57 protein-coding genes and 1 pseudogene (2 of these 58 cut by a window edge) are annotated in these 55653 nt (G+C 64.8%); 36 read left to right on the forward strand and 22 right to left on the reverse strand.

The window, feature by feature from the left end:
* Positions 1-426, forward strand: partial view of a trehalose-phosphatase gene (gene otsB / locus FJ957_RS03770; RefSeq protein ID WP_140828676.1) — the 3' portion only. Its footprint begins 354 nt before the window's first position; the window shows 426 of its 780 coding nt (coding positions 355-780); its start codon lies off the left edge, out of view; its stop codon occupies positions 424-426.
* A 19-nt stretch (positions 427-445) separates the two neighbouring features.
* Here the strand turns inward: otsB and FJ957_RS03775 are convergent, their stop codons facing one another.
* The 7 genes from FJ957_RS03775 to FJ957_RS03805 all read right to left on the reverse strand — a co-directional run bounded on the left by FJ957_RS03775 (position 446) and on the right by FJ957_RS03805 (position 8106).
* On the reverse strand, positions 446-1183 hold the full coding sequence (locus tag FJ957_RS03775) for an ATP-binding cassette domain-containing protein (protein WP_181170190.1): 738 nt from the start codon (positions 1181-1183) through the stop codon (positions 446-448).
* A 9-nt stretch (positions 1184-1192) separates the two neighbouring features.
* Positions 1193-2392, reverse strand: a complete 1200-nt coding sequence (locus tag FJ957_RS03780) for an alanine racemase (protein WP_140828678.1) — start codon at positions 2390-2392, stop codon at positions 1193-1195.
* A gap of 12 nt (positions 2393-2404) precedes the next feature.
* Complete coding sequence (locus FJ957_RS03785) at positions 2405-3376, reverse strand: ABC transporter permease (RefSeq protein WP_140828680.1); 972 nt, start codon at positions 3374-3376, stop codon at positions 2405-2407.
* Between the two features lie 43 nt (positions 3377-3419).
* On the reverse strand, positions 3420-4481 hold the full coding sequence (locus FJ957_RS03790; RefSeq protein ID WP_140828682.1) for a substrate-binding domain-containing protein: 1062 nt from the start codon (positions 4479-4481) through the stop codon (positions 3420-3422).
* A gap of 64 nt (positions 4482-4545) precedes the next feature.
* Positions 4546-5607, reverse strand: a complete 1062-nt coding sequence (locus FJ957_RS03795) for a substrate-binding domain-containing protein (RefSeq protein WP_140828684.1) — start codon at positions 5605-5607, stop codon at positions 4546-4548.
* Between the two features lie 34 nt (positions 5608-5641).
* Positions 5642-6895 carry a M20/M25/M40 family metallo-hydrolase gene (locus tag FJ957_RS03800; RefSeq protein WP_140828686.1) on the reverse strand — a complete coding sequence of 418 codons (1254 nt, stop codon included), beginning with the start codon at positions 6893-6895 and terminating at the stop codon, positions 5642-5644.
* Complete coding sequence (locus tag FJ957_RS03805; protein ID WP_140828688.1) at positions 6892-8106, reverse strand: ROK family transcriptional regulator; 1215 nt, start codon at positions 8104-8106, stop codon at positions 6892-6894. The genes FJ957_RS03800 and FJ957_RS03805 overlap by 4 nt, the downstream gene beginning before the upstream one ends.
* Positions 8107-8182: 76 nt before the next feature.
* Between FJ957_RS03805 and FJ957_RS03810 the strand changes: the two are divergent.
* Positions 8183-8425 (forward strand): annotated as a pseudogene (locus FJ957_RS03810) (FCD domain-containing protein); the annotation flags it as partial.
* Between the two features lie 29 nt (positions 8426-8454).
* Here the strand turns inward: FJ957_RS03810 and FJ957_RS03815 are convergent.
* Positions 8455-9486: a hydroxyacid dehydrogenase gene (locus FJ957_RS03815; protein WP_140828690.1), complete on the reverse strand. Its 1032-nt coding sequence runs from the start codon at positions 9484-9486 to the stop codon at positions 8455-8457.
* A 145-nt stretch (positions 9487-9631) separates the two neighbouring features.
* Here FJ957_RS03815 and FJ957_RS03820 point away from each other — a divergent pair, with 145 nt between their 5' ends.
* The 5 genes from FJ957_RS03820 (at position 9632) to FJ957_RS03840 (ending at position 14506) form a co-directional block, all read left to right on the forward strand.
* Positions 9632-10708 carry a LacI family DNA-binding transcriptional regulator gene (locus FJ957_RS03820; RefSeq protein WP_140828692.1) on the forward strand — a complete coding sequence of 359 codons (1077 nt, stop codon included), beginning with the start codon at positions 9632-9634 and terminating at the stop codon, positions 10706-10708.
* 60 nt (positions 10709-10768) lie between these two features.
* Positions 10769-11758, forward strand: a complete 990-nt coding sequence (locus FJ957_RS03825) for a substrate-binding domain-containing protein (protein ID WP_140828693.1) — start codon at positions 10769-10771, stop codon at positions 11756-11758.
* A gap of 132 nt (positions 11759-11890) precedes the next feature.
* On the forward strand, positions 11891-12877 hold the full coding sequence (locus FJ957_RS03830) for an ABC transporter permease (RefSeq protein WP_140828695.1): 987 nt from the start codon (positions 11891-11893) through the stop codon (positions 12875-12877).
* Positions 12874-13650, forward strand: a complete 777-nt coding sequence (locus FJ957_RS03835) for an ATP-binding cassette domain-containing protein (protein WP_140828697.1) — start codon at positions 12874-12876, stop codon at positions 13648-13650. The genes FJ957_RS03830 and FJ957_RS03835 overlap by 4 nt, the downstream gene beginning before the upstream one ends.
* Positions 13634-14506 carry a sugar phosphate isomerase/epimerase family protein gene (locus FJ957_RS03840; protein WP_246685763.1) on the forward strand — a complete coding sequence of 291 codons (873 nt, stop codon included), beginning with the start codon at positions 13634-13636 and terminating at the stop codon, positions 14504-14506. Before FJ957_RS03835 ends, FJ957_RS03840 begins: the two co-directional genes overlap by 17 nt.
* A 53-nt stretch (positions 14507-14559) precedes the next feature.
* Here FJ957_RS03840 and FJ957_RS03845 read toward each other — a convergent pair whose 3' ends face one another.
* The 8 genes from FJ957_RS03845 to pcaQ form a co-directional block, all read right to left on the reverse strand.
* Positions 14560-16005, reverse strand: a complete 1446-nt coding sequence (locus FJ957_RS03845) for an aldehyde dehydrogenase (protein ID WP_140828699.1) — start codon at positions 16003-16005, stop codon at positions 14560-14562.
* 39 nt (positions 16006-16044) lie between these two features.
* Positions 16045-16830: a coniferyl-alcohol dehydrogenase gene (locus FJ957_RS03850; protein ID WP_140829538.1), complete on the reverse strand. Its 786-nt coding sequence runs from the start codon at positions 16828-16830 to the stop codon at positions 16045-16047.
* 2 nt (positions 16831-16832) lie between these two features.
* Entirely contained in the window at positions 16833-17894 is a 1062-nt protein-coding gene (locus tag FJ957_RS03855) for a branched-chain amino acid ABC transporter permease (RefSeq protein WP_140828701.1), read from the reverse strand.
* Positions 17891-18787 (reverse strand): branched-chain amino acid ABC transporter permease, encoded by an 897-nt coding sequence (locus FJ957_RS03860; RefSeq protein ID WP_140828704.1) that lies wholly within the window; start codon positions 18785-18787, stop codon positions 17891-17893. The genes FJ957_RS03855 and FJ957_RS03860 overlap by 4 nt, the downstream gene beginning before the upstream one ends.
* Positions 18784-19512 (reverse strand): ABC transporter ATP-binding protein, encoded by a 729-nt coding sequence (locus FJ957_RS03865; protein ID WP_140828706.1) that lies wholly within the window; start codon positions 19510-19512, stop codon positions 18784-18786. The genes FJ957_RS03860 and FJ957_RS03865 overlap by 4 nt, the downstream gene beginning before the upstream one ends.
* Entirely contained in the window at positions 19509-20240 is a 732-nt protein-coding gene (locus FJ957_RS03870) for an ABC transporter ATP-binding protein (protein WP_140829542.1), read from the reverse strand. Before FJ957_RS03870 ends, FJ957_RS03865 begins: the two co-directional genes overlap by 4 nt.
* Positions 20241-20268: 28 nt before the next feature.
* Positions 20269-21585, reverse strand: a complete 1317-nt coding sequence (locus FJ957_RS03875; RefSeq protein ID WP_140828708.1) for an ABC transporter substrate-binding protein — start codon at positions 21583-21585, stop codon at positions 20269-20271.
* Positions 21586-21766: 181 nt separating this feature from the next.
* A complete protein-coding gene (gene pcaQ / locus FJ957_RS03880) occupies positions 21767-22684 on the reverse strand; it encodes a pca operon transcription factor PcaQ (RefSeq protein WP_140828710.1) in 918 nt (305 codons plus the stop codon).
* Between the two features lie 92 nt (positions 22685-22776).
* On the opposite strand from pcaQ, the gene pcaD reads away from it, so the two are divergent.
* The 6 genes from pcaD to pobA are packed head-to-tail and all read left to right on the forward strand — an operon-like array spanning position 22777 to position 27575.
* Positions 22777-23589, forward strand: coding sequence for a 3-oxoadipate enol-lactonase (pcaD, locus tag FJ957_RS03885; RefSeq protein WP_140828712.1), 813 nt, complete (start codon positions 22777-22779; stop codon positions 23587-23589).
* Positions 23582-23980 carry a 4-carboxymuconolactone decarboxylase gene (pcaC, locus tag FJ957_RS03890; RefSeq protein ID WP_140828714.1) on the forward strand — a complete coding sequence of 133 codons (399 nt, stop codon included), beginning with the start codon at positions 23582-23584 and terminating at the stop codon, positions 23978-23980. Before pcaD ends, pcaC begins: the two co-directional genes overlap by 8 nt.
* Positions 23973-24725: a protocatechuate 3,4-dioxygenase subunit beta gene (pcaH, locus tag FJ957_RS03895; RefSeq protein ID WP_181180489.1), complete on the forward strand. Its 753-nt coding sequence runs from the start codon at positions 23973-23975 to the stop codon at positions 24723-24725. The genes pcaC and pcaH overlap by 8 nt, the downstream gene beginning before the upstream one ends.
* Entirely contained in the window at positions 24725-25339 is a 615-nt protein-coding gene (pcaG, locus tag FJ957_RS03900) for a protocatechuate 3,4-dioxygenase subunit alpha (RefSeq protein WP_140828719.1), read from the forward strand. Before pcaH ends, pcaG begins: the two co-directional genes overlap by 1 nt.
* Positions 25340-25350: 11 nt before the next feature.
* Positions 25351-26403 carry a 3-carboxy-cis,cis-muconate cycloisomerase gene (locus FJ957_RS03905; RefSeq protein ID WP_140828721.1) on the forward strand — a complete coding sequence of 351 codons (1053 nt, stop codon included), beginning with the start codon at positions 25351-25353 and terminating at the stop codon, positions 26401-26403.
* Positions 26403-27575, forward strand: coding sequence for a 4-hydroxybenzoate 3-monooxygenase (gene pobA / locus FJ957_RS03910; RefSeq protein WP_140828724.1), 1173 nt, complete (start codon positions 26403-26405; stop codon positions 27573-27575). The genes FJ957_RS03905 and pobA overlap by 1 nt, the downstream gene beginning before the upstream one ends.
* Positions 27576-27588: 13 nt before the next feature.
* On the opposite strand, the gene pcaF is transcribed toward pobA, so the two are convergent.
* The 3 genes from pcaF to FJ957_RS03925 are packed head-to-tail and all read right to left on the reverse strand — an operon-like array spanning position 27589 to position 30452.
* Complete coding sequence (gene pcaF, locus FJ957_RS03915) at positions 27589-28794, reverse strand: 3-oxoadipyl-CoA thiolase (protein WP_140828726.1); 1206 nt, start codon at positions 28792-28794, stop codon at positions 27589-27591.
* Positions 28795-29598 (reverse strand): CoA-transferase subunit beta, encoded by an 804-nt coding sequence (locus FJ957_RS03920; RefSeq protein ID WP_140828728.1) that lies wholly within the window; start codon positions 29596-29598, stop codon positions 28795-28797. It abuts the gene before it with no gap.
* Positions 29595-30452 carry a CoA transferase subunit A gene (locus FJ957_RS03925; protein WP_140828730.1) on the reverse strand — a complete coding sequence of 286 codons (858 nt, stop codon included), beginning with the start codon at positions 30450-30452 and terminating at the stop codon, positions 29595-29597. Before FJ957_RS03925 ends, FJ957_RS03920 begins: the two co-directional genes overlap by 4 nt.
* Positions 30453-30558: 106 nt before the next feature.
* Between FJ957_RS03925 and FJ957_RS03930 the strand changes: the two genes are divergently transcribed.
* From FJ957_RS03930 to FJ957_RS03965, 8 genes are all read left to right on the forward strand, one after another.
* Positions 30559-31329: an IclR family transcriptional regulator C-terminal domain-containing protein gene (locus tag FJ957_RS03930; protein ID WP_140828732.1), complete on the forward strand. Its 771-nt coding sequence runs from the start codon at positions 30559-30561 to the stop codon at positions 31327-31329.
* Positions 31330-31422: 93 nt separating this feature from the next.
* A complete protein-coding gene (locus FJ957_RS03935) occupies positions 31423-32148 on the forward strand; it encodes a GntR family transcriptional regulator (RefSeq protein ID WP_140828735.1) in 726 nt (241 codons plus the stop codon).
* A 2-nt stretch (positions 32149-32150) separates the two neighbouring features.
* Positions 32151-33185, forward strand: a complete 1035-nt coding sequence (locus FJ957_RS03940; protein WP_181180490.1) for an ADP-ribosylglycohydrolase family protein — start codon at positions 32151-32153, stop codon at positions 33183-33185.
* A complete protein-coding gene (locus tag FJ957_RS03945; protein WP_140828737.1) occupies positions 33182-34150 on the forward strand; it encodes a PfkB family carbohydrate kinase in 969 nt (322 codons plus the stop codon). The genes FJ957_RS03940 and FJ957_RS03945 overlap by 4 nt, the downstream gene beginning before the upstream one ends.
* Positions 34151-34189: 39 nt before the next feature.
* Positions 34190-35269: an ABC transporter substrate-binding protein gene (locus tag FJ957_RS03950; RefSeq protein WP_140828739.1), complete on the forward strand. Its 1080-nt coding sequence runs from the start codon at positions 34190-34192 to the stop codon at positions 35267-35269.
* 27 nt (positions 35270-35296) lie between these two features.
* Positions 35297-36166 carry an ABC transporter permease gene (locus tag FJ957_RS03955; RefSeq protein ID WP_140828741.1) on the forward strand — a complete coding sequence of 290 codons (870 nt, stop codon included), beginning with the start codon at positions 35297-35299 and terminating at the stop codon, positions 36164-36166.
* Positions 36166-36954 (forward strand): ABC transporter permease, encoded by a 789-nt coding sequence (locus tag FJ957_RS03960; RefSeq protein WP_140828743.1) that lies wholly within the window; start codon positions 36166-36168, stop codon positions 36952-36954. Before FJ957_RS03955 ends, FJ957_RS03960 begins: the two co-directional genes overlap by 1 nt.
* Complete coding sequence (locus tag FJ957_RS03965; protein ID WP_140828745.1) at positions 36954-38021, forward strand: ABC transporter ATP-binding protein; 1068 nt, start codon at positions 36954-36956, stop codon at positions 38019-38021. The genes FJ957_RS03960 and FJ957_RS03965 overlap by 1 nt, the downstream gene beginning before the upstream one ends.
* A 2-nt stretch (positions 38022-38023) precedes the next feature.
* Here FJ957_RS03965 and FJ957_RS03970 read toward each other — a convergent pair whose 3' ends face one another.
* Positions 38024-38980, reverse strand: coding sequence for a DMT family transporter (locus tag FJ957_RS03970; protein WP_140828747.1), 957 nt, complete (start codon positions 38978-38980; stop codon positions 38024-38026).
* Positions 38981-39074: 94 nt separating this feature from the next.
* Here FJ957_RS03970 and FJ957_RS03975 point away from each other — a divergent pair, with 94 nt between their 5' ends.
* Positions 39075-39968: a LysR family transcriptional regulator gene (locus FJ957_RS03975; protein ID WP_140828749.1), complete on the forward strand. Its 894-nt coding sequence runs from the start codon at positions 39075-39077 to the stop codon at positions 39966-39968.
* A gap of 29 nt (positions 39969-39997) precedes the next feature.
* Here the strand turns inward: FJ957_RS03975 and FJ957_RS03980 are convergent, their stop codons facing one another.
* Entirely contained in the window at positions 39998-41026 is a 1029-nt protein-coding gene (locus FJ957_RS03980; RefSeq protein ID WP_140828751.1) for a LacI family DNA-binding transcriptional regulator, read from the reverse strand.
* A gap of 352 nt (positions 41027-41378) precedes the next feature.
* Here FJ957_RS03980 and FJ957_RS03985 point away from each other — a divergent pair, with 352 nt between their 5' ends.
* From FJ957_RS03985 to FJ957_RS04050, 14 genes are all read left to right on the forward strand, one after another.
* The gene (locus tag FJ957_RS03985; RefSeq protein ID WP_140828753.1) at positions 41379-42992 is read left to right on the forward strand and encodes an extracellular solute-binding protein; all 1614 of its coding nucleotides are present in this window, start codon (positions 41379-41381) and stop codon (positions 42990-42992) included.
* A gap of 81 nt (positions 42993-43073) precedes the next feature.
* Entirely contained in the window at positions 43074-43934 is an 861-nt protein-coding gene (locus tag FJ957_RS03990; RefSeq protein WP_140828755.1) for a carbohydrate ABC transporter permease, read from the forward strand.
* Entirely contained in the window at positions 43931-44887 is a 957-nt protein-coding gene (locus FJ957_RS03995) for a sugar ABC transporter permease (protein ID WP_140828757.1), read from the forward strand. The genes FJ957_RS03990 and FJ957_RS03995 overlap by 4 nt, the downstream gene beginning before the upstream one ends.
* Positions 44884-45969 (forward strand): ABC transporter ATP-binding protein, encoded by a 1086-nt coding sequence (locus FJ957_RS04000; RefSeq protein WP_140828760.1) that lies wholly within the window; start codon positions 44884-44886, stop codon positions 45967-45969. The genes FJ957_RS03995 and FJ957_RS04000 overlap by 4 nt, the downstream gene beginning before the upstream one ends.
* Before the next feature lie 3 nt (positions 45970-45972).
* Positions 45973-47034: an ABC transporter ATP-binding protein gene (locus tag FJ957_RS04005; RefSeq protein ID WP_140828764.1), complete on the forward strand. Its 1062-nt coding sequence runs from the start codon at positions 45973-45975 to the stop codon at positions 47032-47034.
* 35 nt (positions 47035-47069) lie between these two features.
* The gene (locus FJ957_RS04010) at positions 47070-48158 is read left to right on the forward strand and encodes a Gfo/Idh/MocA family oxidoreductase (protein ID WP_140828767.1); all 1089 of its coding nucleotides are present in this window, start codon (positions 47070-47072) and stop codon (positions 48156-48158) included.
* A 61-nt stretch (positions 48159-48219) separates the two neighbouring features.
* Positions 48220-49134, forward strand: coding sequence for a sugar phosphate isomerase/epimerase (locus FJ957_RS04015; RefSeq protein WP_140828770.1), 915 nt, complete (start codon positions 48220-48222; stop codon positions 49132-49134).
* Positions 49135-49195: 61 nt separating this feature from the next.
* Positions 49196-50140 carry a substrate-binding domain-containing protein gene (locus FJ957_RS04020; protein ID WP_140828772.1) on the forward strand — a complete coding sequence of 315 codons (945 nt, stop codon included), beginning with the start codon at positions 49196-49198 and terminating at the stop codon, positions 50138-50140.
* Between the two features lie 60 nt (positions 50141-50200).
* Entirely contained in the window at positions 50201-51205 is a 1005-nt protein-coding gene (locus FJ957_RS04025) for an ABC transporter permease (RefSeq protein WP_140828775.1), read from the forward strand.
* Entirely contained in the window at positions 51205-51984 is a 780-nt protein-coding gene (locus FJ957_RS04030; RefSeq protein ID WP_181180492.1) for an ATP-binding cassette domain-containing protein, read from the forward strand. Before FJ957_RS04025 ends, FJ957_RS04030 begins: the two co-directional genes overlap by 1 nt.
* Before the next feature lie 4 nt (positions 51985-51988).
* On the forward strand, positions 51989-53170 hold the full coding sequence (locus tag FJ957_RS04035; protein ID WP_140828779.1) for an aldose 1-epimerase family protein: 1182 nt from the start codon (positions 51989-51991) through the stop codon (positions 53168-53170).
* Between the two features lie 67 nt (positions 53171-53237).
* Positions 53238-54323 (forward strand): fatty acid desaturase family protein, encoded by a 1086-nt coding sequence (locus tag FJ957_RS04040; RefSeq protein WP_140829547.1) that lies wholly within the window; start codon positions 53238-53240, stop codon positions 54321-54323.
* A 43-nt stretch (positions 54324-54366) separates the two neighbouring features.
* Positions 54367-54681 carry a MocE family 2Fe-2S type ferredoxin gene (locus FJ957_RS04045; protein WP_140828781.1) on the forward strand — a complete coding sequence of 105 codons (315 nt, stop codon included), beginning with the start codon at positions 54367-54369 and terminating at the stop codon, positions 54679-54681.
* Positions 54682-54710: 29 nt separating this feature from the next.
* A complete protein-coding gene (locus tag FJ957_RS04050; protein ID WP_140828783.1) occupies positions 54711-55514 on the forward strand; it encodes a 3-methyl-2-oxobutanoate hydroxymethyltransferase in 804 nt (267 codons plus the stop codon).
* 13 nt (positions 55515-55527) lie between these two features.
* On the opposite strand, the gene hutH is transcribed toward FJ957_RS04050, so the two are convergent.
* Positions 55528-55653 carry the 3' end of a histidine ammonia-lyase gene (gene hutH, locus FJ957_RS04055; protein ID WP_140828785.1) on the reverse strand. It continues 1371 nt past the right edge of the window, so 126 of the gene's 1497 nt are visible here — the last part of the coding sequence; the start codon falls outside the window, past its right edge; it ends in the stop codon at positions 55528-55530.

A 55653-nucleotide genomic window follows, 5' to 3' on the forward strand; every position in this document is an offset into this window, starting at 1 on the left:
GCCGTCTATGTCGAGCGCAAGGGGCCGGTGCTCGCCATCCACACGAGAGCCGCCCCTCAGCTTCTGGCTCGGGCGACGGAATTGGTCGAGGCGGCACTCGCGCGCTTGCCGCAAGGCTACCGCGTGATCGCCGGCAACGCGGGCGTCGAGCTGATGCCGCTCGAAGCGGCCAAGGGCGCCGCGATCCGGCGCTTCATGCAGCTCGATCCATTCACCGGCAGGCGTCCGGTGTTTCTTGGCGACGATACGTCCGACGAGAACGGCTTCGACACGGTCAACGCCGCGGGTGGGATCTCGATCCGCGTCAAGCCGCAAGGCGAGACCGCGGCGCGCTTCGCCATCGAAGATGTCGCGAGCGCCATTGCCTGGCTGGAGGCCAATTTCGTCCCTGCCACACAAATACCCAGCAGCGACCTCGTCGCCTAGGCCGGCAAGGGCCAGGCCACTATTGCTGCTGCAAGCCCGTGATCATGGCGATGATCTCGTTCTTGTCGGTCTTCTTCGTCTCGCGCACGCCGATCTGCTTGCCGCGCCTCAAGACGCAGATGCGGTCCGACAGCTTGAACACCTGGTCGAGGCTGTGGCTGATGATCAGGATGCCGACATTGCGCTGCTTTAGCGACAGAACGATTTCTTCCACCTTGGCGGTCTCGGCGACGCCAAGGGCGGCAGTCGGCTCGTCGAGCAGGATCAGCTTGCTTGCCCAGTGCGTCGCCCTGGCGATCGCGACGCCTTGTCGCTGGCCGCCGGAGAGGTCGCGGATGGTGGCATGAGCGGAAGGGATGCGTACGTCGAGCTCCTTCACCAGCTTTTCCGTCTCGGCGATCATGCGGCGGCGGTCGAGCAGGCCGAAGCGGTTCAGCGGCTCGCGGCCGAGGAACATGTTCATGTAGACGGTCTGCTGGTCGGCTAAGGCGAGATCCTGATAGACCACCTCGATGCCGTGCGCGCGCCCCATGGTGGCGTTCGACATCGTCACCGGCTTGCCCTCGATGGCTATCGTGCCGGAGGAAGGCGGATGCACGCCTGAGACGATCTTGACCAGCGTCGACTTGCCGGCTCCGTTGTCGCCGACAAGCGCCACGATCTCGCCCGGAAAGACTTCGAGCGAGAAGTTCTCGATCGCGGTGATGCCGCCGAAATTCTTGCGGATATCCTGAAGCTGCAGGATGGGCGCGTTCATGGTCATCTCCTAGACAGGCCAGGCATAGGGTTCGCCAAAGCCGTTCTCGATGGTTTCGACCTTCGGATTGCCCTTCGAGACACCCGAGACGCCGACGACATAGGCGCGGGTGACGAAGGCCTGGCCGCGGAAGCCGAAGATGGCGCTGTCGCCCGGCCTCGGAGCTCGCGCGCCGGAAGCGTCGATCATGGCGTAGTAGTCGATCGCCGAAGGCGGCGGCACCTCGACGCTTTTGAGCGCTGTGGCGGCCGCTGTCGGCTCGGCCGAGACGATCGCCTTGACGTCATAGTTCGGGAAAATCGGGTCGATATAGAAGCCGCCGCCGAAGCAGTAGGCCTTGCCGCCCGACAGATGCGAGACTTCGGTGAGATAGAGCACCGCAGGTAATTCCGGCAGGTCTTCCATGACATGCAGCGCCGTGGTGCCATGCAGGCCGTTGCCAGGTTCGCACTGCGTGGCGCCGGCTTCCGCCAGCGCTGCCAGCATCACACTGGATGTGGTGCCGGGCGCATTGATCTCGATTTCCTTGCGGCCAGATTTTGCCAGCGCCTCGGCGGCCTTGCTCAGCGTTGCAAGATTGGGCGTCGGCAACACTTTTCGCGCGGCATGGTCGAAGAGCAGGGCAGGGAAGGTGGTGATACCGGCAAAGCGGCCGCCCGGAACGGCATCGAGCCGGTCGGCGACGCCGACAACCTCGCCGGCGTCGAAGCCGCCTTCATGGCCGCGGTAGAAAATGTCTCCTTCGGCCGCGATGCGGGCGAGCAGGTCCTGAACATAGCCGGCGGCCTTGGCGCCCTTGCCTGCTTCCTCGGCCTTGGTGTCGTTGAAGACGGTCCAGTAATGCGGCTGGAAGGCGGTCGCCGCCGCCTCCGCTTCGAATTTCGCTATCTGCTGCAAATGGCCGAGATGGCCGAGCTTCATCCCGGCCTTGTGTGTGGCGCGCGCGCAGGCCATGTCGACCGCCACGGCGCGCTCGATGCCGCCGCGCATCACCGCCTTGCAGAATGAGCTCGAGCGCCCGACCTGCTTGGTCATGGCGAATATCTTCAGGCCGAGCCGGTCGGCTTCCTGCTTGAGGACCGCCGCATTATGCTCAACCGTGTCGAGATCGAGCACATAGGCGTTGGCCGGCAGCTTGCCCTGCTGATGAAGGCCGATCGCCGCCTCGATGAAGGCGGGGTTGCGGCGGCGCAGAACGTCGAGAAACATGGAAAGGTTCCTTCAGCGGGATTTGTCGCGCAGCGACACGGCGACGGCGGTGAGGATGATCAGGCCGCGCACGATCATCTGGTCGGAGACCGAAAGGCCCATCAGGATCAGGCCGTTGTTCAGCATGCCCATCATCAGCGAGCCGACGAGCGCGCCGACGATCGAGCCCTTGCCGCCGTTGAGCAGCGTGCCGCCGACGATGACGGCAGCGATCACCGTCATCAGATCGGTCTCGCCGAGCGTGTATTTCGCCGCTTGCAGGCGCCCGGCGTAGAGCAGTCCGGCAAGCCCCGCGAGCCCCCCGCTGATGGTGAGCACGGCGAGCCTGATCTTGGGCACGCTGATGCCCGAGACGCTCGCCGCGCGGGCGTTGTCGCCGGTCGCCAGCACATGCGCGCCGAAACGCGTCTCACGGTAGACGAGATGGCCGATGGCGATGGCGATGACCGTCCACCAGATCAGCGACGGCACGCCGAGCAGCGACCCCGAGCCGAAGAAACCGGTGAAGATCTCGTCGGTGACTGAGATCGAACGCAGATCGGTCATCGAGCGCGAGACACCGGCGAACAGGCCCATCGTCGCCAGCGTCACCAGGAAGGAAGGCAGCCTTACATAGGCGACCAGCGCGCCGTTGATGAGGCCGATCAGAATTCCCGCACCCAGGCCGGCGACGATGCCCGCCGCCATCCCATAGGAGGCGATGGTGACGGCGGCGGCGAGCGCCGCCACCGCGACGATCGAGCCGATCGAAAGATCGATCTCGCCGGCCGACATGACGAAGACGAGGCCTATCGCCATGATCGTCACCGGCGCCGTCTGCAGCACGATGTTGGAGAGGTTGCGGACGGTGAGGAAGCCGCTGTCCCGCAGCATGATAGCGAAGAACAGGAAGATCGCCAGGAAGCCGAGATAGACGACATATTGCTGCAGATTGAAGCGGCTAGCGAGGCTGCCGACCTCGGTACTGGTGTTGGCACTGGACATGTTCGATCTCCGATGATGCGTGCTTCGCAGCCTGCCACGGCGTTTACTTCATGGCGTCCGCGATGGTCGCGGGCACATCCCTGTTGAGCGACTTCTTCCAGCCTTCCTTCACCGTCTCCTTGGTGACGGCAATGGAATCGACGGCATAGAAAGGCTCGGCCTTCAGGCCGACCAGGGAACCTGCCGAGGCACGCGCCAGCGTCACGCCGATCGAGTAGGCCTCGTCGGCGACAAGGGCCGCGATGTTGCCGCCCTTGACCATATCGAGCGCGGCCGGTTCGTTGAGGTCGAGCGTGACGATCTTGGTGTGCTTGTTGCCGGCGGCGCGCAATGCGGAGAGCACGCTGAGAGCCGGCTCGGCCCAGGTGACATAGATGCCGTCGAGGTCCGGATGCTGGGTGATCATCGCCTGCGCGATGTCCTCGCTGCGCGCCGGGTCGGCCATGCCAGCCTCGGCAGCGATCTTCATGTCGGGATAATCCTGTTCGATCGTCTTCTTGAAGGCGCCGTCGCGCTGGTTGGTGACGTAGAAGTCGGCGTCATGGAAGATGTAGCCAACCTTGCCCTTCTTGCCGAGCGCCTCGGCCATGGCGATGCCGGCCTTGTTGCCCATCTGGAAGAGGTCGTCCGAAACGATGGCGACATAATCCGTGCCCTGCTTGTAGCCGGCCGGGCAATTGTCGACGAAGCCGAGCTTGACGCCGGCCTGTCGGGCCGGGTCGTAGACCGAGGCGGCGGTCGCCGGATCGACCGGCAGCGACAGTATGATAGACGGTTTCTTGGCCATCACCGTCTCGACATCGGCTTTCTGGCGCGCGGCGTCGAAGCCGGCGTCGGTCTGCGCCACCACTTCGACGCCGAGACGCTTGAACTCGTCGCGCGCGCCGGCGTTGACGGCGTTGGTGTACTCGCTCATCTCGTGCCAGACGAGAGCCGCGGTGAACTTGCCGTCCTTGATCTGCTGCTCCTGCGTCTCTGTCAGCGTCAGCGAGGCCGCCGGAACCGGCTTCTCGCCGTTCGGGCCGGTGGTGACGCCTTCGGCGGCGAAGGCGTGAGCGGCGAACAGGCTCGCCAATACGGTCATGATGCTCAATGCTTTGCGCATGTCGGTTCCCTTTTTTGTTTAGGAAAAGAGCTCCGGCGCGGTAGGCCGAACCGGAGCGTCGGCTTCACTTCGCCGCGTCGAGCACCGACTGCGGTGCATCGCGGTTCAGCGAGTCCTTCCAGCCCTGGGAGACATTTTCCTTGGTTACGGTCAGCGCCGGCGCCACGACGAAGGCGGGCGTCTGCTGGCCGAGCAGGGACTTCATGCCGGAGGCGGCCATGGCGCGGCCAAGTTCATAGGCCTTATCGGCGACGAGTGCCGCGACATTGCCGCCCTTGACCATGTCGAGGGCGACCGGCTCGGCAAGATCGAGCGTGACGATCTTGGTGTGCGTGTTGCCGGCGCCGCGCAGCGCCGAAAGCACGCCGTCGGCGGGCTCGGCCCAGGTTACATAGATGCCGTCGAGATCGGGATGCTGCAGCAGCATTGCATTGGCCAGTTCCTCGGCACGGGCCGGGTCGGAAATGCCCTGTTCGGCGACGATCTTGATGTCTGGATAATCCTTCTCGATGGTCTTCTTGAAGGACTGGTCGCGCTGGTTGGTGACATAATAATTGGCGTCGTGGAAAATATAGCCGACCTTGCCCTTGCCGCCGATGGCCTTGGCCATGGCATCGGCCGCCTGCTTGCCCATCTGGTAGAGATCGTCGGTGACGATCGAGGCGTAGTCGGTGCCTTGCTTGTAATCCTTGGGCAGGTTGGACAGGAACACCAGCTTGACGCCATCCTTGACCGCTTGGCGGAAGGCTTCGGCGGAAGTGACAGGGTCTAGCGGCAACGCCAGGATGACGTTCGGCTTGGCGGCGAGCGCGGTCTCGATGTCGCTGCGCTGGCGGGCGGCGTCGAACTGCGCGTCGGTCTTGACCGCGATCGAGATGCCGGCGCGGGCGAACTCGTCGGTGGCGCCCGCCGTCACCGCGTTGGTGAAATCGGAAGAGGTGTGCCACAGAAGGGCTGCCTTGTAGCCCTTGTCCTTCAGCGCCGCGATGTCGGCATCGCTCAGTGTCAGGCTGGAACTCGGGGTGGCGGTCTCACCCTGCGGTCCGACCGTCTGCGCGTGAGCCGCGCCGGCGGCGAGCATCAATCCGCTGGCCAGGGCGGCTGCAATCCATTTCTTCATCGGCATGTTTCAGTCTCCCATTTTCTGCTTGGTTGGTCGTTCAGTCGGCCACGCCGCAATAGCGGGCCATGAAGGCTGCGAAGCCGACGATGCCGGCGAGGTATTCCTCGACATCGACGTGCTCCTCGAAAGTGTGGCAGTTGCGGATGTCGCCCGGCGCGCAATAGACCGCGGGAATGCCCAACCGATTGACGAAGAACGAGGATTCCGACCAGAAGGGCGCGCCCTCGATCACGCCGCGTCCGCCCATGGCACCTGCCATTGATTGCGAAAGCAGGGCGACTTCGGCGCGCGTCTCGTCAATCTCGGCGGCGGTGCCACCCAGCCTGTGGTCGCGACCGGCCGGATAGGCGAACTCGACGGTGATCTCCGGGTCGGTGATCGCGCCGCGCACCGCGGCCTCGATCTCGGCGGCGGCCGTGTCGAGGTTCTCGCCCGGCAGGAGCTTGCGGATCAGCGACAGCGTGCATCGCTCGGGCACGGCGATATAGCCGCCGCCGGTGAGGCCGGTGATCAGCAGGAAACCGCGCCCGGCGAGCTTGTGCTCGGCGCGGGCAGCCACCGCGTCCGAATGCTTCCAGAGCGCCGTCATTGCGGCATGCGCGGCGCGCAGCGCATCCTTGCCGAGCTCCGGCACGCCAAAATAGGCCGACTTGCCGGTGATCGTGATGTCGGTGATGAAGAAGCCGATCTGCGCGGCGTAGACGGCAAGCCGCGTCGGCTCGACATAGACGGTGAAGTCGGGCGCCGCGACCTCGCCGGCCTCGATGCGGCCGACGAAATGCTTGATGCCGGCGGAGACGCCGGTGCCGGGCTGGCCGCTTTCCTCATCGCCGACGAAGGCGAAGGCGACATCGCCCTTGAGGCGGATGCCGGCCTTGTCGAGCAGCGAGAGCGCCGCCAGCGAGGCGCTGATGCCGGCCTTGAGATCGCCCGAGCCGCGGCCCCAGACCGCGTTGTCGACGATGGGCGCGCCGAACGGGTCCTCGCGCTCGGTGCCGGCCCAATGCTCGCGCCAGCCGTCGACATGGACGGTGTCCGTATGACCGATGAACAACAGGCGCTTGCCCTGGCCAGTTCCCTTGCGCTCGCCCCAGATGTTCGGCCTGCCGGGCAGGAAATCCGCGCGGCTCAAGCCGCTCAGTCCCAACTCGCGCATTTTCGCTTCGAGGAAGTCGACGAAATTCGCTTCATTGCCGGTGATGCTGTCGCGGCCGATCGCGCCCCTGAACAGCGCCAGCGCCTGGTCGGAATCGAGAGCGGCGCGCAGCCGGGTTGTGATGTCGCTGGTCACAGCACGACCTCCTTCAGGGCAGCCGCCTGGGCGGTGGGAAGTGAAATCCGGCCGTCCGGCGCGTCGACGCCGAAGAGCGTGTTGTGCAACTGGCCAAGGCCGATCGCGGCGGCGCCGATCAGCGCCGCCCGCGCGCCCAGCTCGCCCGCCTCGACGGTGACAGGGTAGGGGAAGCAGAGCGGTATCAAGGCTTTGACGCGTGAGAGGATTTCCGGCCTGAGGCCGATCGAGCCGCCCAGTATTACCTTTTCCGGATTGGCGACGGCGGCGATCGCGGCGATGCCTTGCGCCAGATAGCGCGCCGTCTCGTCGAGCACTGTGAGCGCTGCCTTGTCGCCTGTTGCGGCGTTCTCGAAGATCGCGGGGACCGCGACCTGGGTGCCGGTCAGGGATCTGTAGCGCTCGGTCATCGCGTGTGTCGCCACCGCCCGCTCGAAAGCGCCGGTGCGCAGCGATTCCGCGGCGAACGGATCGGCGCCGATCGGCATGAAACCGATTTCGCCGGCCGCATGGGTGGCGCCGCGCACCAGATGGCCGCCCAGCATCAGGCCGCTGCCGACGCCGGTGCCAAGCGCGATATAGACAAGATTGTCGATACCCTGGCCTTGGCCCAGCCAATTCTCGCCAAGCACGGCGAGATTGACGTCGTTCTCGATCATCACCGCGACGCCGAGCGCCTTCTCAAAGGCGTCAAGCACATTCATGGCGTCGAAGCCGGCGATGTTCGGCGCGAGCAGGATGCGGCCGGTCGCGGGGTCCGGCGCGCCCGGCGCGCCGATGACGGCAAGGCGGATTTTCTTGCGGGGAATGCGCTCCCTGGCCGCGGCCTGGAAGGCGAGCGCCGCGATCTGGTCGATGATGAACTGGCCGCCGCGCGGATCGGTCGGCGTCGCCGCTTCGGCGAAGATCTGGCAGGCGAGGTCGGTCAGCGCCACGCGCACCTTGGTGCCGCCCAGGTCGACAGCGATAATGTAGGCGGCGTCGTGAACGAGCTCATAGGTGACGGCGGAGCGCCCGACATGGCCGCTGGTGCGTCCGGTCTCCTGTACCCAGCCTTCCTGCTCGAGGCCACGTACGATTTCTGAGATCGTCTGCTTCGAAAGGCCGGTGAGCTTGGAAATCGAGGCCCGCGATATCGGCCCGCCTTGGACGATCGCCTCCATGACAGAGCGTTGCGAGAACTGGCGGGAAATACGCGGCAGATCGCTCACGGCGGGCCTCGGATTAATTCGTTCTGTAACCGAACTTATTATTCAAGCATTTGCTTGTCAACGACCTTTGTTGAGCTTTTACGAGATGCTGTTCGAAACAGCCGACAAGCGCATCGCCTGGGGGATCGTCACTGATCTCAATGTCCGCATCAACCAGCTGCGCTCGATGACGATCCTGTCGCAGAACCGCCGCGAGCCGGCGATCGCCTAAATGCACGCGATCATGGATGCTATCCGCTTACGCAAGCCGGAAGCGGCGGAGGCCGCGGCCCGGCGGTATGTGGAGACGGCTTGGCAAATCGCCCGCGACGCGCTTCGTTGGGCGCGCTTTAGACAGGTTGTTCGATCTCAGTTCCTGTCGACCGGCTTGGAACGCATCCTCGACACCGTCTCGCGCTCGGCGCGCTTGGAGCGCAGTGGCGGCAAGCCGCGATCGATGAGATCCATGTCCTCGAGCACCATGTCGCCCATCCGCTTGAAGGCGATGTCGAGCGCGCCCGCGCGATGCGCCGAGCGCAGGAAGCCGGGGAGCGCGCGGACAGGATGGTCCTGCGCCAGCGGCTCCTCCGGGAAGACGTCGCTTGCGGCAACGATATGGCTGCTCTTCACCGCCGCCATGAGTGCCGCGAAATCGACGACGCCGGCGCGGCTGAGCAGGATGAAGGCCGCGCCCTTGCGCATTTTGGCAAAAGCGTCCGCGCCGAGGAACCCCTGGTTCTCGCTGGTGACCGAAGCGACGACGAAGACGAAATCGCTTTGCGACAGCACCGCATCCAGCGAGGCCGGCTCGACGCCATTGTCGATCAGGATCGACGGCGGCAGCCACGGATCGTAGACCTTGGTGCGGGTGCGGAAGCCGGTCAGCAACCGGTTGAGCGCGCGGCCGAGATCGCCGAAGCCGATGATGCCGACATCGGCGCCGGAGAGAAGCCGCGCGGTCTGGTTGCCGTCGCCGCCCCAGAGCTCCTTGCCTTGCCGGAAGGCGAGATCGGCGTCGACGATGTTTCTGGCGAGATTCAGCGCCATGGCAAGGCCGAGCTCCGCGACCGGCTCGGCAAAGACGAGGCCGGTGGTGACGACATGGATGCCGCGGGCGAACAGCGTTTCATAGGGCATGTTGTTGAGGAGGTTGGTCTCGACGTTGAAGACGCAGCGCAGCGCCTTCAGCTTATCCAGCGTTTCGGCTGAAATCGGCGGCTGGCCGACGATATAGCGCGCCTCGGCCAGTGTTTCGGCGGGCAGTGCCGCGACGCCTTCCGGCGTCGTCTCGACGATGCGATAGTTCTTGCGCAGGCGCGCCAGCTGTGGCGGCGTGAAGATCAGCTCGAGCGTGCGCGGCTCGGGCGCGCTGATGACCAGCGGCAAGGCTTTGTCGGACATGTCTTTCCTCCCGGGCGCGATTGGATCGCGTCAATCACGCATTCAAGTCTTACTCCCGATGAAACGATTTACAAGAACGAAAAATCGATTTATCGATTACAGTAGCGAGGCAGAAAATCGGCTGCCTGTCCTCGGGAGGAGGTCAATGGCACAACACCAAATCCGGCAGCGACGTCCGTCGATCCACGACGTGGCAAGTCATGCCGGCGTGTCCGCGGCCACTGTCTCCAAGGTGCTGGCCGGCGTCACCACGGTCAAGCCGGAAAACGCGCAGCGTGTGTTCGACGCCGTCGAGCGTCTGGGCTATCGCGTCGATCCACTAGCCTCCGACATGCGTCGCGCCAAGCGCCGCATCATCGGCGCCATAATGCCCGAGTTCGAGAGCGAGTTCTTCGGCCAGATGGTCACCGAGCTCGAAGGCCTTGCCGAACAGCGCGGCTACACGTTGGTCGCCGCATCGAGCCGTGAATCGGAGGCGCGCGAGAAGGAAATCCTTGCCCGCATGCATGACTGGCGTGTTGCCGGCGTCGTGCTGGCGCCGGTGCGCAACGAGCATGGGCCGGCGGCTGCCTTCATGAAAGCCAACGGCATGACCGGCGTGCTGATCGACCGCGTCTTATCCGACGACGCCTTCGATACGGTATCGGCCGACAGCGCGGCCGCCAGCGCCGAGGTGGCGCGGACGCTGGTCGGCAAGGGCCACAGCCATATCCTGGTCATCGGCCTTGCCGAGCAGGCGGCGACCGTGCGCGCCCGCCTCGATGGTTTTCGTACCCAGGCGCTGGCGCTCAACCCGTCGGTGCGCATCGACGTCATCACCTCGGAAGTCAGCGTCGAGCCGTTGAGGGCTTCGCTGCGAGATTACTTTGCCAGGGGAGAGCGGCCGACCGCCGTTTATTCGCTGCTTTTGAAAGGCACGCTCGTCGCGCTGTCGGAGTTTCGCCGGCGTGGCTGGCATTGCCCGAACGACATCTCGCTGGTCGGCTTCGACGATGCGGAATGGATGCAAGTGACATGGCCGGCGATCGGCGCAGTGGTGCAACCGGTGCGCCGGATCGCCAGCGAGGCGATGAACCTTTTGTTTCGCAGGATCGAGGGCGCCGTGGGACCACCCACGGCGCGGCTCGAGCCCTGCCAGGTGTTGATGCGGGAATCCGTTGGCTCGCCAGGCAGCGGTCCGCATTCGGGGGGAGGAGACCGACAACAGCCCCCATTGTCGTGAACGGAAGTTAGCGCCGGCCCTGGCCGAGGCATCCGGCGCCAAGGATCAACGGAGGATCGAATGACATCGCATTTCTTGAAGATAAATCGATTTACCCTTGCCATGGGTGTCGCGCTTGCGTTTTGCGCCGTCGGTACCGCCAAGGCCGAGGACGGCGAATATGGGGTGCTGATGAAGACGCTGGCCAACCCGTTCTGGGGCGCGATGGCGCAGGGCGTCGCGGACGGCGCCAAGGAAGCCGGCGTGAAATACTTCCAGCAGGCGGCCGAGAGCGACCAGGCGGCCGAGCCGCAGCTCAACCTTTGCAACACGATGCTCGAGCGCAAGCCGGTGGCGATGATCACCGCCGCGATCAACTCGACCAACCTTCTGCCTTGCCTGAAGTCGGCGCAGGACGCCGGCATCAAGATCGTCGACCTCGACAACAATCTCGACCAGGCGGTGCTGGACAAGGAAGGCGTCAAGGTGACCTTCCATATCGGCTCCGACAACATCGCCGCCGGCGCGCAGGGCGCCGAATACCTCGCCAACAAGCTCGGCAAGGATGCCAAAGGTCCGGTGCTGGTGATCGAAGGCCTTTCCGGCAACATCACCGGCGAGAAGCGCGCCAAGGGCTTTGCCGACAAGCTGAAGGAACTGGCGCCAGGGCTCGAAATCGTCGCCTCGCTGCCGGGCGACTGGGATCGCGGCAAGGCCGCCTCGATCGCCACCGACACGCTGACCGCGCATCCCGACCTCGTCGCCATCTTCTGCGCCAATGACGGCATGGCGCTGGGCGCGGTCGAGTCGGTCTACGCCGCCGGCAAGGGTCCGCAGGTGACGATCATCGGCGTCGACGGCAATTCGGACGCGGTGAAGTCGATCAAGGAAGGCCGCCTCAACGCCTCGGTGGCGCAGCTTCCCTATCTGGTCGGCAAGCAGGCGGTCGAGAACGTCAAGAAAGTTCTGGCCGGCGAGAAGGTCGAGGACAGCATCGCTGTGCCGACGCTGGTGCTGACCAAGGACGTGATCGACGCCGGCAAGGAGCCGATGCTGCAATATGTGAAGTGAGTAGGAATAGGCAGTAGGCAGTAGGCAGTAGGCAAGTAAGCGGTCCGTGCCGCTCGGATCGCTCTCATATTTTCCCTACTGCCTAAGCCCTACTGCCTACTGCCTTACTGCCCTCTCTCAAGGTGCAAAGACATGGCTTCTGAACAGCCCGGCTTCTGGGCTCGGGTGCAGCGCGCATCCGTCGAAAGGCTCCACATCAGACTTGAGTCTCTGGTGGTGCTTCTGGCGCTGAGCACGGCGATGGCGCTGCTGTCGCCCTATTTCCTGTCGCTCAGCAACTTCCTCAACATCCTTCTCGCAACCTCGACGATCGGCGTGCTGGCGATCGCCGCCACTTTCGTCATCGGCTCGGGCGGGCTCGATCTGTCGCTTGGCTCGGTGATGGGTCTGGCCGGTGTCGCGGGGGCCTTTGTCGCCGTCAATCTCGGCTGGCCGTCGGTGCTGGCGGTGATCGCCTGTATTCTTGCCGGCGCGATCGCCGGTTACATCAACGGGCAACTGGTCACCCGTGCCTTCGTGCCGGCCTTCATCGTCACGCTCGGCATGCTGGGCCTAGCGCGCGGCCTGGCGCTGGTGATCTCTCAGGGCAGGGCAATCTACGGCTTGCCGCCGGAGATCGTCTATATCGGGCAGGGCAGGCCGTTCGGCATTCCCATGCCGGTGATCATCCTGGTGGTGACGGCGATCGTCGCGCATGCGGTGCTTGCCTATACGCGCTTCGGCCGCCACACGCTGGCGCTGGGCGACAGCGAGGGCGCGGCGCGCGCGGCCGGCATCCGCGTCGAGCACCACCGCCGCATCATCTATACGCTCTCCGGCGCGCTGGCCGGCCTCGCGGGCCTGCTCTTCACCGCCCGCGTCAATGCCGGCGACCCGACAGCCGGCATCAATTACGAGCTCACCGCGATCACGGCGGCGATCATCGGCGGCACCAATCTGTTCGGCGGCCGCGCCTCGATCCTCGGCACGATGATCGGCGCGCTGATCATGGGCGTGCTGCAGAACGGGCTGACGCTGCTTGCGGTGCAATCCTACTACCAGCAAATGGCGATCGGCGCGGTGCTGATCCTCGCCGTCTTCATCGACCAGTACCAGGTGCGGAAGGAGTCGCGCGTATGACCCTGCTTTCGCTGCGTGGCATTCGCAAGAGTTTCGGTGCGGTCGATGTGCTGCACGGCGTCGACCTTTCGGTCGCGGCCGGAGAGGTGGTCGGGCTGGTCGGCGACAACGGCGCCGGCAAGTCGACGCTGATGAAGACCATCACCGGCATCTACCGCGCCGACAGCGGCTCGATCGAATTCGACGGCAAGGACATCCTCGCGCTGGACCCGGGCCAGCGCCGCCAACTCGGCATCGAAATGATCTACCAGGATCTTTCGCTGGCCAAGCAACAGGACGTGGCCTCCAACATATTCCTCGGACGCGAGCCGACGAAGCGCCTGTTCGGTCTGCTTCCTGGCTTCGTCAACAAAGGCGAGATGGATCGCCAGGCGTCGAAGATGATCGAGCGGCTGGGCGCGCACCTGCCGTCGATAAACCGGTCGGTCGGTTCGTTCTCCGGCGGTCAGCAGCAGACGGTCGCGATCGCGCGTGCGCTCACCTTCAACCCGAAGCTCGTCATCATGGACGAGCCGACGGCGGCTCTCGCGGTGCGCGAGGTGCAGAGCGTGCTCGACCTCATCCGCCGGCTGAAGTCGGAAGGCATCGCCGTCATCCTGATCTCACACCGGCTGAACGACGTGCTGTCGGTCACCGATCGCATCGTCGTGCTGCGCCACGGCAGGGCGGATGCCGATCTCGTCACCGCCAACACCAACATGAACGAAGTCGTTAGCCGCATCGTCGGCGGCGGCGATACGGCCGCAGCAGCGGCGCATGAGCAACGAGGCTGACATGAACACCTTCGGACTGCACACTTTCGCCATCGCGCCGGTCTGGGACCTCGCCCGCATCGAGCCGCAGATGGACCGGCTCAAGGAATACGGCATCGGCCTGATGGAGATCCCTTTGCTTCGGCCTGAGGAGATCGACACCAAGCGGACGCGTAGCTTTGCCAATCGCTACGGTGTTGAACTGGTCCCCTCGCTCGGCCTGCCACGCGCTCTCGATGTGGTCGAACGGCCGGACGAGGCGCTGGATTTCCTCGAGCCGGCTTTCCGGGTCTGCAACGAGGTCGGCGCCGAGGCGCTCGGCGGCGTCACCTACGGCACAATCGGCAAGACCACCGGCCGCGCGCCGACGCAGCGCGAGATCGACGGCATGTGCCGTTTCCTCGAACGCGCGGCGAAATCGGCGAAGTCGCGCGGCCTCAAGCTCGGCATCGAGCCCTGCAACCGCTACGAGACGCATCTGATCAACCGCGGCGTCGACGCGGCGCGGATCATCGAGCGCGTCGGCGCCGACAACATCTTCATCCATCTCGACACCTACCACATGCATATCGAGGAGCAGAGCTTCGCTTCCGGTTTCGAGGCGGCGGCGCCTTATCTCGGCTATGTGCATGTGTCGGAGGCAAATCGCGGCGTGCCGGGTCGCGGCATGCTCAACTGGGCGGCCTGCATGAAGGCAATCGCCGACATCGGCTATCAGGGCGCGATAACACTCGAAAGCATGAACCATGTCGATGTCGACATCGCCGGCGGGCTCGCGGTGTGGCGGCCGGTGGCGGAAGATCCGCGCGACGTCATCGAGGTCGGCCTGCCGTTCCTGCGCGAGGAGGCGAAGAAGGCGGGGCTGACGCTGGGGTGAGCTCATTTCTTCCTCCTCCCACACAAGGGGAGAAGGGAAAAAGCAGGCGCCTCTCAGAACGGATAGTGCTGTCCGGGATCCTCGATCGTCACCCAGCGCAGGTCGGTGAATTCGGCGATCGAGGCCTTGCCGCCGAAGCGGCCGTAACCCGAGCCCTTGACGCCGCCGAACGGCATCTGCGCCTCGTCGCCGACGGTCGGGCCGTTGATGTGGCAGATGCCGGCCTGGATGCGCGCCGCGACGGCGAGCGCGCGGCGGATGTCGCGGCTGAAGACGGCCGACGACAGGCCGTATTCGGTGTCGTTGGCGACGCGTACCGCCTCGTCCTCGCCTTTCACGCGAATGACCGGCTTCACCGGACCGAAGGACTCTTCCGAATAGACGCGCATCGCGGGCGTCACGTGATCGAGAAGTGTGGCTTCCACGACCGTGCCGGTGCGCTTGCCGCCAGCCGCCAATTTCGCGCCCTTCGCGGTCGCGTCGGCGATCAGTTCTTCCATCTTGTCAGCGGCCTGGCTGCTGATCAGCGAGCCGAGCACGACATGGCCGCGCGGGTCGCCGGCCGGCAGTTGCGAAGCGCGGGCGGCGAGCTTGGTGACAAACTCGTCGGCGATCTTTTCGTCGACGATCAGCCGTTCGGTCGACATGCAGATCTGGCCCTGATGCATGAAGGCGCCGAAGGTCGCGGCATTGACCGCTGCGTCGATATCGGCGTCGTCGAGCACGACCAGCGGCGCCTTGCCGCCGAGCTCGAGCAGGGCCGGCTTGAGGTGCCGTCCGGAGAGCTCGGCGATGATGCGGCCGACCTTGGTCGAGCCGGTGAAATTCACACGCTTCACCGCCGGGTGTGCGATCAGCGTCTCGACGATAGCCGCCGCGTCCTTCGGGTCGTTGGTGACGACATTGACCACGCCCTTGGGCAGGCCGGCCTCGACCAGCACCTGGCCGATCAGTCGGTGCGTGCCGGGGCACATTTCAGAGGCCTTCAGCACCACCGTGTTGCCGCAGGCGAGCGGCATGGCGAGCGCGCGGGTGCCGAGGATCACCGGCGCGTTCCACGGCGCGATGCCGAGGCACACGCCTGCTGGCTGGCGGATCGCCATGGCAAGCGTGCCGGGCTTGTCGGACGGAATAACCTCGCCGGAAATCTGCGTGGTCATCGCCGCCGCCTCGCGCAGCATGTTGGACGCCAGCATGACGTTGAAGCCGGCCCAGGGACCGGTGGCGCCGGTCTCTTCCATCATCAGTTTCGTGAACTCGCCGACCTTGGCGGCCATGACGTCGGCTGCCTTGGAAAGCAGCGCCCGGCGTTCGCCAGGCCCGGTCTTCGACCACGCATCGAAGGCTGCGGCCGCGGCATCGGCGGCCGCGTTGGCGTCGGCGACGCTTGCGGCAGCGGCGCGCGTCGCGAGCTTGCCGGTGAATGGGTCCAGGCGCTCATAGGAGGCCTTGCCGGTCGCCGCCCGCTCGTCGCCGTCGATCAGAAGTCCGATGTCCATGGGTCTCTCCTCGCTCGCGATCGAGCGTTGCAGATTGTCTCAGAAGCCGAGCACTTCGGCGTTTATAGATGCTTCGAGGCCGCCGTCGACCGGCACGTTGGCGCCGTTGATCCAGCGCGCGCCGTCCGAGCACAGGAACAACACGATCGGTGCGATGTCGCCCGATGTGCCGGCGCGGCCGACCCGCGCAATATCGCTGTCGACGCGGGCATCGCCAAGCACGCTGCGGAATTGCTTGAGGATCGGCGTCTCCACCGGGCCGGGACTGACCGCGTTGACGCGGATGCCACGGCTCTTGAACAGGTCCTGATGCGCGGCGCGGAAGGTCCACAGGAGCAAAAGTTCCTTCGAGACAGGATAGCCTTCCTCGTTCTTCACCGCATGGTCGGCAATCAGCTTGGCGACGTCGGGAAAGCCTTCGATGCTGACCATCGAGGCGGCGCGGTTCAGATTGGCGCGCCAGCCATAACCGGCGATGGAGGCGACGTTGACGATGGCGCCGCCTTCGCGAAGCCTTGGCGCCAGCGCCTCGGAGAGCGCGCGCAGGCCGTAGAAGTTAACGGCGAGCGTCGGTGCGGCACCGGTGTTGCCGGAGAGGCCGGCGATGTTGCAGAGCGCGTCGAGGCGCTGCGGCAGCCGCGCGACGAGATCGTCGACGCCGGCCTGGGACGAGATGTCGGCCTGGACGAAGACGCCCTGGTGGCCGGCCGGCTCGCGCATATCGACGCCGATCACGTCGGCGCCGAGTTGGCCGGCGAGTTCCGCGGTACGCGCACCGATGCCCGAGGCGACTCCGGTGATGAGGATCGTCTTGCCGAACAGGATGCTCATGCCTTCTCCCGAGAATTGGTGGTCTTCAGCGGCGAAGCAATCTCGCCGGTCGGATTTGACGCCCCGGCGGGAAGCCTGACGCGGTAGCCGACCGGCAGCAGTCGCCAGCCAAACCGCTCCTCGAGCGTGCCCCAGAGGCCTCGCGGCAAGAGCAGCGAGAAGACGAGCGCCGTAGCGCCGAGCCCGATCAGGTACCAGACGCCGGTGCCGCCGAACCAGGTTTCGATGAGGAAGAAGAGCAGCGCGCCGAGGATTGCGCCTTCGAAGGTGCCGATGCCGCCGACCAGCACCATGAAGATCATGTAGGCCGTCCACTGCACGCTGAAATAGGTCTTTGGCTGGAAGGTGATCGCGGTCGCCAGCCACAGCGCGCCGGCGACACCGATGCCGAAGGCGGCGAGCACGAAGAGCAGCCGCTTGGTGCCGGTGACGCGCACGCCGACGGAGGCAGCCGCATCCTCATTGTCGCGAATGGCGCGGATGGCCGCACCGGTGCTGCCGCGCAGCAGGCTGAACAGGATCGCGAGCAGCGCCGTCATCGATGCCAGCGCCAGCCAGTAGATGGTCAGCCTGCGTGTCGATGCATCGTAGACGTTGAGCGAGATCAGCGACGTGCCGGTCTCGCCCTGGATCAGCCGATCGAGATTGACGAGAAGGTGAGTAAGGGCGGCGATCACCCACATGCCGATGGCGAACTCGCCGTTCTTCAAGCGCAGCATGAACAGCGAGATCGGCCAGGACACCGTGCCGACAATGACCGCCGAGATGAAGAGCGAGACGAACGGATTGAGCCCGGCATTGGCGAGCCGGATGGCGAAATAGGCGCCGAGCCCGAAGAACACCTGCTGGCCGACCGACACCAGTCCGCCGAAGCCGGCGAGCGCGTTCCACATGGCGGCGAGGATCACATAGATGAACAGCGCGGTCATGCGGTCGACGGCGCCGGCGGACAGGAACTGCGGTGCGATGGCGAGCAGCAGGATGACGGCCGCCACGCCGATGCCGGCAAAGCGCGAGGCGGCGGTGCCGCGCTCGATGACAGGGGAGGCGGCGCTCATGATGCCTTCCTCGTGGAGATGCGCAGCAAGCCGCGCAGGCCGAGGCCTGAGGTGTAGAGGCGGATGAACAGAACGATCAGGAAAGCGACATGCCCGCCGATGAGAAAACCTTGCGGATGTATCTTGGCGCCGAGCGTCTGGGCGAGCGCCAGGACGATGCCGCCGATCAGGGTCCCCCAGAGCGAACCGGCGCCGCCGATGACGGCCGCCTCGAAGGCGAACAGAAGTTGCGTGGCGCCGGCATAGGGATCGAAGGTGGCGCGCATGCCGAGGAAGGCGCCGGCGAGACCGACGGTGACCATGGCGATCGCCGCGGCGATGGCGTTGGCGCGGCGCGCATCGACGCCGACCAGCCCCGCTGTATCAGGGTCTTCCGAAGTCGCACGGATCGAGCGGCCGAGCCCGGTGCGGGTCAGAAACAACTGCAGTCCGCCGAGCAGGACGACGGCGGCGACGAAGATGATCACCGCGAGCTTGCCGACATAGATGCTGCCCGGCCATTCCCAGGAATCGTAGGACAGGCTGCCTATGAAAGGCGCCAGCGAGCGCGTGTCGGCGCCGAACTGTTCGAACAGCACATTGTCGATGACGATGGCGAGACCGAAGGTGGTGAGGATCGGCAGCAGCGCGCCACCGCGCGCGCTGCGCTCAAGCAGGAAGCGCTGCAAGGCCCAGCCGATCGCGGCCATCAACGGCAGCACGATGAGCAAGCCGAGGAAGGGCGGGATGTGGAAGCGCGAGGCGAGCAGCCATAGCGCAAAGGCCGACAGCACGGCGAGGCTGCCATGCGCCAGGTTGATGATGCGCATCACCGAGAACATGAAGGAGAGGCCGCAGGCGATCAGCGCGTAATAGCCGCCAAGCAGGATGCCCTGGACGATCTGGTTCATCATGCCGGCACGCCTGTGGCGCCTTTCCGGTGCAGGCCGAAATAGGCCTTGGTCACCGCGTCGCGCGAAACGGTCTTGCTGTCGCCGGCGAGCGCGATCCGGCCCTCCAGCATGCAGATGACCTTGCTGGAGACGGAGAGCGCGCGGTTGAGATCCTGCTCGACGAGGATGATCGTCGTGCCGGAACTGATCAGCCCCTGCAGCGAGGCGTAGACGCGGTCGACGACCAGCGGCGACAGGCCGAGCGAGACTTCGTCGAGCAGGAGGAGGTCGGGATTGCTCATCAGCGCGCGGCCGATCGCCGTCGCCTGCTGCTCGCCGCCAGAGAGATGCCCGGCCTTGGCGTGGCGGCGCGGTTTGAGGTTGGGGAAGGTTTCGAGCACGCGCTCGACGCTCCACTCGCCGGGACGACCGGCGCTGCGGCCAAGCAGGAGGTTTTCCTCGACCGTCATCTGCACGAAGAGCCGCCGGCCCTCGGGCACCAGGGCGATGCCCTTGCGGACGCGTTCATGCGAAGGCACGCCGGAAAGGTCGGCGCCGCCGAAGACCACGCGGCCGGAGGCTGCCTGATGCGCGCCGGCGATTGCCCTGAGCAATGTCGTCTTGCCCGCGCCATTGGCGCCGACCAGCGCCAGCGTTTCGCCGCGTTCGACACCGAAGCCGACGCCGCGCACTGCTTGAAGCAGGCCATGCCGGACAACGAGATCCTCGACCGACAGCAGGCTCATTTCGGGCCTCCGCCGAGATAGGCGCTGATCACCTGCGGGTCGGCCATCACCGCCTGCGGCTCGCCGTCGGCGATGACCTTTCCGGCATCCATGCAGATCAGCCGCTCGGCCACCTGCAACAGGATGTGGACGATGTGTTCGATCCAGACGATGCCGATCTTGCGGCGGCGCAGTTCGCGGATGGTCTCGACGAGTTCGCCGGCCTCGCCGTCTGTCAGGCCACCGCCGATCTCGTCGAGCAGAAGCAGCGTCGGCTTTGCGGCGAGCGCGCGCGCCAGTTCCAGCCGCTTGCGGTCGAGCAGGCCGAGCGTTTCGGCGCGCCGGTTGGCGACGCCAAGCATGCCGCACAGCCTCAGCGAGCCGAGCGCTTCCTCATAGGCCTCGTCGCGGCCGAGCCCGGCGCCATGCGAGGCGGCGACGAAGACATTCTCGAAAGCGGTCATGCCGCCGAAGGGTTTCGGCACCTGGTGGGTGCGCACCAGACCCAGCCGGCAGCGCTGCGTGGCCGGCAAGGCGGTCACGTCATCGCCTTTGAAGGCGATCGTTCCGGCGCTCGGCGGATAAGCGCCCGAGAGTACGCTGAGCAGCGTCGTCTTGCCGGCGCCGTTGGGGCCGACGATGCCGACCGCCTCGTCGGCGCCCATGGCGAAGTCGACGTCGTCGAGCACCACAAGCGCGCCGAAGCGCTTGTGGATGCCGGCGGCGCTGAGGATCGCACCGTTGGGCATGGCGTTCACGATGCGGTCCCTCGACAGATCAGCCGTTGTAAGGCTGGAGCTTGGCCTCGACCGGCACGTTCGGGTCAGTGGCGTTCTCGGTCACGACATAGTCGAGCGGGAATTTCGAACCTTCCTTGGCGGCGACCCATTGCGTGCCGATGATCGGGCCGGGCGAGACATTGGGGACCGGGCCGCTTGTGAAATCGACCTTGCCGCCCATGGTCTCGGTCTTGAGCGTGCTCAGCGCCTTGGCGACAGCCGCCTTGTCCTTGGCGTTGGCGCTTGCCTTAAGAGCTGCGAAGCCGGCATCGAGCAACGACATCGAGGCGCCGAGCTGCTGCGTCCATTGCTTGCCGCTCGCCGCCTCATAGCCATCGGCAAGCTCGGTGCCCGAAACGCCGGTCAGCGACGACTTGTAGGGGAAAGCCTTGTGCCAATAGGCGGCGCTCGAAATCTTCATGCCGAGGTCGCCGAGCGCCTCGATGTCGGACGGGAACAGGCCGGTCTTGGCGACCTGGGCGATCTTGATCTGCCGGGTCAGGCCTTGCTGCGCGGCCTGGCGCCAGAAGGCGGCGAAGTCGGGCGGGATCGGGAAGGAGTTGAAGATCTCGACGCCTTCCTGCTTGAACAGCGCGATCTGCGAGGAATAGTCGGTGGTGCCGGTCTCGTAAGCGCCGGGATCGACGATGGTGAAACCCTGCTTGGCCAGCAACGGCGCCAGATGGGCGCGGATGGCGTTGCCGTCGGCGTCGTTGGGATACATGACGCCGACCTTCTTGTTGGTCTCGATCAGGTTCCACTGCGAGATATAGGCCTTGAAGAATTCCTCGACGCCAAAGCCGAAATGATAGGTCCATTTGAACGGCGAGGGCTGGCCCCGCTTGGCGCCGCGGCCGAAATACCAGGCCTCCCACGGCATGACCGTCGACAGGCAAGGCACGCCGGCCGCCTCGCACGCGTCCGCCACAGGATTGATGACCTCCGGCGTCGAGACGGCGAGCATCAGGTCGATCGCCTGGTTGTTGATCAGGTCCTTGGCGAGCTGGCCGGCGCGGGACGGGTCCGATTGGGTGTCCTGGTCGACAATCTCGACGCTGTATTTCTTGCCGCCAAGCTCGATGCCGTTGGCCAGGGCCTTGCGGGCAAGATCCAGCACGTAGCCGTCGGTTTCGCCGAAGCCGGCGAGCGGGCCAGTGCGAGGGCTGACGAAGCCGACCTTGAGCGCGTCGGCGGTTTGCGCGAAGGCGCCGCCACGGCCGAATGCCAGTGCGGCGCCGCCCGCCACCGAAGTGGCGATGAACTGGCGCCGTGAAATGCCCGATATGGCGGGCTTGCTGCCGATGATGCGAGACATGTGCTCCTCCCTCAGTCGCCGTTCGACACGACGGCAAACGGATCTTCCGTTTGCGGCCGGACGGCACGGCTTTCGATCCTCCGAAGGCCACATTGCACTAGCGGTTTGGTTCGGTAAAATGATATTTTACGGTGTTTCATTAACCACTGGGTTAGTGGAATTCGAACCGACAGGCCGATCGTCAGGCGTGGTGGCGTGCTGCCTCCCGGATCGTCTGCAACAGGATGGTGAAGGCGGGCGAGGGGGCGGTGTCGGTGCGCATGGTCAGGCCCACCGGCCCCTTGGTCTCCGCCGTATCCACCGGCAAGGCGACGAAGGCGCCGCTGGCGATCTCGTTGGCGACCACGCCCGCCGAGATGATCCATACCGCGTTGCTCTGGCGCATGAAGGAGCGGCCGAAGGAATCGGAAACGGTTTCGATTTCCGTGGCCGGCGCGGTCATGCCGTTGGTTATGAAAAGCCGGTCGACGAAAGGCCGGATGACGGATTCCCGCGTCGGCATCAGGACGGGAAACTCGTCGAGCCGCGCGAAGATGTCGGCGTCCGGCTCGGCCAGGGGATGTCCGGCGCGCACCACGAACAGCACCTGCTCCGAATAGAGATGCTCGAAGAAGAAGCCGGTCATGTGCTCCGGCGCCGCGAGCCGGCCGACGACTAGATCGAGCGCGCCGACGCGCAGCTGTTCGAGCAGCACCGCATTCTCGCCGGTGACGATCTTGAGCGCGGCGCCGGTGTTTTCCCCGAGGAACAGGTTCATGGCGAGCGGCATCACCCGGGCCGACACGGTCGGCAGCGCGCCGATGCGGATCGGGTCGCGATTGAGGGCGCCGTCCTGGCGCACGGAATCGACGCCGCGTTTCAGCGCCGAAATCGCCGAGCCGGCATGTCCAAGGAAGATTTCGCCCAGACGCGTGATGCGAATACCGCGCCCGTCGCGCTCCACCACGGCGACGCCGAGCGCTTCTTCGAGTTCACGCAAGGTCTTGGTCACGGCCGGCGCGCTGACATGCAGGAAGTCGGCCGCGCGCGCGACGCTGCCTTGCCGCGCGACTTCGAGAAACGCCTGAAGATGGCGGAAGCGGATCCGGCTTTCGACCATGGTTCGATAACCTCAGAGTTAATGAAACGCCGCAAAATATCATTTTACCGAACCAAACCGCTCGTGCAATGTGGCTTCGGAGGATCGAAATCGTGCCATTCGTCAGCATAGGCGGCGTCACGCTGCATCACCGCCATATAGAGGCCACCGGCACGTCGCGCCCGATCGTCTTCATCAATTCGCTGGGCACCGATTTTCGGATCTGGGACGACGTCGTCGCGAAACTGAGGAGCGAAATGCCGATGCTCGTCTACGACAAGCGCGGCCATGGACTGTCGGATACCGGCGGCGGCGTACGCTCGATCGACGACCATGTCGACGATCTCGCCGCCCTCATCGACCATTTCGGTTTCGACAAGGTCGTGCTCTTCGGCCTGTCCGTCGGCGGCATGATTGCGCAGCGGCTCTACACCCGCCACCCCAAATGTGTAGAGGCTCTCATCCTCAGCGACACGGCGCACAAGATCGGCACCGCCGAAAGCTGGAACACGCGCATCGCGACTGTCGAGCGCGACGGCATCGAGGCGATCGCCGAAGGCATCATGAAAGTGTGGTTCACGCCGCAATTCCATGCCAAGCGTGCGGCGGACCTGGCCGGCTGCTGCAACATGCTGACCAGACAGGCTCTGCCTGGCTACATCGGCACCTGCATGGCGGTGCGCGACGCCGATTTCACCGACAGCGCGCGGCGCATCGCGGTGCCGACGCTTTGCATCGTCGGCGACCAGGACGGTTCGACGCCGCCGGATCTTGTCCGCTCGCTGGCCGGAAGGATCCCCGGCGCCCGCTTCGAAGTGATCCGCGATGCCGCACATATCCCGTGCATCGAGCAGCCCGAAGCGCTCGTCACTTTGATCCGCGATTTCGTCGCCTCATTGCCTGAGGGAAAGTCTGCTCATGGATGATGTCACGAAGAACCGCTATCGGACCGGGCTCGAGGTCCGCCGCTCCGTGCTCGGCAGTCCGCATGTCGACCGCGCCGAGGATGCAGCGACCGATTTCGACCGGCCGTTCCAGCAGTTGATCACCGAAGCCGCCTGGGGAACGGTATGGGCGCGACCCGGCTGGTCGAAGCGCGAGCGCTCGATCGTGACGCTGGCGCTGCTTGCAGCGCTCGGCCATGACGAGGAAGTGGCCATGCATGTGCGCGCGACCGCCAATACAGGCGCCTCGCGCGACGACATTTGCGAGGCCTTCCTGCACGTCGCGATCTATGCCGGTGTGCCGGCCGCCAACCGCGCCTTCAAGATCGCCAAGCAGGTGTTCGCGCAGATAGACGGAGCCGATCATGGCTGAGACCGGCTCCAACCAGCCGCCGGAAGCCGGCGCCTTCTTCCAGCGCGACCGCCAATGGCATCCGCCGGCGTTGACGCCGAACTACAAAAGCTCGGTGCTGCGTTCGCCGCAGAAAGCGCTGCTGTCGTTCGACGCCACGCTGTCGGAATTGACCGGCCCGGTGTTCGGGCACGCGATGCTCGGCGAGCTCGACAACGACCTGATCCACAATTTCGCCAGACCCGGCGAGAGCGCCATCGGCGAGCGCATCATCGTCCAAGGACGCGTGCTGGACGAACGCGGCAAGGGCGTACCGGGCGTGCTGCTGGAATTCTGGCAAGCCAATGCAGGCGGCCGCTACCGTCACAAGAAGGACGGCTATCTTGCGCCGCTCGATCCGAATTTCGGCGGCTGCGGCCGCACCATCACCGGCGAGGACGGCGGCTACGCGTTTCGCACTGTCAGGCCCGGACCGTATCCATGGCCGAACGGGCCGAACGACTGGCGGCCGGCGCACATCCATTTTTCCGTGTTCGGCCACGGCTTCGCGCAGCGTCTGATCACGCAGATGTATTTCGAGGGCGATCCGCTGATCTGGCGTTGTCCGATCGTCGGCGGCATTTCCAACAAGGTCGCGGTCGAGGCGCTGATCGCGGCGCTCGATATGCAGTCGACCATCCCGATGGACGCGCTTGCCTACAAGTTCGACATCGTGCTGCGCGGGCGGCGCTCGACGCTGTTCGAGAACAGGCCGGAGGGCAATTGATGACGCAGTCGCCCGATCGGCTGAAGGAGAGCCCTTCGCAGACCGCCGGCCCTTATGTGCATATCGGGCTGACGCCGAATTTCTGCGGTATAGGCGGCGTCTACGCGAGCGACCTCGGTTCGGCGATGGTCAACGGTGAGACCAAGGGCGAGCGCATCGAGTTGCGCATCCGCGTGCTTGACGGCACCGGCACGCCGCTGAAGGACGCGCTGGTCGAGATCTGGCAGGCGGATGCCGAGGGGCTCTACAATTCACCGGCCGAGATGCGCGGCGGTGCCGATCCAAACTTCCAGGGCTGGGGCCGGCAGCCGACCGACATGGAAACGGGCGTCTGCCTGTTCCGGACGATCAAGCCGGGCCGGGTGCCGTTCCGCGACGGGCGGCTGATGGCGCCGCATATCACGCTGTGGATCGTGGCACGCGGCATCAATGTCGGGCTCAACACCAAGCTCTATTTCTCCGACGAGGAGAAGGCCAATGCCGAGGACCCTATCCTTGCGCGCATCGAGCATCGCCTGCGCGTGCCGACGCTGATCGCCGAGCGTCAGGGCAATACCTATGTCTTCGATATCCATTTGCAGGGCGAAAAGGAGACGGTCTTCTTCGACAGCTGACCGTGGCCGCCATGACCGTTTCGCCCTTCGATCACCCGCTGCTTTCCGGCCTGCTCGGCGACGAAGAGGCGGCCAGGTATTTTTCCGTCGAAGCCGACATCGCTGCGATGCTCGCTTTCGAGCGAGCACTGGCCGAGGCGGAATCCGAACGCGGCGTCATTCCACGTGATGCCGCGGCGGCGATCGTCAAAGCACTGGGATCGTTCCGGCCGGATACGTCGAAGCTGAAGGCGGGCGTCGCCAAGGACGGTGTGGTGGTGCCGGAACTGGTGCGCCAGATCAAGGCTGCTGTCGGAGTGCCGCACGATACGTACGTCCATTTCGGCGCGACCAGCCAGGATGTCATCGATAGCTCGCTGGTGCTCAGGCTGCGCGGCGCGGTCGACCATATCGGCCTGCTGCTCGGCGAGAACATCGTGCGCCTCACCGGGCTTGAACTGGAGTTCGGGAGCCGCGAGCTCATGGCGACGACGCGCATGCAGCCGGCAATACAAATAACCGCGCGCGATCGGGTCGTTTCGTGGCGGGTGCCGCTTGAGCGTCACCAGGAACGCTTGAAAGAGCTCTCGGGTCGGTTGCTAGTGGTTCAGTTCGGCGGCGCCGCAGGCACGTTGGAAAAGCTCGGCGACAAGGCCGGCGCGGTGCGCGCCGCGCTTGCGGCCAAGCTCGGTCTTGCCGATGCGCCGCAATGGCATAGCCAGCGCGATACGCTAGCCGAATTCGCCGGCTGGCTGTCGCTGGCGACCGGCGGTCTCGGCAAGTTCGGACAGGACGTTGCGCTGATGGCGCAGACGGGCTCCGAGATCAAGCTGTCCGGCGGCGGCGGTTCCTCGGCGATGCCGCACAAGCAGAATCCGGTGAAGGCGGAAGCGTTGGTGGCGCTGGCCCGCTTCAACGCCACGCAGCTCTCCGGGATGCATCAGGCACTGGTGCATGAGCAGGAGCGCTCGGGCGCGGCCTGGACGCTGGAATGGCTCATCCTGCCGCAGATGGTCGTGGCGACCGCGGCCGCGCTCAGGCTTGCGGCCGAGTTGGCCGGACAGATCGAGAGCCTCGGTCATTGATGCGCACACGGGTCGCCATCATTGGGTCCGGACCGTCCGGCCTGCTGCTCGGTCAGTTGCTCGCCACCATTGGCGTCGAGACGATCATGCTTGAACGATCGAGCCGCGAGCATGTGCTTGGACGTGTGCGCGCGGGCGTGCTCGAACAGGGCACGGTCGACCTGCTCGGCCAAGCGGGCGCGGCGGACAGGCTGCATGCCCAGGGCCTGCCGCATGCCGGCATATCGCTCGCCTTCGATGGCCGCGCGCATCGCATCGACATGACAACGCTTACCCGCGGCAAGCATGTCACCGTCTATGGCCAGACCGAGGTGACGCTCGATCTGATGCAGAAGCGCGAAGCGGCGGGACTCCCGACCGTCTTCGAAACATCGAATGTCGCGCTGCATGATTTCGGCGGCGCGTCGCCCTTCGTCACTTACGACAAGGACGGCCTCACGCATCGCATCGACTGCGACTTCATCGCCGGCTGCGACGGCTACCACGGCGTCAGCCGCAAATCGGTGCCGGAAGGCGCGCTGAAAACGTTCGAGCGGCAATACCCATTCGGCTGGCTGGGCGTTCTGGCGGAGGTGCCTCCGGCCGACCACGAACTGGTCTATGCCAATCACGAGCGCGGTTTTGCGCTCTGCTCGATGCGGTCGCCGCAGCGCAGCCGCTACTATGTGCAGGTTCCCGCCGACGAGCGCGTCGAGGCCTGGTCCGACGACCGGTTCTGGGACGAGTTGCGCGGGCGCCTGCCGCCACGGATAGCGGCCGCCGTCACCACTGGGCCGTCCTTCGAGAAGTCGATCGCGCCGCTGCGCTCCTTCGTCGCCGAGCCGATGCGCTTCGGCAGGCTGTTCCTGGTCGGAGACGCCGCCCATATCGTGCCGCCGACCGGCGCCAAGGGCCTCAACCTCGCTGCCAGCGACGTGCGCTATCTGTTTGCGGGACTTCGCGAATTCTACAACGGGAAGTCAGAGGCCGGGCTGGACGCCTATTCGTCAAAAGCGCTGGCGCGAGTTTGGAAAGCGGTGCGCTTCTCCTGGTGGATGACGACGATCCTGCACCGTTTTCCGGAGACAGGCGAGTTCGGCCAACGCATCCAGGAAGCCGAGCTCGACTATCTCGTAAATTCCAAGGCTGCATCCACGGCATTGGCCGAAAACTACGTCGGCTTGCCCTATTGATCTGCCTGGACGGTCAGATTCCCTCCAGTGCGATGGCGATGCCTTGGCCGACACCGATGCACATGGTGGCCAAAGCCAGCTTGCCGCCGCGCTCGCGCAGTTCGAGCGCCGCGGTACCCGTGATGCGCGCGCCGGACATGCCGAGCGGGTGGCCAAGCGCGATCGCGCCGCCATTGGGGTTCACATGCTCCGCCTTCTCGGAAATTCCGAGTTGGCGGAGCACGGCGATGCCCTGGGAGGCGAAGGCTTCGTTCAATTCGATGACGTCGAACTGTTCGGGTGTCAGGCCGAGGCGGGCGCAAAGCTTCTTCGTCGCCGGCGCCGGTCCGATACCCATGATGCGCGGCGCCACACCGGCGACGGCACCGCCGAGGATGCGGGCGATCGGCGTCAGGCCATGCTTCTTCGCGGCTGCCTCGGACGCGATGATGAGGGCGGCAGCGCCGTCATTGACGCCGGAAGCGTTGCCGGCGGTGACGCTGCCGCCCTGGCGGAACGGCGTCGGCAGTTTGGCCAGCGTCTCGATGGTGGTGCCCGCGCGGGGGTGTTCGTCCTTCACGACGATGATCGCGTCGCCTTTCCTCTGCGGGATGGTCACCGGCGCGATCTCCTTCGCCAACCGGCCGTTGGCTTGCGCGGCGACCGCCTTGTCCTGGCTGCGTACCGCGAAGGCGTCCTGGTCGGCTCTGCTGACGGAAAAATCCTCGGCGACGTTCTCGCCGGTCTCCGGCATGGAGTCGACGCCATACAGCTTCTTCATCAGCGGGTTGACGAAGCGCCAGCCGATGGTGGTGTCGTAAATCTCGGCATTGCGTGAGAAGGCCGTGTCGGCCTTCGGCATGACGAAGGGCGCGCGGCTCATCGATTCGACGCCGCCGGCAATCATCAGCTCGGCCTCGCCTGATTTGATGGCGCGCGCGGCGATGGTGACGGCATCCATGCCCGAGCCGCACAAACGGTTGACGGTCGAACCTGGAATGTCCTGCGGCAGGCCGGCAAGCAGAAGCGCCATGCGCGCTACATTACGATTGTCCTCGCCGGCCTGGTTGGCGCAGCCATAGACGATGTCATCGACGGCCGCCCAGTCGACGCCGGCATTGCGCCCCACCAGCGCCTTCAACGGAATCGCGCCGAGATCGTCGGCGCGGACGGAGGACAGCGCGCCGCCGAAGCGGCCGATGGGCGTGCGGATGTAATCGCAGATGAAGGCTTCGGTCATCTAGGCAGCTTTCCCTTTGGCGGCCCCTTGATGCGCCGCCTTGGTGCGGGCCTGCAGGTCGCGCAATGTCTTCAGCTCGAGTTCCGTCGGCGCCGGCGTCTCGTCAAGGGCCTGCGCGAACTTGACCGTCCAGCCACAGGTTTCCTGCACCCGCTCGCGGCTGACGCCCGGATGCAGCGAGACGACGGTGAATTCCTTGGTCACCGGGTCCGGCTTCCAGATGGCGAGGTCGGTGATCAGCAAAGTCGGGCCGGCCGTGTCGATGCCGAGGCGCTTGCGGTGGTCGCCACCGTCGCCATGGCCGAAGGAGGTGAAGAAGTCGATCTTCTCGACCATGCCGCGCTTCGACTGCGCCATGGTGATGTAGACCTGCCTCGACGAGGTGGCGATCTCCGGCGCGCCGCCGCCGCCGGGCAGGCGGGTCTTGGGATGCGCATAGTCGCCGATGACGGTGGTGTTGATGTTGCCGAATTTGTCGAGCTGGGCGGCGCCCAGGAAGCCGATCGAGATGCGGCCGCCCTGCAGCCAGTAGCGGAACATCTCCGGCACCGCGACGGTGGTGACCGCCGTCTCGCACAACTCACCGTCGCCGATCGACAGCGGCAGCACGTCGGGCGCGGTGCCGATGGTGCCGCTCTCATAGATCAGCGTGATGTCGGGCGCATGCGTCAGCCGCGCGACATTGCAGGCGGCCGACGGCGCGCCGATGCCGACGAAGCAGACGTCGTCGCTTTTCAGGGCGCGGCTGGCGGCGATCGTCATCATCTCGTTTGGGGTGAAGCCCATATCCTTCGCGTCGCTCATGCGGCTTTCCTCAGATGCTCGACGCGACCGGCAAAGTCGTCCGCGCTGCTCTCGATGACGTTCTTCTGGATCCAGGCCTGGAAGCGGTCGCGGTCGGCGGCGATCTCGTCCCATTCCAGATAGGCGGCGTTGTCGCGCTCGTAGTAGCCATGCGCGTAGGAGGGGTGCGAGCCGCCCGGCACGACCGAGATCGCCGCGATCGTCCAGTTCGGCAGCACGGTAAGATTGGGGTGGAGGTCATTGAAATTGTCGACCACTTCCTCGACCGTCACCACGGCGCGCTTTGCGGCAAGGACGGCCTCCTTCTGGATGCCGATAATGCCCTCGACCAGCACGTTGCCTTTCCGGTCCGCCTTCTGCGCATGGATGAAGGTGACGTCGGGCCGGATCGCCGGAACGGCGGCAAGCACCTCGCCGGTGAAGGGGCAGGTCACTGATTTGATGTTCGGATTGACCGCGGCGAGACCGGCGCCGCGATAGCCGCGAAACACCGCGCAGGGCAGGCCGGCGGCGCCCGCCTCATAGGCATTGGCCATTCCGGCATGGCTGTGTTCCTCGACCTCGATGGCGCGGGGAAAGCCGTTCTCGATGGCGTCGCGGGCACGCCTGAGCAGGCCGACGCCCGGATTGCCGACATAGGAGAAGACGACCTTCTTCGCCATGCCCATGCCGATCATCTGGTCGTAGATCAGGTCGGGCGTCATGCGGATCAGTGTCAGCTCGCGAAAACCCTGGCGGATCGCCTCATGCGCGGCGGCGGTTGGGATCAGATGCGTGAAGCCCTCGAAAGCGACGGTGTCGCCGTCATGCAGATTTTCCGCGACCGCCTCTTTCAGCGGCAGGAACTTGGCCATCTCCGGGCTCCGTGATGCAAAAAGTTCGTATTGCGAACATGTGTTTTGTATGAGATACTTTTAGCTCCAACCTTTGCATTGAGTCAACGCCGGCCTGGAGGCGCTCGTGGAAGAGGAGGCAATTTCACGCGACCATGTCGGTTCGCTGGAGCGTGGCCTGGCGGTGATGGAAATCCTCGCGCGCCATCCGACCGGCATGACGCTGACCGAGATGGCAGAGGAGGCGGGTCTCACGCGAGCGGGTGCCAGGCGCTTTCTGCTGACATTGGTCGCGACGGGTTATGCGACGCAATCCGGCCGGTTGTTTTCGCTGTCGCCGCGCCTGTTGACCGTCGCGCGGACCTGGCTCGGCGGTGCTTCGCTCTGGACCTTCGCGGCGCCTGTCATGCGCGAGGTGGCCGGCAAATTCGACGAAGCCTGCAATGCGGCCGTGCTGTCGGGCGAGGACGTCGTCTATGTGGCGCGCATCCCTGGACGGCGTATCCTGAGCGTGGCCCTCGATGTCGGCACGCGGCTGCCGGCCTATTGCACGTCGATGGGGCGGGTACTGCTTTCCGGCCTGCCGGCGGATGAGTTGAAGACTTTTCTTGCTGAAGCGTCCATCGAGCGGCGGACGCCGAAGACGATCACCGGCCGCGCCGCGCTCGGCAAGGCCATCGACAAGGCGAGGGCGGAGGGCTTCGCCGTCGTCGACGAAGAGCTGGAACTCGGCCTGCGCTCGATCGCGGTGCCGATCGTCGATCGCGCCGGGCGCACAGTCGCCGCCATCAACGTCTCGACCCAGTCGGCGCGTTTCTCGGTCGAGGCGATGGAGCGCGACATCCTGCCGGTCCTGCGGAAGGCCAAGCAGCGCGTCGAGGAATTCTTCTTCGTTTGATGACCAGCCGACCGTTGGGCCGAAGGCCGTTGACGGTTCATTTCAGATACGTTAATGAACAGGATTATACAGGTTCATTGAACAGGTATCGATATGGCTCGTCGCGCGATGCAAATCACTCCCGGCACGGGCAAGCCCGAGCAGATCGCAACGGTTCTGGAACATGAGATACGCTCCGGCCTGCTCGGCTTCGGCGACCGACTGCAGAGCGAGAACGAGCTCGTCCAACGCTTTTCCGTCAGCCGCAACACCGTGCGCAAAGGGCTGGAGGAGCTGTCCAACCGCGGGCTGATCACCACCAAGGTCGGCATCGGCTCCTTCGTTACTTTCGACGGCATGCCGGTCGACGACGCGATCGGCTGGTCGCGCGCGCTCGCCAACGCGGGCGCCAATGCCGAGACCCGCACCTTGCGGCTCGAGATCATCGAGGACGCGGAACTGGCGGCCAGGCTCGGCGTCAAGAACTCGTCCTTCATTGCGGTCGACCGCGCCCGCACCAATGCCGATGACGGCCACGCAATCTCGATCGAGCGCAGCCGCCTGCCGCTGTCGCCGGAACTGGAGGACATACCGTTGCGCGGCTTGCGCGAAGGCACGCTGCACCAGACGCTGCGCGGGGCAGGGCTGGTGCCCGATCACGGGGAGGAGTGGGTCGATATCGAAATGCTGAGCGCGGCCGACGCCGCGATCCTCGCCTGCGCGCCCGGGACGCCGTTCCTGCGCACACGCCGCCTGACGCGCGCCGCCGACGGGCGCGCTATCGAATTCGTCACCAGCCTGCTCAACCCCGCGCATTTCGCGCTGCATCTGGAGTTCTGAGCATGGCGGCCGCTGCCTCGATGGATCGGGCAATGGGCGCGCTGATCGGCGGCGCGCTGGGCGATGCGCTGGGCATGCCGACGCAGCTTCTGTCGCCGGCCCGCGTCGCCGAGCTCTATGGCCATGTCGAGAATTTCGTCGCGCCTGCCGCCGATCATCCCGTGTCGAAAGGACTGCCGGCCGGCGCGATCACCGACGACACCGAGCAAGCGCTGCTGCTTGGCCGCATCCTGGTCGAGTCCGGCGAGCGTTTCGACCATGCGCGCTGGGTCAGCGCGCTGCTCGACTGGGAGCGCGACGTCAAGGCGCGCGGCAGCTACGACCTGCTTGGACCATCGACCAAGCGCGCCATCGACGCCATCAACAGCGGCGTACCGGCCGAAGAGGCCGGACGCAGCGGCGACACCAATGGCGCGGCAATGCGCATCGCGCCGGTCGGCATCATGATGCCGCCGGAGCCGCTCGACGCGCTCGTCGCAAAGGTGGCGCAGACATGCCGGGCCACGCACAACACCTCGATCGCCATCGCCTCGGCCGCGGCGGTCGCAGCCGCTGTCAGTCTTGGTGTCTCGGGTGGCGACTGGCGCGCCGCTTCCGGCCATGCCGCCGCGGCTGCAAGACTGGGTGCTGCGCTCGGCCATTGGGTCACCGGCGGCGACATCGCCGCGCGCATTGTCTGGGCGCAGTCGCTTGTCCGCGGCAAGGCGGAGAAGGAAGCAATCAAGCTGATCGTCGACCTGGTCGGCACGGGCGTCGCCAGCCAGGAATCGGTGCCGGCGGCATTCGCGGTGCTGGAGGTCGCGCAAGGCGATGCGTGGCGGGCTGCTGTGATCGCGGCCAATCTCGGCGGCGACACCGACACGATCGGGGCGATTGCGGCCGGCATGGCCGGCGCCTGCGCCGGCCTGTCGAGGCTGCCGCAGGATCGCATCTGCGAATTGCATGGCATCGACATCGCGGATGTCCGCGCGCTGGCCAAGGATCTGGTCGCGGCCCGGACGGCCAAGACCGGTCCAGGCACGGAGGACGCGGCATGAGTGGGCGGCTCGTCCATGTCGGCAGCGCAGTGGTCGACTATGTCTACCGCATCGACGCCTTGCCGGCGGCCGGCACGGAAAAGACCGCGACGAGCTACGCCCGCGTCGCCGGCGGCGGCTTCAACATGATGGTCGCGGCGAGCCGCTCCGGCATGAAGGTGGTGTTCGGCGGCCAGCTCGGCACCGGGCCGGACGGAGACTTCCTGCGCGCCGCCTTCGCCGCCGAAGGCATCGAGGCGCTGACGCCGCCGTCGCCCCTCATGGATAGCGGCAATTGTGTTGCCATGATCAGCAGCGACGCGGAGCGAACCTTCGTCTCGTGGCCTGGTGCTGAGAGCCGGCTCGCGCTCGACATGATGGCGCCCGTCCACGTCGTTCCGGGCGATTGGGTTTTCACCTCCGGCTATACGCTGAGCTATCCCGGCAGCCGCGACGCGCTCACCGACTGGATCGAGGCGCTGCCGGCCGACATTCCTTTCGTCTTCGATCCGACGCCGGTGATCGCCGACATTCCGCGGCCGATCCTGGACAGGGTGATGGCGCGCACGACCTGGCTGAGCTGCAACACCCATGAGGCCGCCGCAATAGCTGGCGCCGGCGATGCCCAAACCGTCGCCATCCGGTTGCTCGCCGAGCATTGCCCCAGAGCCGAAGGCGTCGTCATCCGCGCCGGCGCGCGTGGCTGCCTGGTGCGCATGGCCGACGGCGGTAGCCGGGCGGTGCCCGGCTTCAAGGTGGAGGCGGTCGATACCAATGGCGCCGGCGACACGCATATCGGCGCCTTCGTCAGCGCATTGTCGCGCGGCATGCGCGCCTGCGAGGCGGCGCGCTACGCCAATGCGGCCGCCGCGCTTTCGGTCACCCGCCATGGCGGGTCTTCGGCGCCGACCGATGAAGAGATCCAGGAGTTCCTGACCCAGCGCGGCGCAGCGACGGCCGCGCTTGGCCGGGCGGAAGCGACTTAACAAGCCCGTCAATCGGGCAAACAATGAGAGGAAAATACCATGCGCATGCCCAGACTGACCGCTTTTCTGACGGCCACCGCCGTCTTCGTCTCCGCATTCACGGTTTGTGTATTCCCTTTGGCAGCACAAGCGGCCGAGGAAGTGCATGTGCTCAACTGGAAGGGCTATGGCGCCGACGAGCCGTGGGCGGTCGCCAATTTCGAGAAGGCGACCGGCTTCAAGGTGGTCAACGACTTCTTCAACTCCGAACAGGAGATGCTGACCAAGATCCGCACCAATCCCGGCCTCTACGACGTCGTCATGATCAATGCCGCCTTCAACGACCAGGCGATGGCCGGCAAGCTGATCCAGCCGATCGATGTCTCGAAGCTTTCCAACTATGCCGACATCGCCAAGGACAAGGCGGGCTCGCCGATGCTCAACCATGACGGCAAGGTCTATGGCGTGCCGTGGGTGTGGGGCCTGACCGCTCTCGCCATCAACGAAAAATCCTTCGACAAGCCGCCGACGAGCATCGCCGAGATGTGGGACCCGGCGCATAAGGGCCGCGTCATCATCCGCGACGACGCCGTCGAGGCGGTGCAGTTCGGCGCGCTGGCGTCGGGGCAGAACATCAACGACATCAAGGATATGGAAGCGGTCAAGGCGAAGCTGACTTCGCTGATGCCGCAGATCAAGACCTTCTGGAGCTCGGAAAACGACTGGAACCAGATGGTCGCTTCCAACCAGATTGACATCGGCACCTATTGGAGCGGTTCGGCCGATCGCGCCAAGACGCATTTCAAGCTGCCGGTCTCGCTGGTCATCCCGCAGGAAGGTTCTGTCGCCTGGCTCGACGCTTTCTCGATCCCCGTCGGCTCCAAGAATGTCGCCGGCGCTGAAGCCTTCATCAACTACATGATCGACCCGAAATTCTATGTCGAATGGGTCACCAAGGTCGGCGCGCCGGTTTCGGCCAACACCAAGGCGGTCGAGGCGCTCCCCGAGGACGCCTTCAACCGCAAGGTCATGGGCAGCCCGGATGTCGCCAAGCGCATCCAGTTCCAGGCGCCGATCACCGACGAGCAGCGCGAGAAGTATCTGGCGCTGTGGCAGGAGCTGAAGGTCAACGTGAAGTAATCACGTCTTTCGGGGAGGAGAGGCAAAATGGCTGACCAGCTTGCGATCGGTTCGCGGCGCGGACTGAAGCCGGCCCTGCCGCTTCTCCTTCCCGCCTATCTGTGGCTGACGGTGGCGATCTTCCTGCCGCTGTCGGCCATGGTGTTCTTCTCCTTCATGACCGACCTGCCGCTGGCAGGCAAGGAGTGGGGCTTCACCCTCGGCAATTACGCGGCCTTCTTTTCGCAAAGCCTCTATTCGACGCTGCTGCTTTCATCGCTGCGTCTCGGCCTCGAAGTGACGCTGTGGTGCGTCGTCATCGGCTATCCGGCGGCCTATGTGCTGGCCAAGGTGCTCAAAGGGCACAGCCGCGAGGCGATCTTCCTGCTCGTCATCCTGCCGTTCTGGTCGAACGGGCTGGTGCGGATATTCTCCTGGGCCATGGTGCTGCGCGAAGGCGGCATCCTCGACACAGCGCTCAACGCGGTGCTGCCGTTCAAGATCAACATCGATCTCATGTATTCCTATCCGGCCGTCATCATCGGCCTGGTGCACTCTTATGTGCCCTACATGGTGCTGACCTGCTACCTCACCCTGCAGGCCATCGACGACTCGCTGATCGAGGCGGGACGCTCGCTCGGCGCCTCGCGGCGGCAGGTGCTGTGGCGGGTCATCATCCCGCTGTCGATGCCGGGCCTGATCGCGGGTGCCGCGCTGATCTTCGTGCCGGTCGTCGGCTCCTTCATGGAGCCGCGCATCCTCGGCGGCCGCACCGGCACCTTCTACGGCACCGTCATCGAGGACCAGTTCGTCGCCGTGTTCAACTGGCCGCTGGGCGCCGCGCTTTCCTTCATCCTGCTCGCGGTCGTGCTTATCATCCTGGCGCTGGCGGCGCCGGTCCTGCGGAGGGCCGGCTGATGGCGACGACACGCATCCTCGAATGGCTCGGGCGCTTCTACATCGTGCTTCTGCTCGGCTTCCTCTATCTGCCGATCGTCATCATGGCGGCGATGTCCTTCAACGCCTCGCCCTTCTACCAGCTGCCGTTCGAGTGGACGACGGACTGGTACGCCTCGCTCTGGCAGAACGACCAACTGATCGCGGCGATCTGGAACAGCATCGAGATCGCCGTCATCACCACAATCATCTCGACGGTGCTGGGCGCGATGGCCTCGCTCGCGCTCTACCGCCACGAGTTCCGCGGCAAGAAGCTCCTGCAGGCGCTGCTCTTCCCGCCGATCGCCATTCCGTGGCTGATCACCGGCACGGCGATGCTGATTTTCTTCTTCGGCGTCGGCATCGGTCGCGGGCTTGTCGCAATCCTGCTCGGCCATGTCGCGCTGGCGCTGCCTTATGTGATCGTCGTCGTCTCCGCGCGGCTGCAGACCTTCGCGCCTGAGCTGGAAGAGGCGGCGCGCTCGCTCGGCGCCAACCAGTGGCAGGTGACCATGCGCGTGACCTTGCCCTGGATCATGCCCGGCGTGATCGCCGGCGGGCTGTTCGCCTTTGCCGTGTCGTTCGACCAGTTCGTCGTTTCGTATTTCCTGTCGACGCCCGGCCAGACCACGCTGCCGGTCGAAATCTACGCCGCGATCCGCAAGGGCTTCACGCCTGAGATCAACGCGGTCTCGACGATCATCATCGTGGTGTCGATGGCGCTGATGCTGCTCACGGCGCGCTTCTTCAAATTCGGCGGAGAAAAATGATGGCTGGCGTCCAGGTCGCGAACGTCTCCCGCAGTTTCGGCGCGCACAAGGCGCTGGACGATGTGTCGATCGATTTCGCCGATGGCGGCTTCTACGCGCTGCTCGGGCCATCGGGGAGCGGCAAGACAACGCTGCTGCGCCAGATCGCAGGCTTCGACTTTCCGGACGCCGGCCGCATTGCCATCGGCGGCGAAAGCGTCGAGCGCGTGCCGGTCGAAAAGCGCCGCATCGGCATGGTGTTCCAGAACTATGCGCTGTTCCCGAATATGAGCGTCGCCGACAATGTCGCCTTCGGCCTCTCGGTGCGCGGCGAGCCGAAGGCGACGATCGCTTCGGAGGTTCAGCGCGCGCTCGATCTCGTGCAACTCGGCAAGCTCGGCGCGCGCAAGCCGCACCAGCTCTCCGGCGGCCAGCGCCAGCGCGTGGCGCTGGCGCGAGCCATCGTCACCAAGCCGCGCGTGCTCCTGCTCGACGAGCCGCTCGGCGCGCTCGACAAGGCGCTGCGCGTCGACATGCAGATCGAGCTGAAGCGCATCCAGCGCGAGATCGGCATCACCACCATCTTCGTCACGCACGACCAGGAAGAAGCGCTGACGATGAGCGACCGCATCGGCATCCTGCGCGATGGCAGGATGGTGCAGGAAGGGCCGCCGGAGGAGATCTACGACAGGCCGCAAAGCGAGTTCGCCGCGACCTTCCTCGGCGACGCCAATATCTTTCGCGGCGATGCGACCGGCTCCGGGATCAAGCTGCCGGACGGCACGACGATCGAGGCATCGACAGGCGCATCGGTGCCGGCCGGGGCCAAGGCGAGTTGCGCGGTCCGGCCCGAACGCATCCGGATTTCGAGCGGTGCGGGGAAGGCTGATGAAGGCAACGCGAACACGCTCAAGGGACAAGTCTCGAAACGCATCTTTGCCGGCAACAACAGCACCTACTTCGTCGAGCGCGACGGCCAGACACTGAAAGTGATCGTCCAGAATACTGGCGCTGAGCGGCTTGCCGAGGGCGAGCCGGTGGTGCTCAGCTGGTCGCCGGACAGCACGGTGCTTATCGCCTTGAATTAGGATCACGGTTGCTCGTTGACCGGGCCTGATATTCCCGATCGGGCGGTCGCGGTGCCGTCCGCTGAGGGCTTGATGCAAAGCACCGACACGCCGGCAAGGGCAATCAATACCATTCCGGCGACAGTCGTCCGGCCGGGGACCTCGTTGAAGAACACATAGCCCCAGAATGCAGCGAAGATCAAATAGGCGTAGTCGAATGTGGCTATGATCTGGGGTTTGGGCGATTGATAGGCACGAGCCAAACCTATGCTCACAGCAACAATCAGGGCCGCGAGGATGACGATGATCCGCCACTCCCGCGACCCCATGGCGGCCCAGTTTCCGAACAGAAATGGATAGGCTGGCCAAGAGCCGGCGAGCCCGATGACGAGGCTCGCGATACACCCGGCGATAAGCAGCGTTGCGTTCAGCCACAACGCCATGGTCATTGGCGTTTCCCCAGCACATTTGGCGCGTGTGAGAACCGCCGCGATTGCATAGAGGAGTGCGGCGGCGACCGGTATCAGCGGCAGTGGCGAGAAACCGTCCGACGTCGGGCGCACAATCAAAAGTACGCCGGCGAACCCCATTGCGATGCCCACCCAATGAAGCAGCGCGATGCGCTCACCAAGGACGAGCGACGACAGCAGCACGATGAACAGGGGCGCCGTGTAAAGAGACGCAGCGATAACGGAAAGGTCGAGGATCGGGATCGCTGCGTAGATCGCCAGATACATCAGCAGCAGCGCTCCGCTGCGGAGCGCTACCCAACCGGGAGCCGACGGCCAGACCGCGCCGCGTGTGAGCAGGAGCAGGATTGGAAACGCGATCGAGGAGCGCAGCACGTAAATCTGCCAGAGCGTCAGACTGGCGCTGGAGAATTTTACGAAGGCGTCGGTCAGCGCCATCGCAAACACGGTCATGAGAATGACGATCACACCGGTGACTGGCAGAGATCGTTCTGTCGGTTGGGCAGCCATCTGTTGTCTCCCGTCATGATTTCCCAGTCTTGCAACTGTTGATCGGTGCGAATAGGCAGCATAATATGATCAGTATGATTGGTCATATTAATCAATGCCGCGAGTAGAGCTGTCAGGATTGCAGACTTTTTTGGCGATCGCCGAGCATGGGTCGCTGCGTTCGGCAGCGCGCGTGCTCGGCGTAAATCCACCGGCGGTCTCCCTGCAGCTAAAGGCCTTCGAAGACCGGCTCGGCACTGCGCTGTTCACTCGCAGCACGCGATCCGTCATGATGACCGACGCCGGGCGGGCACTCTTCCTGAGCACGCGTCATCTGATAGGAGCAATCGAAGAAGCTCTGGATACCGCGCGCGAGACCGGCAAGGCGCGATCAGGTCAACTGCGCGTCACTCTCCCTTACCGGGCATGGCAGTTGATCATCGCTCCCCGTTTGGCGGCATTTGAAGCTGCCTATCCGCGGGTTGAATTGGATCTCTCGATAGATGAAGGCCTTACCGACATTGTTTCGCAAGGGTTCCATGCTGGAATTCGGCTCGGTGACCACCTGCAGGACGATATGATCGCACGTCGCCTGACATCGCCGCTGAACGGCGCCTACGTTGCCGCTCCCGACTATCTGGATCGCCACGGGCATCCCATGCATCCGCGCGATCTGCTGTCCCACAGCTGCATCCGACACCGACAGATATCCTCGGGGCGGATCGCCGAGTGGCGTTTCCAAGTCGATGGCAGTGAGATTTCCGTGGATGTCTCGGGGAAACTTGTCCTGAATGATCTGCGCACTGTCGTAGAGGCGGCAAGGCAAGGCCTGGGTATCGGCTGGTCGCTGCGTGCCGGTGTTGCCGAGGATCTGCGACGAGGGGATCTTGTGGAAGTCTTGCCGCAACACAGCCTGCGGCGTCCGGGCTTCTTTGTGTTTTTTCCGAAATCGCTGGGCCGGCTCGGCCTGCTCAGGGCCTTTGTCGATCATTTCGGATCGGAGGCCTGACAGGACTTGTAAAGACGCGTTCCTATACCTCAAATCTCCGGGATGCTCTCGCGGAAGATCACCTGCAGCCGCGGCTGGTGAAGCTCGTAGGGCAACCCCCTGACCGAGTGGGACAGGATGTTGAGCGCCTCCCTGGCCTCGACGCGCGGGTTCTGGTCGATCACCGCGTCGAGCGTGCCGTCGAGCAGGAGTTCCTTGGTGCCGTCCGTCACCTCATGGCCGAGGAAGATGATCTCTTTGGCACGTCCGCGTTCCTTCAGCGCGCGGGCGATGCCGGTGTTGCCGGCGCCGACATTGTAGATCGCGGCGAGGTCGGGGTGGCGCTCTAGCAAAGCGGAAGCCTCCGAATAGGCCTTTTCGCGGTCGTCGAGCATTTCACGCATCTCGACGATCTCGAGGTTGGGAGATTCCTCGGCGAGGATATGGCGGAAACCCATCTCGCGCTCCTCATGGCCGCGATAGGCGAGCGAGCCCGCGAACAGCGCCACCTTGCCCGGATGTCCTGCGGCCATGAAGCGGTTGAGCAGATAGCCGGCCAGCCGGCCGGCGGCGCGGTTGTCGATGCCGATATAGGCGACCCGCGGCACATGCAGGATGTCGGAGGCGATGGTGACGACCTTGATGTCGCTGGCCGACAGCGAGCGGATCGCCTCGCGCACCGTCGGATGGTCGAGCGCAATCACGCCGACGCCTTGCGTCTGGCCATGCAGGTCCTGAAGCAGGCGGGCGAGCCGGTCGGGATTGAAGCCTTCGATGGTCGTCACGCGGACGTCGAGATCGGGCCGCGTCAGCGCCTGCGCCTCGATGTGCCGGTGCAGCAGCTTGATGAAGGAGTTGGTGCCGGCGGGCAGCGCGAAGTCGAGCCTGATCGTCTGTCCCGGTGCGGTTCGCCGCGGCGCACCGTTCGGCGTCTCGGCGATATAGCCAAGGCGTTGCGCCATCTCGATGACGATCTCGCGCGTGCGGGCGCGCACGCCTGGCCGGTTGTTGAGCACACGGTCGACCGTAGCCGGAGAAACGCCGGCTTCCCGGGCTATGTCTGTCAGGGTTGACCGCACGTCGAGCACCTCATCGCAAGCATCAAAATCACGCAGCTTCCACTCAGTTCCGGAAAACGCCTCGGCAGCGACCGCGATTCTGATGTGAAATGATGTAACCGCCCTTGGCTTGCGCGCAAGCCGGCGCGCTACATAAGGCGGCGAAGGTCCTGCCAAGCCGGTCGGATCGCGGCGAAAGCCCCTCAAATCCAAGCAGTGGGTGCGATGTGATGGGTTCGGCGGACTGCATTTTCTCCCTCATTTGCGATCTTATGACGTGTTTTGAGTATTTATGATGTTGACAGGCTTCACGCGCTGTCGTCAATATCCCTCACGTGGGCCATGGAGGAACAGGCCCCGAGGGAGGAATTCGATGTCTCATTTGATCCGCATGTCGCGGCGCCGCCTGCTGGCGTCCGGAGGAAAGGCCGCGGTGTTCGTCGCTGCGACCGGTATTGCACCACAATTCATTCGTCCCGGCCGCGCCTTCGCGGCGGATGCGCTGGCGCCCGGCATGATCGGCGGGCCGACCGGCTTCGACGGCGCCGAACGCTATCAGTACGGGCCCGACACGCCGGAAGGGCGTGCGGTCGAGGCGGCCAAGGCCCTGAAGGCGGCCGGCAAGGCGCCGGCGAAGATCGTGCTTGGCCTCTCCGACGGCTCGATCGGCCAGCTGACCAAGCCGTTCCCGGCCGGCGCGCCGTCGATCAAGGACCTGTGGGAGAAGGAAACCGGCATCCAGATCGAGATCGTCGGCCTGCCGAACGGCCAGGAATTCACCAAGACGATGCAGGACATCTCCACCAAGGGCGGGGCCTACGACATCTATTCGACCGAATGGAACCGCCTCGGCGATCTCGCCGAGACCGGCGGCATCGCCAAGCTCGACGACTTCGTCGCCAAGCACAAGCCGGAATGGGACGATCCGAAGCAGGGTTACGTCAACGGCGCCAAGGGCGTGTCGCTGCTCAACCAGTATCGCGGCTCGACCTATGGCGTGTCGCTCGACGGCGACTTCCAGACCTGGGTCTACCGCGCCGACCTGTTCGGCGACGCCGCCGAGCAGAAGGCGTTCAAGGACAAGTACGGCTACGACCTTGCCCCGCCCAAGACCTGGAAGCAGCACAGCGATGTCGCGGCCTTCTTCCAGCGGCCGGACAAGGGCCTGTTCGGCTCGACCGACCTGCGCAACCAGGGTTGGGGCTACACCAACTGGTACCAGCGCTATGTCTCGATGGCCTCGCCCAACCAATTCCTGTTCGGCGACGACGGCAAGCCGCTGATCAATTCCGAGCAAGGCATCGCCGCCACCAAGGAATATGTGGATTCGCTGGCGCATCATTCGCCGGACGCGATCTCGTGGGGCTGGCCGGAGCAGTATGGCAATTTCGCCAAGGGCGGTGCGGCGATGACCTGCGCCTTCTCCAACCTGCCTAAATTCCTCGACAATGCCGGCAACAAGGATTCCGCCGTCACCGGCAAGATAGGCTCGATGCTGCCGCCGGGACGCGAGATCGACGGCAAGCTGATCAGCCGCTCCGTTCTGTGGTTCTCGCTGACCGGCATGGTCTCGTCGCAGTCGAAGAATCCGGAAGCCGCCTACCTCTTGCTGCAGTGGTTGGGCTCGGCCCGCATCTATGCCTGGATGAGCGCCAATCCCGGCGGCTATCTCGATCCGTTCCGGCTCTCGGATTTCGCCGATCCGCTGGTCCGCCAGACCTATCACGCCTACCACATGGACGTCGTTCGCGAGACGGTGGCGCGCACGGTGCCGACCATCAACTATCCCGGCGCCACCGCCTTCCACAATGCGCTCGACGAGAACCTGATGGCCTCGCTGACCAAGGCCAAGACGCCGGACCAGGCGATGGCCGATACCGAGCGCGATTGGAAGAAGATCGCGCGCCGCATCGGCGAGGACAAGCTTCTCGAAGCCATCAAGACCAACAAGGAGGCATGGCCCACCGTTCTCGATCCGATCAGCTGATCCGTCTCCCTGGATCAGAAAAGGAGGGGAGGGGCGACTGCTCCTCCCCTTCGCCAGCAACGCCACCAGCAAAGCAGCCAGATGAAGCGTTCCGTTCCCTTCGAGATATTCCGCTACGCCGCGATCCTCGCGGCGATGGCGGTGACGCTGGTGCCGATCCTGTGGATGGTGTCGATGGCCTTCAAGCCGATCGGCGAGTGGTCGGCGACCGGCGCCGACCTGACTTGGTGGCCGAAGCAGCCGACGCTCAGCAATTTCCGCTTCGTGTTCGGCGAATCCGACAACGATCTGATCGTCGCGCTCGACCACACGGCGCTGAAGCCGATCCTGTCGTCGCTGCTTTCGGCGGTGTTCGGGACCGCGATTGCCATGTCGGCCGGCACTGCGGCGGCCTACGGCCTGTCGCGCTTCAGCTCCGGCCAGAACCTGCCGCTGGCGCTGATCCAGCTGAGGCTGTTTCCGCCGATGGCCGTCATGATCCCGGTGATGATCATGTGGGCGTTCCTCAACCTCAACGACACATGGTGGGGGCTGGCGCTGATCTACGGCATCGTCACGCTGCCCTTCGCCTTCTGGCTGATGAAGACCTTCTTCGACGACATGCCGCGCGAGATCGAGGAGGCAGCACTTGTCGAGGGCTGCTCGCGGCTGCGCGTCTTCACCCGCATCACGCTGCCGATGATGCGCGCGCCGCTGGCGAGTGCCGCGCTCTTCGTCTTCATCCTCAACTGGTCGGATTATCTCATCGCGTTGCTGCTCACGACGCGCGAATGGGTGACGATCCCCGTCTACATGGCATCGCTGTCGTCCTCGATGACCGGACAGCTCTATGGCGCCAAGGCCGCGCTCGGTCTGATCGCGGCGGTGCCGCCGGTCATCATGGGCATCGCCATCCAGCGCCATCTGGTGCGCGGGCTGACCTTCGGAGCGCTCAAGCAATGAGCGCGGTGACGGCGACGATTTCGGAGGACGAGATGGGCGCGCGGACAAAGCCCGCCACGCCTGACGAGGGCTCGAGGCTGGGCTTCCGACTGACCTTGCCGGCGCAGGTCCTGGTGCTGTTCATCTCGGCCTTTCCGCTGCTGATGCAACTTTACATCAGCGTCACCGACTGGTCGCCGCTTTCGGGCGCCGGCTGGTGGAACGCCTGGGAGATGTGGAACAGTTTCGCCAACTACACCGATCTCGCGGCCGACACCCGCTTCTGGAGCGCGCTGCAGCGCACGGCGATCGTCATGCTGGTCTGCGTGCCGGCGGAGTTCCTGCTGGGCCTGGCTCTGGCGACCCTGTTCGCCGACGAGTTTCCCGGCAAGCGCATCTTCTATTCGATCCTGCTGATGCCGATGATGGTCGTGCCCGCGGTCGCCGGCTACATGTTCTTCATGCTGTTCCAGTCGGGCGGTCCGGTGAACGATATCCTGTCGCGGATCGTCGGCACGCCGGTGACCATCGCCTGGCTGTCGGATCCGAATCTGGCGCTGATCGCGGTCATGATCGCCGACATCTGGCAGTGGACGCCGCTGATGTTCCTGATCCTGCTCGCCGGCCTGGTCGGCGTGCCGGAAGACCAGATGAAGGCGGCAACGCTGCTCGGCGCCAATGCCTGGCAGCGCTTCATCACCATCGTGCTGCCGAAGATGAAGACGATCATCATCATCGCGCTGGCGATAAGGGTGATCGAGAACTTCAAGATATTCGACACGCTCTACATCATGACCGGCGGCGGTCCCGGCGTCGCCACCGAGACGATCTCGGTCTACATCTACAAGGTCACCACGCAGGACCTGATCTGGGGCTATGTGGCGGCGATCGCGCTGGCCATCCTGATCGTGCTTTCGATCGTCGCGGTCTACGCCATGAAGCGCATGGCGAAGGCGGGGGAGGTGCCGGCATGAGCGCGATCCACCTCAAGAACCTGGTCAAGACATTCGGCGACTTCACCGCGCTGAAGACGATGGATCTCGAAATCGCCGACAGCGAGTTCATGGCGCTGCTCGGGCCGTCCGGCTGCGGCAAGTCGACGACGATGAACATGATCGCCGGCATGGAGGAGCCGACCAGCGGCAAGATCCTGTTCGGCGAGCGCGACATGGCCGGCGTGCCGATGGGGCGGCGCGGCGTCGGTTTCGTCTTCCAGAACTACGCCATCTTCACCCATATGACGGTTCGGCAGAACCTCGCCTACGGGCCGAGGATGCGCGGCGCCGCCACGGCCGAGATCGATCGCCGCGTCGGCGCCATCGCCGAGATGCTCCAGCTTTCGCCGCTGCTCGACCGCAAGGCGGACCGGCTGTCGGTCAACATCCTGCAGCGCGTGGCGATCGGCCGCTCGGCGATCATGGAGCCGGCGATCTTCCTGCTCGACGAGCCGCTGTCCAATGTCGACGCCGCCTTCCGCGCGGTGATGCGCACTGAGCTCAAGCAGCTGCAGCGCCAGTTCAGGCAGACCATGGTCTATGTCACGCACGACCAGCTCGAGGCGATGACCATGGCGGACCGCATCGCGGTGATGGATCACGGCGTGCTGCAGCAGGTCGGCACGCCGCTCGAGGTCTACAACAATCCGGCCAACGTCTTCGTCGCACGCTTCATCGGCGCGCCCGGCATGAACCTGCTGAAAGGCAGGCCGGCGGAAAGCGATCGCGGACTGGTGATCGATCTCGGACCCCTCGGCGTCACGCCGCCCTTGCCGGATGAACTGGCTTCAGCTGCGAGAGCGGCGCGCGGCGACGTGCTTTACGGTTTCCGGCCCGAGCAGGTGGCGCTTGCCGAGCGCGGGCTGTCGATGCCGGTAAGCTTCGTCGAGCGGATCGGCGCGCGCACCATCGTCCATCTCGGCGAAGGCGGGAGCGCGGCGAAGGCGGTGTTCGAGAACGATGTCGGGCTGTCGGTCGGGCAGACGGCGGTCGTCGCGCCGTCGGCCTCGTCGGTGCGCGTCTTCGACGCCACCACCGGCCTCGCAGTGAAGGCGGGTTGAGACATGGCCGACATCATCTTTCGCAATGTCACGAAGCGCTACGGCAGCACGCTTGCCGTCGACGACGCTTCCTTCACCGTCAACGACAACGAGTTCTTCTGCTTCTTCGGGCCGCCGCTGTCCGGCAAGTCGACGATCCTGCGGCTGGTGCTCGGTCTGGAAGTGCCGGATCAGGGCGAGATCCTGATCGGCGGCAAGCCGGTCAACAGCGTCTCGCCGGCCGAGCGCAACGTCGCCATGGTGTTCCAGAACCTGGCGCTGTTTCCGCATATGAGCGCGCGCGACAATGTCCGCTTCCCGCTGGTCGAGCGGAAGGTCGCCGAGGCCGAGATAGAGAAGCGGCTGGCCGACGTCGCGGCCAAGCTGCACATCGGCCACATCCTGCACAAGCCGCCGGCGCAGCTTTCCGGCGGCGAGCGGCAGCGCGTGGCGATCGCGCGCGCCCTGGTGCGCGACCCGGCAGCCTATCTGATGGACGATCCGATCTCGGCGCTCGATGCGCGGCTGCGCGAGGAGACGCGCGTCGAGCTGAAACGCATCCAGCGCGAGCTCGGCAAGACGCTGATCTATGTCACGCATGACCAGGAGGAGGCGATGTCGGTCGCCGACCGCATGGCGATCCTGGAGAACGGCCGGATCAGGCAGATCGGCGCGCCGGCCGAGATCTACGATCGGCCGGCAAGCGCCTATGTGGCGCGCATGCTCGGCTCGCCGATGATGAACATCCTGCCGTCGGTGCACGGCGTGGGTGGGATCGAGGCTGCTGAAGGGACAATACGCATCGCCGATGCCAAGGCGCCGGCCGAGGCGATCGAGATCGGACTCAGGCCGGAAGACCTCAAGGTCCGACCCTGGACGGACAACGGGACGGTGGAAGGCCGCCCGGCGCGGGTGTTCGAGGTCGAGCCGCTCGGCGGCTACAGCGTGGTGACGCTCGCGGCAGGGCAAGCGCGGCTTAGGGCACTGCTGCGCGGCCAGCCCGATATCAGGCCGGATGCGATGGTGACGATATCCTGCGAGCCGGGTCGCGTGCATTATTTCGGCCAGGATGGAGGCGCGCTGTGACGGCGGCCGCAAGGAAAGAATTTCGGGAGGAAGAGATGGCAGGCAAAGGCTTCGAGCCGGACGTCAAGGTTCGCACCAGGGATTACAAAATCGGCTGCGTCGGCGCCGGCATGATCATGGCCGAGTGCCATCTGGCGGCTTACAAGGAAGCCGGCTTTCCGGTGGTGGCGATCGCCTCGCGCACCAAGGCGAATGCTGAGAAGGTCGCCACCCGCTGGGACATTCCGACCGTTCACGACACCCCGGAACAGCTCATCGAGGACACGAATGTCGACATCATCGACCTGGCCTTTCCGCCGGACCAGCAGCCGGCGCTGATCCGCCACGCGCTGAAGCAGAAGCATATCAAGGCGATCCTGGCGCAGAAGCCCCTGGCGCTGTCGGTCGAGGAAGCCGTCAAACTGCGCGACGAGGCGGCGAAGGCCGGCAAGATCCTCTCGGTCAACCAGAACATGCGCTACGACCAGTCGATGCGCGTGTTGAAGCAGATCATCGATAGCGGCGCGCTCGGCGACATCGTCTTCGCGCAGATCGACATGCACGCGATCCCGCATTGGCAGACCTTCCTTCAGGGCTACGACCGGCTGACGCTCGCCAATATGAGCGTGCACCACCTCGACGTGCTGCGCTTCCTGTTCGGCGATCCGGACGAGATCACGACGCTTACGCGCAAGGACCCGCGTACTCAGTTCGACCATTCCGACGGCATCACCGTGTCGACGCTGCGCTTCCCGTCGGGTGTGCTTGCCGTGTCGCTCGAGGACGTGTGGTCCGGCCCGCGTCAGGACGGCTACAAGGACGACCAACATATCAACTGGCGTGTCGACGGCACCAAGGGCGTCGCCAAGGGCACGATCGGCTGGCCGACCGGTGCCGCCTCGACGCTGACCTACGCTTCGGCCGAGACGACCGGCGGCGAATGGGTGAGCCCGAGCTGGGAAACGATGTGGTTCCCGCACGCCTTCATCGGCGTCATGGAGCAGTTGCAGCACGCGGTGAAAACCAGCACGCCGCCGGCGCTCTCCGTCGCCGACAACGTCAAGACCATGGCGCTGGTCGAGGCGGGCTACCGCTCGATGGCAGAGGGCCGCACGGTCAAGCTCTCCGAAATCCCGACAAACTGAATCAACCCAATCAACTGAAATTACTGGCAACTGAATCGCTTACAGGGAGGAATTCAAGATCATGATGCAGGCAGGCATTTTCACGGGCTATTTCCCGTACGGCCTCGAAGAGACGGCGCAAAAGATCCGCGGCCTCGGTTTCAACACGGTGCAGCTCGATCTGCATTTCAAGGATGTCGACCTGTCGGCCGGCCAGATCACCAAGGACAAGGCGAAGAAGGTGCGCGACACCTTCCGCGACCATAACCTGCCGGTCTGCTGCGTGTCGGGCTATACCAACATCATCCACCCGGACAAGGCGGAGCGCGAGAAGCGCGTCGGCTATCTCAAGGAGATCATCCGCAACGCGCGCCATTTCGGCTCGCCTTACGTGATCTCGGAAACCGGCACCTACAACACCGAGTCCGACTGGGTGCATCACCCGAAGAACAAGACCGAGGAAGGTTTCGAGGAATGCCGCAAGGTGATCGCCGACCTTGCACAGACGGCTTACGACCACGGCGCGGTGTTCCTGCTCGAAACCTATGTCAACAATGTCGTCGGCTCGGTCGAGGAGACGGTGAAGATGTTCGCGCAGGTCGACCATCCCGGCCTTGGCCTGCTGATGGACCCGACCAACTATTTCGAGACCCACAACATCGACCGGATGGACCAGATCCTCAACCAAGTCTTCGACACGCTGACCGACAAGATCAGAATAGCCCACGCCAAGGACGTGAAGCGCTCGGGCGACGACAAGTCCGAGAAGCATGCCGATATCGGCGACGCCGACGCGATGGAAAGCCACACCTTCCGCGGTGTCGGCGAAATCGAACTGCCGGCGCCGGGCCTCGGCTCGCTGAACTACGACCTCTATCTTCAGCGGCTCGCCGAAAAGCATCCGAACATCCCGATGATCATCGAGCATCTGTCGGAAGACGACGTGCCGCGCGCCAAGAAATTCCTCGACGGGAAGCTGCGCGCCAACGGTCTGTGAGATCGCAGGGCGCCGCCCATTCCGGAGCGGCGCCTGCATTTGCAAGATAGGAGGAAACGAGATGTTGAAGTTTGGATTGAAGCTGGCGGCCACGGCGGCCGTGTTCGCCAGCGTCGCGTTCGGCTCGGCGGCGCACGCCGCTGACGGCCAGAAGACGTTCTATCTTTTGTCACATGGCGGCCCGTCGGACGCGTTCTGGATCGACTGGAACGCCGGCGCGACCAAGGCCTGCGACCAGCTCAAGGTGACCTGCAAGATCTCTTTCAGCGGCGGCGACATGGCGGCCCAGAAAGAGGCTTTCAACTCGGCGCTGGCCGCCAAGCCGGACGGCATCGCCACGACGTCAGCGCAGCCCGGACTGTGGACCGAGGAAGTGAAGGCCGCCAAGGCTGCCGGCATACCGATCGTGTTCTTCAACACGGACGATCCGGCGACCGGCCGCCAGGCCTATGTCGGCGCCGACCTCAAGGAAGCCGGCGCCATCTGGGCGAAATATCTCGTCGACCACAAAATGGTGAAGCAGGGCGACAAGGTGTTCCTGCCGGTCGAGGTTCCGGGCGCCAGCTACCAGCAGCTCGAGACGGAAGGCATCGCCGGCGTCTTCGATCCGCTCGGCATCAAGTATGACGTGGTCGACTGCGGCACCGATCCGGCGGGCATCATCGCCAAGATGACCGACTACATGGTCGCCAACAATCCGCCGGCGATCATCGCGCTGGGCGATTCCGTGGCGGCCAGCGTCAAGCGGGTGTTCGACGGCGCCGGCATTCCGGCCGGCAAGATCCCGGTGGTCGGCTGGGGCAATTCCAAGGAGACGGCGCAGGCGGTGAAGGACGGCTTCGTCAACGCCGCCGCCTGGCAGTATCCCTCGGCGCAAGGCTTCATGCCGGTCGCGCTGCTCGGGCTTGCGGCTTCGGGCGAGCCGATCGGCTACGACATCCACACCTTCGGCCTCTACGACGCCTCCAGCGTCGAGCCGATCCTGAAGCTCTACGACAAGAAGTGAGGAACTGGCGCCCGCCGCGTGAGCGGCGGGCGCCATATAGCAAGCATGGTTCAACAGGTCATGGCAGTCACCGCGGAAGACGGCGCACGAGGGGCAAGGAGCAGGTCGAGGCTGATGCGCTCGCCGCAATTCTCGTCTTTCGTCATCCTCATCATGCTTCTCGTGGTGTTCGGCGTCGCCGACCGCAATTTCCTGTCGCCGCTCAACATCTCCAACATGATGGCGTTCCTGCCTGAGCTCGGCATCATCGCGCTCGGCATGACGCTGCTGCTCACCGCCGGAGAATTCGACCTGTCGGTCGGCGCGGTGTTCGGCCTGGCGCCGGTGGTGGTGATGCTGCTGGTGCAGAACGCCGGCGTCGATATCGGCGTGGCGCTGCTGGCCGGGCTTTTGCTGTGCATCGTCATCGGCGCGATCAACGGCGTGATCGTCACCAAGATCGGCATCTCGTCCTTCCTGGTGACGCTGTCGATGCTTTTGATCGTGCGGGGTGCGGCGCTCTACATCACGCAGGGCTTTCCGCTGAAGTCATGGGACCAGCCCGGGTTTTTCGTCACGCTGCTCGCCGGCAGCTTCAATCTTGGTTCGTTCCGCTTCTACACCTCGCTGTGGTGGTTCGTCGGCCTGTCGCTGCTTGCGATCTACATCCTGCGCTACGCCAAGCTCGGCAACTGGATCAGCGCCATCGGCTCCAACCGCAACGCGGCGGTGGCGCGCGGCGTGCCGGCCGACGCGGTCAAGATCTGGCTGTTCGTCCTGACCTCGGTGCTGGCCGGGCTCGCCGGCATGATCAGCGCCTTCCGCATTTCGGCGGCTTCGCCGGTGGCGGGAACCGGCTATGAGCTCGAAGTGATCGCCATGGTGGTGGTCGGCGGCACGGCGCTGACCGGCGGGCGCGGCACCATCCTCGGCACCATCGTCGGCGCGCTGATGCTGCGCGCGATCCGCAACGGCATCGTGCTCGTCGGCGTGCCCGGGCTCGCCTACAACATCTTCGTCGGCGTCATCATCCTCGCCATGCTCATCCTGCACGCACTGCTGCAGAAAAACGCCGCAAGGAGCTGATGACGATGCAGGAAGTGCTCCGGCTGCAGAATTTGCAAAAATCCTTCGGCAGCGTGCGCGCGCTGAAGAATGCCTCGCTGACGCTCAAGGAAGGCGAGGTGGTGGCGCTGCTCGGCGACAACGGCGCCGGCAAATCGACGCTGATCAAGGCGATCTCGGGCGTCTTCCCGATCGATCGCGGCGACATCTATGTGCGCGGCGAAAAGGTCTCGATCCGCTCGACGCGCGAGGCGATGGACCTCGGCATCGAGACCATCCACCAGGACACATCGCTTGCGCCGGACCTCAGCATCGCGCGCAACCTGTTCCTTGGCCGCGAGCCGGTCAATCTCAAATGGCTGGGCGTCTTCGCGCCGCTCGACCTCGCCAAGCTGCGCAATGCTGCCTCAGCGCTGCTGAAGCGCGTCGGCATCTCGAAGAAGCTCGACGCCGACGCGTTGGTCTCGACGCTTTCCGGCGGCGAGCGGCAGTCGATCGCGATCTCGCGCGCCATGCAGTTCGCCGCCAAGGTGATCATCCTCGACGAGCCGACCAACAATCTCGGCGTCGAGGAAACGCATGGCGTGCTGCGCTTCGTCAAAGAGATGCGCGAGGCGGGACATTCGGTGCTGTTGATCACCCACAACATCCACCATGTGTTCGAGGTCGCCGACCGCATCATCGTCATGCGCCGCGGCGAGATCGTCGCAGAGCAGACGGTCGCCGACACCGATCTCTTGACGGTGGAAAGCCTGATAACCGGCGCCGACCTGTCGGCCCTGATGAAAAGGGCGCAGTGACGGCATGGTGAAGCTCTACGAACAAACGCTTTCGCGCCGGCAGGTCGCCGAACGCTCCGGCATGCTGTCGCAATTCGCCGGGGTGCGGCTAATGACGCTTGGCGACGGCGTCGAGCGTGGCATCCGCATGCTCGAGTTCCGCACCGGCTCGGGCCTGCGTTTCACCGCGTTGGTCGACCGCGCGCTCGACATCGCCGATTGCGAGTACAAGGGCCAAGCGATCGGCTGGCATTCGCCGAGCGGGTTTCGCAACCCAGGCCTGCACGATTATGAAGGCGAGGACGGCTTTGCCTGGGGGCGGTCCTTCTCCGGCCTGCTGGTCACCTGCGGGCTCGACCACATCCTCGGCCGTAACGAGGTGCCGGCCGAAAACTACAATTATCCCGGACGCAAGACCGTGACGCATTCGCTGCATGGGCGCGTCGGGACCATTCCGGCGCGGCTCACCGGCTATGGCGAGGCCTGGAACGGCGACCGCTGCGTGCTGTGGGCGGAAGGCATCGTCCAGCAGGCGAGCGTGTTCGGCGAGGATCTGCACCTCATCCGCCGCATCGAGGCCGATGTCGGCGGCAACGAGATCCGGCTCTCGGACCGTGTCGTCAATCACGGCTTCCACCGCACGCCGCATATGTATTTCTACCATGTCAATGTCGGGCATCCGTTGCTCGACGCAGGCTCGCGCTATTTGGCGCCGATCCGCGACGTCGTCTGGGCCGCGCATGCCGGCGAGCGTTACGAGGCGCAGAAGATCGGCTACCGCACCATGCCTGAGCCGCAATTCGGCTTCAGCGAGCAGGTCTGGCAGCATGAGCTAGGCGCCGACGCCACGGGCGAGGTGCCGGTGGCTGTCGTCAACGACCGGCTCGGCCTCGGCTTCGAGGTCGTCACCCGCAAGGACCAGTTGCCTTGCTGTTACGAGTGGCAGAATTTCCAGGCTGGGCAGTATGCGCTTGGCATCGAGCCCTCGACGCACCATGTGCTCGGCAATCTCGCCGCGCGCGAGCGTGGCGAGATGATCTGGCTCGAGCATGACGAAACCCGTGCCTATGACGCGGTGTTCCGCATTCTCGACGGCAAGGAGGCGATTGCTGGCGCTGAACGCAGGATCGCGGCCATCGCCCGCCAGCCCGAGCAGGATTATCCTCAGCCCTCCGGCAATTTCCCAAGACTGGCGGGCAGGGCATGAGCGCGACAATTATCCATAGCAAGCCCTCCGGCCGGCGGACCGGATTTGATTGGAAACCGATGTGACGATGGCAAACAAGCGCGACTACAGCCTTGTCGGCGACAGCACCCGCCGGGCGATCGAGACCGGACTTGCCTCGGCCGAGTGGTATCACACCGACGTGGCGCGCAAGACCATGAAGGAATTGATGCAGCGCTCGGACGGGCCGGCGATCCGCGACACCATCATCTGGATCGCCGCGATCCTGGGCTCGGCCGCCGGCATCGTCTGGTTCTGGGCCACCTGGTGGGTCGTGCCGTTCCTGTTCGTCTATGGCGTGCTCTATGGCTCTTCGAGCGACTCGCGCTGGCACGAATGCGGCCACGGCACTGCCTTCCGCACGCGCTGGATGAACGACGTCGTCTACCACATCGCTTCGTTCATGCTGATGCGCAATCCAGTGCAGTGGCGCTGGAGCCATGCGCGCCATCACACTGACACCATCATCGTCGGCCGCGACGCCGAGATCGCGGTGATGCGGCCGCCGGATCTCATCAAGGCGGCTTTGGCCTTCACCGGTATCCTCGATTTCCGCTATTCTCTGCCGACGCTGGTGCGCCAGGCCTTCGGCACATTGTCGGACGACGAGAAGAGCTACATCCCGGAAATGGAGCAGCACAAGGCGGTGACCGCGGCGCGCTGGCACATGGCGGTCTATGTTGCGACGATCGCTGTCGCAATGGCGCTTAGGTCATGGATACCGCTGGTGCTGATCGGCCTGCCGCGCCTCTACGGCACCTGGCACATGGTGACGACCGGCTTGCTGCAGCATATCGGCCTCGCCGACAACGTCACCGATCATCGGCTGAACACCCGCACCGTCTATATGAACCCGATCAGCCGGTTCATCTACTGGAACATGAACTACCATGTGGAGCACCACATGTTCCCGATGGTCCCCTACCACGCGCTGCCGAAGCTGCATGAGCTGATCAAGCACGATCTGCCGGTGCCGAACCCGTCGATGTGGCACGCCTATCGCGAGGTCTGGCCGGTACTGCTCAGGCAGCTGAAATACGAGGACTATTATCTCAAGCGCGAATTGCCGCCGACGGCCAAGCCCTATCGCGGCGAATTCCATGATCTCGACATAACGGCCGCGGCCGCCGAATAGGCGGCGCAGCAATCCAGAGAAACACGATGGCCGGAGAGGGACGATGGCGGAGTGGGTCGAAGCATGCGCGGTGGGCGATGTGGACGAGGAGGATGTGATCCGCTTCGACCATGGCGGCCGTACCTTCGCGATCTACCGCTCGCCGGATAATGATTTCTTCGCGACCGATGGGCTCTGCACGCATGAAAAGACCCATCTGGCAGACGGGCTGGTGATGGACGACATCATCGAATGCCCCAAGCACAATGGCCGCTTCAACTACAAGACCGGCCAGGCCAAGGGCGCGCCGGTCTGCGTCGACCTCAAGACCTATCGGGTCAAGGTCGAGGCCGGTAAGGTGATGATCGATATCGGCTGAAAGCCGTCAGACAAAAACAGGATGTACCGATGAGCCGAAAGAGACCGACCGTCGCCGATCTGCGCGCCATGAAGGGCAAGCGGCAGCTTACCATGCTACGCGTGCTGACGCTGGAAGAAGCCGAGGCCGCCGAACGGGCAGGGGTAGACATCGTCTCGGTGCCGCCGGAACTGGTGCTCAATCCGCAATATCGCGATGCCGCGCCCAGCCTCTTCACCATGCCGGGCGACAATTTTTTCGAGATCGGCACCACCGACGATTTCGTGCGCTGGTCGTTCCGGCTCTACAAGGCCGGAGCCGACGCCGTCTATTGCAGCGCCGGCTACGCCACGATCAAGCGCATGGCCGACGATGCGATTCCGGTCATTGGTCATGTCGGGCTGATCCCGTCGCGCGCCACATGGACCGGCGGCTTCAAGGCGGTCGGCAAGACCGCCGATACGGCCATGCAGGTGTTCGAGGCGGTCAAGCAACTGGAGGCCGCCGGCGCCATCGGCGCCGAGATCGAAGTGGTGCCGGTGGAGGTGGCGAAAGCGATCTCCGAGCGCACCCCGCTGATCATGCTGTCGATGGGCGCGGGTACGGGCTGCGATGCGCAATATCTGTTCGCCGAGGATATTCTCGGCACCAATCGCGGTCATATGCCGCGCCATTCGAAAGTCTACCGCAACTTCGCCGCCGAATACGACCGGCTGCAGGCGGAGCGCATCGCGGCGTTTTCGGAATATGTCGCCGACGTCAACAGCGGCGCCTATCCGGAAGACAGGCATATCGTGCATATGGATCCGGACGAGCTCACACGCTTCATGAAGAAGGTGGACGCGAAGGCCTGATCCGCCGCGAGCTTCAGCCTGCAGTTGGTGAACCTTGCCAGATTCCGCTGGCGAGGACGGCGTAGAGCGCTTCGGAATCAATGCCGAGCGGCCTGTCTTCCTTGAGCGTGGCCACATGCGAGCGCACCGCCGCGTGGAT

It is taken from the genome of Mesorhizobium sp. B2-4-6 (genome assembly GCF_006442775.1).
In the GTDB taxonomy this organism is placed as follows: domain Bacteria; phylum Pseudomonadota; class Alphaproteobacteria; order Rhizobiales; family Rhizobiaceae; genus Mesorhizobium.

Excerpts from the sequence above, each read along its gene's own strand:
- FJ957_RS03935 (WP_140828735.1), top strand. The coding sequence starts at position 31,423 with ATGGCTCGTCGCGCGATGCAAATCACTCCCGGCACGGGCAAGCCCGAG.
- FJ957_RS03995 (WP_140828757.1), top strand. The coding sequence starts at position 43,931 with ATGAGCGCGGTGACGGCGACGATTTCGGAGGACGAGATGGGCGCGCGG.
- FJ957_RS03950 (WP_140828739.1), top strand. The coding sequence starts at position 34,190 with ATGCGCATGCCCAGACTGACCGCTTTTCTGACGGCCACCGCCGTCTTC.
- FJ957_RS04035 (WP_140828779.1), top strand. The coding sequence starts at position 51,989 with ATGGTGAAGCTCTACGAACAAACGCTTTCGCGCCGGCAGGTCGCCGAA.
- FJ957_RS04025 (WP_140828775.1), top strand. The coding sequence starts at position 50,201 with ATGGCAGTCACCGCGGAAGACGGCGCACGAGGGGCAAGGAGCAGGTCG.
- FJ957_RS04005 (WP_140828764.1), top strand. The coding sequence starts at position 45,973 with ATGGCCGACATCATCTTTCGCAATGTCACGAAGCGCTACGGCAGCACG.
- FJ957_RS03845 (WP_140828699.1), bottom strand. The coding sequence starts at position 16,005 with ATGGACATCGGACTTCTGATCGACGGCGACGAGCGGGCGGCGACCGGC.
- FJ957_RS04020 (WP_140828772.1), top strand. The coding sequence starts at position 49,196 with ATGTTGAAGTTTGGATTGAAGCTGGCGGCCACGGCGGCCGTGTTCGCC.
- FJ957_RS04030 (WP_181180492.1), top strand. The coding sequence starts at position 51,205 with ATGACGATGCAGGAAGTGCTCCGGCTGCAGAATTTGCAAAAATCCTTC.
- FJ957_RS03825 (WP_140828693.1), top strand. The coding sequence starts at position 10,769 with ATGACATCGCATTTCTTGAAGATAAATCGATTTACCCTTGCCATGGGT.
- FJ957_RS03775 (WP_181170190.1), bottom strand. The coding sequence starts at position 1,183 with ATGAACGCGCCCATCCTGCAGCTTCAGGATATCCGCAAGAATTTCGGC.
- FJ957_RS03780 (WP_140828678.1), bottom strand. The coding sequence starts at position 2,392 with ATGTTTCTCGACGTTCTGCGCCGCCGCAACCCCGCCTTCATCGAGGCG.
- FJ957_RS03965 (WP_140828745.1), top strand. The coding sequence starts at position 36,954 with ATGGCTGGCGTCCAGGTCGCGAACGTCTCCCGCAGTTTCGGCGCGCAC.
- FJ957_RS03975 (WP_140828749.1), top strand. The coding sequence starts at position 39,075 with ATGCCGCGAGTAGAGCTGTCAGGATTGCAGACTTTTTTGGCGATCGCC.
- FJ957_RS03835 (WP_140828697.1), top strand. The coding sequence starts at position 12,874 with ATGACCCTGCTTTCGCTGCGTGGCATTCGCAAGAGTTTCGGTGCGGTC.
- FJ957_RS03860 (WP_140828704.1), bottom strand. The coding sequence starts at position 18,787 with ATGATGAACCAGATCGTCCAGGGCATCCTGCTTGGCGGCTATTACGCG.
- FJ957_RS04000 (WP_140828760.1), top strand. The coding sequence starts at position 44,884 with ATGAGCGCGATCCACCTCAAGAACCTGGTCAAGACATTCGGCGACTTC.
- FJ957_RS03920 (WP_140828728.1), bottom strand. The coding sequence starts at position 29,598 with ATGAGCGACGCGAAGGATATGGGCTTCACCCCAAACGAGATGATGACG.
- FJ957_RS04010 (WP_140828767.1), top strand. The coding sequence starts at position 47,070 with ATGGCAGGCAAAGGCTTCGAGCCGGACGTCAAGGTTCGCACCAGGGAT.
- FJ957_RS04050 (WP_140828783.1), top strand. The coding sequence starts at position 54,711 with ATGAGCCGAAAGAGACCGACCGTCGCCGATCTGCGCGCCATGAAGGGC.
- FJ957_RS03840 (WP_246685763.1), top strand. The coding sequence starts at position 13,634 with ATGAGCAACGAGGCTGACATGAACACCTTCGGACTGCACACTTTCGCC.
- FJ957_RS03790 (WP_140828682.1), bottom strand. The coding sequence starts at position 4,481 with ATGCGCAAAGCATTGAGCATCATGACCGTATTGGCGAGCCTGTTCGCC.
- FJ957_RS03815 (WP_140828690.1), bottom strand. The coding sequence starts at position 9,486 with ATGTCCGACAAAGCCTTGCCGCTGGTCATCAGCGCGCCCGAGCCGCGC.
- FJ957_RS03985 (WP_140828753.1), top strand. The coding sequence starts at position 41,379 with ATGTCTCATTTGATCCGCATGTCGCGGCGCCGCCTGCTGGCGTCCGGA.
- FJ957_RS03925 (WP_140828730.1), bottom strand. The coding sequence starts at position 30,452 with ATGGCCAAGTTCCTGCCGCTGAAAGAGGCGGTCGCGGAAAATCTGCAT.
- FJ957_RS03990 (WP_140828755.1), top strand. The coding sequence starts at position 43,074 with ATGAAGCGTTCCGTTCCCTTCGAGATATTCCGCTACGCCGCGATCCTC.
- FJ957_RS03785 (WP_140828680.1), bottom strand. The coding sequence starts at position 3,376 with ATGTCCAGTGCCAACACCAGTACCGAGGTCGGCAGCCTCGCTAGCCGC.
- FJ957_RS03820 (WP_140828692.1), top strand. The coding sequence starts at position 9,632 with ATGGCACAACACCAAATCCGGCAGCGACGTCCGTCGATCCACGACGTG.
- FJ957_RS04045 (WP_140828781.1), top strand. The coding sequence starts at position 54,367 with ATGGCGGAGTGGGTCGAAGCATGCGCGGTGGGCGATGTGGACGAGGAG.
- pcaH (WP_181180489.1), top strand. The coding sequence starts at position 23,973 with ATGGCTGAGACCGGCTCCAACCAGCCGCCGGAAGCCGGCGCCTTCTTC.
- FJ957_RS03865 (WP_140828706.1), bottom strand. The coding sequence starts at position 19,512 with ATGAGCCTGCTGTCGGTCGAGGATCTCGTTGTCCGGCATGGCCTGCTT.
- FJ957_RS03960 (WP_140828743.1), top strand. The coding sequence starts at position 36,166 with ATGGCGACGACACGCATCCTCGAATGGCTCGGGCGCTTCTACATCGTG.
- pcaC (WP_140828714.1), top strand. The coding sequence starts at position 23,582 with ATGGATGATGTCACGAAGAACCGCTATCGGACCGGGCTCGAGGTCCGC.
- FJ957_RS03855 (WP_140828701.1), bottom strand. The coding sequence starts at position 17,894 with ATGAGCGCCGCCTCCCCTGTCATCGAGCGCGGCACCGCCGCCTCGCGC.
- FJ957_RS03955 (WP_140828741.1), top strand. The coding sequence starts at position 35,297 with ATGGCTGACCAGCTTGCGATCGGTTCGCGGCGCGGACTGAAGCCGGCC.
- FJ957_RS03905 (WP_140828721.1), top strand. The coding sequence starts at position 25,351 with ATGACCGTTTCGCCCTTCGATCACCCGCTGCTTTCCGGCCTGCTCGGC.
- FJ957_RS04040 (WP_140829547.1), top strand. The coding sequence starts at position 53,238 with ATGGCAAACAAGCGCGACTACAGCCTTGTCGGCGACAGCACCCGCCGG.
- FJ957_RS03795 (WP_140828684.1), bottom strand. The coding sequence starts at position 5,607 with ATGCCGATGAAGAAATGGATTGCAGCCGCCCTGGCCAGCGGATTGATG.
- FJ957_RS03945 (WP_140828737.1), top strand. The coding sequence starts at position 33,182 with ATGAGTGGGCGGCTCGTCCATGTCGGCAGCGCAGTGGTCGACTATGTC.
- FJ957_RS03830 (WP_140828695.1), top strand. The coding sequence starts at position 11,891 with ATGGCTTCTGAACAGCCCGGCTTCTGGGCTCGGGTGCAGCGCGCATCC.
- pcaF (WP_140828726.1), bottom strand. The coding sequence starts at position 28,794 with ATGACCGAAGCCTTCATCTGCGATTACATCCGCACGCCCATCGGCCGC.
- FJ957_RS03875 (WP_140828708.1), bottom strand. The coding sequence starts at position 21,585 with ATGTCTCGCATCATCGGCAGCAAGCCCGCCATATCGGGCATTTCACGG.
- pcaQ (WP_140828710.1), bottom strand. The coding sequence starts at position 22,684 with ATGGTCGAAAGCCGGATCCGCTTCCGCCATCTTCAGGCGTTTCTCGAA.
- FJ957_RS03870 (WP_140829542.1), bottom strand. The coding sequence starts at position 20,240 with ATGCCCAACGGTGCGATCCTCAGCGCCGCCGGCATCCACAAGCGCTTC.
- pobA (WP_140828724.1), top strand. The coding sequence starts at position 26,403 with ATGCGCACACGGGTCGCCATCATTGGGTCCGGACCGTCCGGCCTGCTG.
- FJ957_RS04015 (WP_140828770.1), top strand. The coding sequence starts at position 48,220 with ATGATGCAGGCAGGCATTTTCACGGGCTATTTCCCGTACGGCCTCGAA.
- pcaG (WP_140828719.1), top strand. The coding sequence starts at position 24,725 with ATGACGCAGTCGCCCGATCGGCTGAAGGAGAGCCCTTCGCAGACCGCC.
- FJ957_RS03940 (WP_181180490.1), top strand. The coding sequence starts at position 32,151 with ATGGCGGCCGCTGCCTCGATGGATCGGGCAATGGGCGCGCTGATCGGC.
- FJ957_RS03970 (WP_140828747.1), bottom strand. The coding sequence starts at position 38,980 with ATGGCTGCCCAACCGACAGAACGATCTCTGCCAGTCACCGGTGTGATC.